Here is a 57,238-nt window from a genome sequence, read left to right on the forward strand (position 1 = left end):
TGTAAATCTTCCGGTGCGTGTTTTCTCATATATGACCCTACTGGCAATTATACTCCGGATATCAGCTTTATTCATGAAGAGGTCTGAAATCAACTTGAAATAGTTTGCAGAATAATCTATGTTATGAGCACATTAAAACCGAACGTTCGGTATGTATTTTGTAGTTCACGGGAGTTTCCCTGTGAGTGACAGAAAATTTGAAGGAGTCGTAGTATGGATGCCGCAACATCAAAAGGCAGGAACAGTCGTGAGCATATAGTTCGAGCTGCACTTCGCGTGTTCATGCGGCAGGGGTATGAAGCTGCATCCTTTACAGCTTTGTGTAAGGCTGCTGGTATTTCAAAGGGCGCGGTTTATCATTATTTCACCGGTAAGGATGATCTGTATTATCATTGCTTGCTCGATTTCTTTGGTAATACGTCAGAAAGCCACTGGACCACAGATCCTGCTGAATCACTGCACGAGCGGATAGAGCTTGGCTTTAAATATGTAGATATTTTCAGGCAGAGAATTCAGGACCGCTTCGGATTACACAGAGATGATGCAATCCTGCATTTTTATAGCTTCCTCTATGAAGCAACCAGGAAATACCCGGAATTCCAGAGGCGCATGGATGCAGGCGATGACAGGAAGCACAGCAATCTCAGAGAAGAATTCAGACAGGCTCAGGATGCCGGAGAAATACGAGCCGATCTTGATCCCGAAATTCTGGTCCTGGAACTGGATGCACTGCTGCAGCAGCTCCTTTATTTTCGGTTTGTAAACCATCGTATTAAAAATGACACGCAGCTGCTGCAGAGGATGTTTGCTTCCTATTGGCAGCGCCTGATACCACAAGGAAAGGAATCAAAATGAGCAACAAAATTATTTCAACGGAATTGCCCGAAGAATGGTGGAAGGATGCCGTTGTATATCAGATCTATACCAGAAGTTTTCAGGATAGCAATGGAGACGGCATAGGTGATTTTCAGGGTGTTCGATCCCGCCTGGATTATCTGAAGAACCTCGGAGTTGATGTTATCTGGCTGAGTCCGTTCTGTGATTCTCCGAACGATGACAATGGATATGACATTTCAGACTACTACTCGATCCATCCGGAGTTCGGGACTATGGATGACTTTTCTGCGCTGGTGAACGATGCACATGCCCGCGGGATGAAGATTATGATGGATCTTGTCATGAACCATACCTCGGATGAGCATTCCTGGTTCAGGGAATCGCGCAGTTCACGGACAAATCAGAAGCGGGACTGGTACATCTGGCGTGAGGCAAAAGGCGACGGTTCACTGCCGAATAACTGGAGAAGCTATTTTGGGGGGTCTGCCTGGCAGCTCGATGAAGAGACAGGAGAGTACTATCTGCACTGCTTCTCGACAAAACAGCCAGATCTGAACTGGTCCAATCCGGAGGTTCGAAACGAAATGTACCGGATCGCTGAGTTCTGGATAGACAAGGGAGTAAACGCATTCAGGCTTGATGCCGTCCATCATATCGGAAAACCGCCTGGGCTGCCTGATTATCCTGAACCCAGGAAGGGGCCGGAAATAATGCTGTACAAAAATCTGCCAGAGACGCATACATATCTGCAGGAGATGCATGACAGGGTTTTTGCTGCTCATAAGGTTTTTACGGTCGGTGAGACAGGGGGTACGAGTACTGCAGGTGCCCGCTTGTACGTCGACCGTGATCGGGGAGAGCTGAACATGATTCATCATTTCGAGCAGTTCTATATGAAAGATCCCCGGAACGCGGGAGAAATGCAGCGAAATCAGCAGCATTGGTACCGGAAGCTGAGTAAAAAGGGTTGGGATGCACGGTTCTTCTCCAATCATGATCTGCCGCGGCAGGTAAGCGCCTTCGGAAATGACAGGGAATTCCGCGGTAAGTCTGCCACCGCAATTGCTGCGCTGCTTCTGACATCCTGGGGGACACCGTTTATCTACCAGGGAGAAGAAATCGGCATGGCAAATTTCCCCTATACGGATATCAACCAGTTCAGGGACCGTCATGGGCTTCAGGGCTATCATGAATCCCTGGAAAAGGGAGTTGATCCTGATTTTGCCTGGGCAGAACTACTGCGGAGGAATCGAGACAACAGCCGCACTCCAATGCAGTGGAGCAAAGATCTTCGTGGCGGCTTCAGTACGGCTGAACCCTGGATAGAGTTGAATCCCGACCATGAACTGATCAATGTAGAATCCCAGATTGATAGTGCGCATTCCATACAGCAGTTTTACTCCACTTTGCTGAAATTCCGCTCTGAGCTTGAGGTGCTCAGGCGTGGGGACTTCCGTATTGTATCCAGTCGAAACCGGGATGCTCTGGCGTTCTTTCGCAGACATGGAAGACAGTGGACATACACCCTGGTCAACTGGAGCGATCGGGCACTGCATTACAGAATCCCCCGGTCAGTATTGAGGGTAGCTTCTGCCGGAATGCTGAAGGCTCTGGTCTGGAACTACCGGGATTATCCGGCAGCCGGCCCGAAGCCAGATACCCGGATTCTGAAGCTCAGGCCCTATGAGGCCATGGTTTTTCATTTTAATCCGTAATGTGCTATACTGAATGTCATGCAGAAAAGTATTCGAAAACATATTACAGGTGGAATTGGCTCGGTCGCAGTAACAGCGGCTCTCATTGTGGTAGTAATCGCGCTCGTACTTCTGTTTACGGCTGACCGCGGTTCCAGGGAATCGCTGGACAGCATGTTGCGCGATTCATTTGACCGCATGCTGCGTTTCCAGACGGAGACTGCCTACACCATGCTGGAAGAAGTGCATCGTCTTGAAATGAATGGCGTTATTGATTCTGATGCTGCCTTTGATCTGGCTACGAGTCTGCTCCGGGAAATCCGCTATGCCCTTGATGATGAGGACACTGCAGATGGCTATTTCTGGGCCGATACAAGTGAGGGAGTCAACGTTGTTCTATATGGTAACGAGGCAGTAGAAGGCACATTTCGTGATAATCTTCAGGATGTGCATGGAACTTATCTGATACAGGAGATTAGATCGGCCGCGATGGCCGGTGGTGGGTTTACTGACTATTATTTTCCGAAGCTTGGTCAGACTGAAGCACTTCCGAAGCGCGGATATTCCATGTATTTTGAGCCCTACGATCTGGTAATCGGAACCGGTGCATATACAGATGATATTGATATGATTCTGGATGGAATTCTTCAGGAGCAGGTCGCCCGATTTACCGCTGCGGTATTTATGCTTTCCATGTCCGGCTTGCTCGGAGTTCTGCTTATTCTGCTGCTCATACTCAAAATCACGAGGGATTTGACGCGACCCTTGCAGTTGACGGTGAAGTCTCTGCAGGAAGCGGCTGAGGGAGAAGGTGATCTTACCCGTCGTCTTCCGGAAAATTCTCTGCGTGAACTCCAGGATCTGGCTTTATCATTCAATCGATTTTCTGAAACATTGCAGGAGCTCATTCTTCAGGTCAGACGGACAACGGAAGAGTTGACCGGATCAGGAGAGACACTTGCCGCGAATGCAGAGGAAATGTCCAGCGCTGTCAATCAAATGTCGGCTGGAATCGAGAGTGTTCATAATCTGATCGGTACGCAGGCAGGCCAGGTGAATTCTGCTGTTCAGACAGTACGGAATATGGACTCACATATGAACAATCTTCTCGGTGAGATTGAACACCAGGCAGCGTCTGTCAGTGAATCTTCAGCATCCATTGAGGAAATGATAGGCAACATTCAGTCCGTAGCCGGTAATGTAGAAAAAAATGATGACAACGTTCAGAAGCTGGTCAGTGCGGCCAGAGAAGGACGTGAAAAACTTGGTACCGTAAATACAGGAATTCGCGATATAGTTGCCAGCAGTGAAAATCTGCTTGAAGCAAACCGGATTATTGCCTCGGTAGCAGCTCAAACGAATCTGCTGGCGATGAATGCTGCAATCGAAGCCGCGCATGCGGGGGATTACGGAGCAGGCTTCAGTGTGGTAGCCGACGAGATCCGCTCGCTGGCGACCAAGGCCAGTGAGCAGGCCAAGCAGACAGGTGCAAACCTGAAATCAATCAAGGATGTTATTGACCGTGTCTCAGCCTCAAGCGAGGATGCAGAGCATAGTTTTGAAAATATGGGGCAGCTGGTAGAAACGGTCAGTGATCTCGAACGTGAGATCCGTCTTGCTATGGATGAACAGAGCGCTGCCGGCAAACAGGTGTTAACCGCACTTACCGAAATGAATGGACTCATGGAGAACGTGCGCAGCGGAGCAGAGGAAATACATTCAGGCAGCAGCAGTCTGCAGAATGTCATGGAACAGCTCTCGCAGCTCAGTACCCAGGTCAAGTCAAGCATGGACGAAATGGCGGTCGGAATCGGTGAAATAAACAGCTCGGTTACTACAGTTTCGCACATGAGTGTTTCAAATCAGGACATAGTCAGCAGCCTCGCAGAACAGGTTCAGCGTTTCAATGTCGGTAATGCAATTGCGGAAAATGCCGCAGATACTGCGGATGCGGAACTGGAATTCAGCCCCGCTGTGGAAGAAGAGCCGGAGCAGTCCTGATTACGGACTGTTCCGGGTAGATGCTCCTGAGTCAGAGTCCGAGCAGGGCGTTCGCAGTTATAAAATATATGAGCAGTCCGGTAATATCCACGGTCGTTGTCAGAGCCGGACTTGCCACTACCGCGGGGTCCAGCTTCAGGGCGGTAGCTGCAAGCGGGAGACATGCTCCGAAGAGTGTCGCGCTGATCACCTGTATGCTAAGGGCAAGTGCAATCGCCAGGCCGACCGTGCTCAGGTCGAATCCCGCAGGGATCGATGCCGGGTTCCGGAGAACGACACTTGTATAGACCAGGACCCCGATTATTGCGGAAAGCATGAGCGATACAGTTAGTTCCTTCAGGATCACACGGAAGAAGTCCCGCACTTTCAGTTGCTGCAGGGCTAGTGAACGTATGATCACAGACGCAGACTGACTGCCGGTATTACCCCCGGTGTCCGCGACCATTGGCATATACACTGCCAGCAGGCTGATTGTTGCCAGGGCATGCTCGAATCTTTCAATTACAAGGCCAGCCGCGAGTCCAACAAAAGAAAGTGCAATAATCCAGGGTACACGACGGCGGAAATGCTCCCAGAAAGGTGTGTTCAGGTAGCTTGTGTCCCCGTGACTGCCGGAAATAGCCATCAATTTCTCGATATCTTCGGTGTTTTCCTGCTGCATGACGTCGATCGCATCGTCAGAGGTAATGACGCCTACCAGGATTTCTTCCTCATTTACTACGGGAATGGCCATGAGGTCATATTTGGCAATCTTCTGAACTGAATCTTCCTGGTCATCCCCTACATGCGCGACGATAATATCACGATGTGTCAGGTCTCCCAGGCGCTTGTATTGAGGCGCAAGGATAATATCCCGAAGAGAGACGAAACCGAGCAGATGCCGTTGTTCATTTACAACATATATATAGTAGAGACTTTTACGTTTAGGTGCTTGAGTACGCAGGCGGTGGATAGCTTCGGCTGCACTGGTGTCCGGTGAGAGACAGATATAATCCGAAGTCATGATTGATCCGGCAGTGCCCTCTTCGTAGGAGCTCAGCCGGCGGATGTCTTCGCGTTCAGCCTGTGCGAGGCTTCGTAATACCTCGTTCTGCATAGCCTCATCCAGTTCGTTGAACAAGTCGGCCCGGTCATCGGGGGACATCTGGTTGAACAACTGGGTGAGCTCTCTTGCAGACAGCGCCTCAAGAATATCAAGCTGGTCCTGCTCTTCCATTTCCACAAAGACCTCGGCACGGGTGGCCGGGGGAAGATGGGTCAGGACCTTCCAGATTTCCTCTGGCTCAAGGTCGGCAAGGGCTTCGGCGATTGTAATAGGGTGGATAGAGTTACTGAGCCGGACGAGCTCGATATAGTTTTCGGTCTCGATCAGCTCGTGAACAAGGCCAGGGGTAAAGGTAGTGTCCATGGTGCGCCTCCTTGGTTTTTCACTTCGGAAAGGCGCAATTCATGTAGGGCCTTCAGGCCTCAGAAACTGCACCTCTCCGGATTAATACACAGGAAAGAGTATGTTCAGGTTGCGGAGGTTGATCGTCAACAACCGACAAAATCATACCTTCCTCCTTTCAGATGCAGTTTCACTGCTAATATACGATATACAATACCGCATGGTCAATCTGCCTTGAATTTGCTGTTTGGAGCTGCTCCCTTGAGTACCATGTGGACCCCGGGTATAATATCGCATCTATGTCAAATTCTCCGGTATCACTTACCCGGCTTTTCAAGGTATTTTTCAGAATCGGACTCACAACCTTCGGCGGAGGCATCGCTATGCTCTCGGTTATGCGGCATGAACTGCATGTCCGCAATGAGTGGATGAGCGACAGCGAGTTCTGGGACGAGGTGACCGTTGCGACATCGTTCCCCGGTGTGATTGCGGTAAACGTAGCCTTTATGCAGGGTCGGCGGCTGCATGGCTGGACTGGCGCTTTTGTCGGTGTTGCCGGAGTAGTCCTGCCGTCTTTCGGGATAATGCTGCTTATTGTCTCGCTGGCGGCCTCGCATCTGACTCATCCAATGGTTTCCCGATTCCTGAAAGGGGCGGCGGCTGGTGTTACCGCGCAGCTTGCTGTGACATCCCTGATTTTCGTCAAACAGGTCTGGAAGGACCGCTGGTCCTTGATCTGTGCTGTAGTTGCTTCTCTTATGCTGTTTGTCCTGGGCCTGCATCCTCTGGCTGCTCTGCTTGGTGGTTTTCTGCTCCGGATGGTCATGCCCATGACGCCTGCGCCCGTTTCCGGGGATGGAGAAGACACAGATGTTTGAATTATTCGGTGTGTTTTTTATTATAGGAGCGGGATCATTTGGCGGCGGCATGACAGCGGTCTCACTGGTAATTCATGAGGTTGTGCAGAAGCGGGCCTGGCTTACTGCAGGTGAGATGAATGAGGTTATTGCAATCTCACAGATGACTCCTGGTCCTATCGCTATCAACTCTGCCACTTTTGTGGGCTACCGGCTGGCTGGAGTTGCAGGAGCCTTTACCGCAACCCTGGCTGTAATTTCTCCTGCCATGATTGTGCTTGCAGTTTTCGTTCTCCTGATCAAGCTGCATACACACCTTACCGATGGTAATAATGAAGAACTAGGTAAGCGGATCAAGCACAGTCTTCGTCCTGGAATTCTGGCAATGATACTCTTTGCTGTCTGGTCAATCGGCAGCAGCGCTATAGTTTCCTGGCAAACCGGACTGATTGCAGCCGGAGGATTGGCTGTACTGCTTAAATTCCGTAAACTTCATCCTGTTGCTGTTGTAATTGCCGGTGGTGTTCTCGGACTGGTGTTTCTCTAGCATTGCTCTCTTGTCGTAAGGAGGACTTGTGAAAAACAAACTGATTTCTTTGCTGCTCATGGCAGCTGTATCTATATCGCTGCAGGCACAGCAGCGCTCTGCTTATTTTGATCAGCCGGCAGATATTGTGCTGCCCTCTGGCTATCGACAGAGTGGAAAGTATCCGCTTATCGTGTTTCTTCCATATACTACCGGAACTGCCGGGGCTCAGGCCAGATCATTCGGGGTAGTTCCAGGCGAACAGAGCGATTATATTGTGCTGCTTCCCAAAGGAACCTTTTATCGTGATGACTATCTGCCAAATTTCACACAGTTCGTGGAATGGGTGGATGAACGGCTGCAGCAGGATCTTCGCTATGCAATGGAAAACTATGCAGTAGATGTTGAGCGCATGTATCTTGCAGGCTACTCACTCGGCGGGGATCTCTCCTGGGCATTGAGCCAGAAGAATCCCGGTATGTTTGCCGGAGCGGTAATGGCCGGAACCCGGGCAAGCTATCCGGCAACACAGGGGACGGTTCGTCAGCTGGCAGACAGCGGGTACCGAGCAGCATTTATTATTGGATCGCAGGAAACACCGGAAAGAAAACAGGGCATCGAGCGGGCACATGAAACACTGACAGCCGCGCAGATCGAGACGATGTTCAGAACCTATCAGGGTGGGCATCAGATACCTCCACGGGATCTGCTTGGTGAGTCCCTGCAGTTTATTTCCAGGAGCTCTATTCAGTCAGCCGGCAGTATCGGAACGGCTCAGGGAACTATGGGGCGATCCGCTCAGGGAAGCGGTCCATCTTCATTCCCGCCGATCGTGGCAGCAGTGCTTACCAGGGATCCCGGTCAGCATGTCGGTCTTCGTTATGATCCCTGGTTTGATATATCGGGCGATGGTTTCGGCAGGAGTTATGAACACAGTTTCCAGATTCGTGCTGAAGGTCAGTTCGACGACATATATCTGAGAACAATCACTACACTTGAATCCCTCGAGTTGACCAAATCATACCGTCAGCAAGCCTTCAGTCAGCACATAGCCCTTGCCTATGGCTACAATGTTATGTGGGGAGCCGGTATCTCGTGGGACTGGTTCCGTCGCTTCAGCGCCGGAGAGGAAATCCTTTCAGAAGCAGGTGTTGATCCATCGGACATTGCCAGGAATTTCCAGCTTTCGGCCTTCTGGATTCATCCAAGACGGATGCGGGGACTTCCGGCTTCGGTACTCGAGCTTCGATATACAATTCCACATGGCTTCAGCCCTTTTTCCGCCGTTCACGTTTTTAATGCCGATGTACGCTACCATCTTCATGTAACCGACTGGCTCAAACTCAAGGGAGGACTGGCCAGTTATACTGTTCAGAACAGCCCCTATATTGCTGAGGCTGAAGATATGCGTCAGTCCCTGGATCATGTACTGCAGTGGCGGGCCGGTGTTGGCATTCGTGTACCGGGGCCCTGGCGCTGGGAGATCCAGCATACCGGGCGCAGGGTTCAGCCGCTTGACTCGGATCCATTGCCATATCGGGCTGTATGGGGCATTGCACTTGAATATCTTCTGTAGGAGTGTAAGATATAGCTTCTAATGGCCAGGGTAGGTTTCCCGAGAGGTAATTCCTTGGTATATTGAACGGCGGAGGCAGTTTATATGCTCAAGAGGGTGCTCATGTCGAAAGATGACAACACCGATTCCAAACCAGATTTCACCAACCCCTGGGGAAAGAAGGAAACTGATCCTGATAAGAACGACAATCAGCAGTTTCCAGGTGGCGGGAATTTTTTCAAGAACGGGATGAACTTCCCGTTTGTGTTTCTCATTATCGCAATTGTATTAATGCTTGTCATGAACCTGTTTCAGGTACAGCCGACAGGCAATGAGATATCGTACCGTGAATTTCTGCAGAGGATTGAATCCGGGGAGATACGTCTGGTAGAGATAAGTCAGCAGATGCTGCGCGGAAGCTCCCGCCGTCCCCAGACTCAAACCAATGTACTTAATCAAACAAGTGTCAGCTGGGAGTTCTATGCCAGTCGCATTCCTAATCACAGTGATGCTGAACTGATAGCGCTAATGCGGGAGAATGATGTGGAATTCTCCGGTATGTTCCCCGAGGAGCGGCCGTTTCTGAGTCTGTTGCTCAGCTGGATAATCCCTATCGCTATTCTGCTGATCTTCTGGCGGATTATGTTCAGCCGTCTCGGTAACATGGGCGGTGCCGGCGGTCTCATGAACTTTGGCAAGAACAATGCCAAGGTGGCTGTAGAAGGTGACACTGGTGTCAAGTTTACAGATGTTGCTGGTGCAGATGAGTCCAAGGCCGAGCTTGAAGAGGTCGTCGATTTTCTCAAGAAACCGGAGCGCTACCTTGCGATTGGGGGTAAGATTCCCAAGGGGGTCATGCTGATTGGTCCTCCCGGAACCGGTAAAACGCTTCTGGCCCGTGCGGTTGCAGGGGAGGCAGGGGTTCCGTTTTTCAGAATGAGTGGTTCGGATTTCGTCGAGATGTTTGTTGGTGTCGGAGCAAGCCGGGTCAGGGACCTGTTCAAGCAGGCCCGGGAAAAAGCGCCCTCCATTATATTTATTGATGAGCTGGATGCTATCGGAAAAAGCCGTTCCAGAATGTCTACCAATGACGAGAGAGAACAGACCTTGAACCAGCTGCTGGTAGAGATGGATGGATTCGACGCCCGCAGCGGTGTAATCGTGTTGGCAGCATCCAACCGACCGGAAACACTCGACCCTGCGCTCATGCGTCCGGGCCGTTTTGACCGGCAGGTACTGGTAGATAAGCCGGATCTTGACGGACGACTGGCCATTCTGGAAATACACTCCAAGACAGTGAAGCTTGGTGGTGATGTGGATCTGGCACGTATCGCGCGCTCGACAGCTGGCCTTGCTGGGGCGGATCTTGCCAACATCATAAATGAATCTGCACTGCTGGCAGTTCGTTTTGACCGTGAAGTGGTCATGCAGGAAGACCTTGAAGAGGCTATAGAAAAGATCATGGCAGGTCTGCAGAAAAAGAACCGTGCTATAAATCCGGAGCTCCGGCGGCGAATAGCCTACCATGAGGTTGGGCATGCACTTGTTGCGCATTATACCAAGGGTTCTGATCCGGTTGAAAAAATATCGATTGTTCCCCGCGGTTACGGTGCGCTGGGCTATACCATGCAGGTGCCCATTGAGGATCGATTTCTGATGACCGAACTGGATCTAATCGGAAAGGTTGATGTGCTCCTTGGCGGCCGGGCGGCAGAAAAAGTCGTCTACGGTGATATTTCCACCGGGGCCAGCAACGATCTTAGCAAGTGTGGTGATATTGTACGCAAGATGATTACCGAATATGGTATGAGTGATAAATTTCATAACGTTTATCTGCCCAAAGGTGGCGGTGGGACCTACCTGGATTCAGAGGTTACCCTGTCCAGCCGTGAGTATTCAGAGAATACCCAGCAGTATATCGATGAGGAAACTGCCCGTGTTATGGATGAGCGCTACCGCTATGTTATGGGCTTCCTGGAAGAGCGGCGCGATCTACTTGATAAAGTGACAGATCACCTGCTCGAACATGAGGTGCTCAGCCGTAATGAGTTTATTGCAGTTCTCGGCGAGGAGCCGGAAGAGCGCCATCCTCTGGACAAGAAGCCGGAGGACGATGCTTCCGGTCCAGAGAAACCCTCAGGGGATGCCTGAGGGGTGATTCCTGACTTCTGCAAGGCCTGTCCCTGGATCTACATCTACATAAATCGTTTTTCCAGGACAGGCGTTTTTTGTATCACACTGAAGCCTGAACGAAGGTAGAACTCCAGATCTGTACCGACCAGAATATGATTCGCACCAAGCCGCTGCAGGCGTCTGCTGCCTTCCTGTATCAGGAAGCGCCCGAGACCCCTTCCGCGGTGTGCTGGTACGGTTCCTGCTGGTTCCAGATTTCCCCGGCGGTTCAGCGCATCATACCAGAAACCCATCATAGCGGCTGGTTCTCCTTCGCCGTCTATAATCATGAGGTCCAGGAATGGCAGGTAATCCGGTGTCTCCTGCATAGCAGAAAATCCGGTAACGATTCTGCTTTCATACAGACCTTCGCCACTATATCCGAAGGCCTGGGCATGACAGCGCCCCTTGAGTTCCGGACTGCAGTCACGGCCTTCTATAAGCGTATATGAATCGGGAAGGGTCTGTTCCCCAGCGATTGAGGTGCTGATGTCAAGGCGTGAGTAGGTTTCGCACCAGTCTCCGCTGCTGTATCCGCGTGCCCGGAGAAAGCGGCGGGTCGGCTCCTGGTGGTCCGGGACTCTGACAGCGCAGAAACGCTGCTTGTTTTCCGTTTCGCAGCTGCAGTATTCTTCGGCAAACTCGATCATTTCTGCAGCAGTTGCAATATCCAGTTCCTTCTCTGTACAGAGGAAAAAAGCTTCTCCGCGATTTTCGCCTTCGCTGACAACTGCCGAAACGATCTTGCCTTGTTCGTCTCGCCATATCCGGCTTCTGTCAAGGAAATCCTGCATGCTGGTGCCGTTCATGGCTGATGAAACCGTGAAGCAGAAATTCAGTCGATCCAGGTCGTAGTAGTTCCAGGGATTGGCTGCCCGATATACGGAGCTGCTGACGAATTCACGGAGATCGAGAAACTGTCTTGTTGATTTGATTGAATGAGATGTGGTCATATGAGTGTCCTGTAAGATGAAGTTTGTGTATGTGGTATCCGGCCGGGCCGGATTCGTACACGGAGTACGACCAAAGTGCTGATGCGACGCAAAAACTGTCTTCGGCCGTGCTTACAGGCTCATGTTCCCGGATCTCCCTTCAGAAAAGATAAAACAGGTTATTACAGCTTTATGACCGTGTCAATTACTGGAATCAGTCCCGAATCAATAACAAACTCTCGGGCCGGTGTACACGAATACTGATAATACTTCTGTTCTGCTCGGTTACAGTGAGGCTGACCAGTACATACACGTCCGGTGTCAGCTCCCTTACAGCATAGAATCCCTGGGTATCTTCAACCGACAGAACAAGAAATCCGTCGTTGACTTCCCATGTTGTATACGGCAGGAAATCATTTTGTACTGTACCGTCAGCGTTGAAGCTTATCTGTCCCTGTGAAAGATCCGGCATACCCCCGGGATTATTGTGATCCCTCAGGCTGTATGCAGGAAGCTGTGTGGGTGAGTAGGCAGTCCAGGAGCCTTCCATTGAAAATTCCTGGGCAATTGCCTGCTGCAGACCAAAAAGTAGAACTACACAGATTATACTAAAGATCATTAATGTTCGTTTCATGCTTTCATTATACTCTGTGGGCAGTCCTTATGCAAATTTGACATGATTTGCGAAATACCGGAATATTTTTCTTGCATCCACGGCCAAACCGTTTTATAATCGTGTTAGTAACGCGAATCAGTCACGGGTTGGCTGAACGCAAATCTTTCGAGGAGGACTATATGAAGAGCAAGTTGGTTTTTGTTCTGGTTGCCCTGCTGCTTGTAATGCCGTTGGGACTTTTTGCCGGGGGTCAGCAGCAAGCTGCGGCACCAAGTGCAGACTACACTGACAATCCCTGGACAGAGGGCCAGGATCTCAGCGGTCGCCGTGTAGATGTATTCGGCGCTTTCGTTGACGAGGACGCACGTCGTTTCCGCGCAAGCATGGAGCTGTTTGAACAGCAGACCGGTATTCGCGTTGTGTACGAAGGTTCCGGTGACTTTGAATCATTGATTACCGTACGCGTTGAAGGTGGAAGCCCTCCGGATATGGCAGCTTTTCCCCAGCCCGGACTGCTGGGAGACTTTGTTTCCGGTGGTCATGTAATCGACATGAATGACTGGTTCAGCATGGATTATCTCCAGGCTCAGTATGATCAGAGCTGGTTGGACATGGCAACCATGGACGGAATCATGTCTGGTTTCTGGCATCGTGCAAACGTAAAAAGTCTTGTATGGTACCCCAAGGGACCATTCGAAGAACGGGGCTATCAGATTCCCGAGACCTGGGATGAGTTGATTGCGTTGACCGACCAGATTGTCGCAGATGGGGATACTCCCTGGGCTATCGGTATCGAGAGCGCTGGTGCAACCGGCTGGGTAGGAACGGACTGGATCGAAGATATCCTGCTGAGAACTGCACCCGTAGAAGTATATGATGCATGGGTTATTGGGGAACATCCCTTTGATTCACCTGAAGTGCGACGCGCCTTTGAAATCATGAGTGAGATCTGGTTCAATGAGGACTATGTGCTTGGTGGAACTGATGCAATCCTGCTTGTACCATTTGGCGATTCTCCGAATGCATTGTTCGAGAATCCTCCTGCTGCATGGTTGCATCGACAGGCAAGCTTTATCCCTGCCTTCTTCCCTGACGGAGCAACCGTAGGTGTGGATGTAGACTTTTTCTACCTGCCGGGAATCGACGAAGAGTATGGAAATCCTGTACTTGGTGCTGGTGATATCTATGGTGTATTCACTGACCGTCCTGAGGTTCGCGCCTTGGCAAAATACATGACACAGGGAATTTCCACAAAATCATGGGTAGAAGCCGGTGGATTTGTATCGCCACATGCTGATACTCCGCTTGAGTGGTACACAACAGAGGCCGACCGCCGCTATGCCGAGATTATTCAGAACGCTGACACATTCCGTTTCGACGGTTCTGACCTTATGCCTGGTCCGGTTGGTGCAGGCTCATTCTGGACAGAAATGGTTAATTATGTAAACGGCAAGGATCTGAATGCAGTTCTCCGTGCCATTGATAATAGCTGGCCATAGAATCAAGGGGACCTGACTCATAGTCAGACCTGATGAAGCCGTACAGCTCTGCCTGTGCGGCTTTTTTAGTTTATGCTGAACAGTTCGTCCGGTACACGCGTGGGACGCTGACTTACCGGATCAAAGCAGACCATGAGGGTTTCAGCCCTGGCGTATTCAACGCCTTGTTCATCGTGGATGAGATATTCAAGTAGAAAACTGACTTTTTTTCTGTCTTTAACCCGGACTGTTATCAGAATTTCGGATTGCAGGAGGCGAAGGGGTCGAAGATATTCACAGGATGCACTGCGGACAATGTATTGCATATCCTTTTGTGGATCAGCGGAGTAAAAACTGTCCCCCAACAGCTTGATGCGGGCCTCTTCAAGATAGTTGAACATGGTCGCATTGTTCACATGGCCGTATACATCCAGATCGCGGAAGCGCATGGCAACCCGCACCGTCTTTTCAAATAATTCTGAATTCATGCCGCATTATCAGACAGACTGCAGCATTCTGTCCAGTGCAGGCAGTGCTTCACCGGCCGGGGCCGCAATATGCAGGTCAGTAATCCAGGGGGTGAAATTACTTGGCTCCGGATTGATTTCGATTATATAGGCTCCGCCTTTCGAAGCAGTCTGCGGAAGCTGGGCTGCCGGGTATACCTCCCCGGTAGAGCCAATAATCAGCATGACATCACAGTGATTAGCTTCGCGCAGTGAGCGGTCTGCAGCTTCAATTGGAATGCCTTCACCAAAAAAGACAAAATCCGGTTTGAGAATTCCTCCCCAGGGGCTACGGGGTATTTCCTGTGCCAGTAGTTCAGTGGTGAATTCAATTCTGCGTCCAGTGTCCTGGCAACGGAGGAAGCGTATGTTGCCGTGATACTCGCTTACTGATCTGCTTCCCGCCCTGTGATGCAGATCATCTATATTCTGTGTAATAATGTGGTGAAGTATTTCCCGCTTTTCCCAGTCTGCCAGGACCAGGTGGCCGGCGTTTGGCCTGACCTCCTGCGCCGTAATGTAGAATATATCACGGATCGCCCTCCAGGATTCGGCCGGGTGTTTACGGAAATAAGAAACCTCAAGAACCCTGGGATCATACTGTTTCCAGATTCCATTATCTCCCCGAAATGTCGGTATGCCGCTTTCAGCAGACATTCCTGCACCGGTAAATGCTACCAGGTGCCGGGAGTCTCGTATCGCTTCTGCTGCTTTCTTCAGATACACATCGTTCATATGACAAGTATACTGCATGACACAGGTGCATGCATTAGGGTAGAATGCAACTGTCAAAATTTTTCTGATGGAGTAATTATTATGAGCACAGGTTTTTTTCAGTCCCTCGAAACACGGGTAAAGACTGCCGACACTCTTCTCTGCATCGGGCTGGACCCGCGGGCTGCGGATCTAGGCTTGAGTGCTGATGAGAGTCATGTAATCAGCGCCCTGGTAGAATGGGCTACCGGCATTATAGAAAAAACCTCGGAATTTGCAGCAGCATACAAGCCGAACTCTGCATTCTATGAAGCCTATGGAGCGGCGGGATTCGAAGCGCTCAAAGAGATTATTTCACTCGTGCCGGACGGTATTCCGGTAATTCTTGACAATAAACGCGGCGATATCGGTGCTACCGCCGAGGCTTATTCCACTGCTGCTTTTACCTATCTCAAAGCGGATGCCGTGACACTGAGTCCCTACATGGGGCAGGATTCTGTTGCTCCATTTCTCCGGGATGAAAGCAAGGGTGCTTTTGTACTGGTGAAAACCTCCAACCCCGGATCCAATGATCTGCAGCTGCAGAGAATTTCCGCTGCAGGAGACTCCAGGCTGCTGTATCAGCTTGTCTGCGAAAAAATCAGCAGCTGGTCAGCGGCATTAGGTGCCGTTGTCGGGGCAACAGATATCGAGAGCCTGCAACAGATCAGATCTGATTTTCCCGACATGTGGATACTCTGTCCGGGTATCGGGGCGCAGGGAGGTTCACTCGAGCAGTCCCTTGAAGCTGCTCTCCGCAGTGATAGTTCAGGAGTACTGCCGGTAGTAGCGAGGGGGATAACCCAGGCGGATGACCCTGCTGCGGCAGCCCGCCAGTACCGCGATGAAATTCGCAGAATCCGCCAGCAGTTCAGGAATCAGAAAGCAGAGCGAACGCAGCCTGCGCGCTTCCATCGCGTATTTGACGGGCTGATCTCAGAGGAATGCTTCAGGACCGGCGAATTTATTCTGAAATCCGGCATAAAATCTCCGTATTACATTGATCTGCGCAGGGTTGTGAACAGCCCCTCCTTACTGCAGGCGGTTGCCCGAGCCTATGCGATGGTTATACGAGATCTTGAATTCGACAGAATCGCAGGTATTCCTGTCGCAGCATTGCCGTTGGCAACTGCTGTTTCGCTTGAGACCGGAATACCCATGATATATCCCAGAATGGAGCAGAAAAAGCATGGTACAGGGAACCGTATCGAAGGGAAGTATACAGCTGGTGAGAGGATTCTGCTGCTGGATGATCTGATAACCACAGGAGGCAGCAAGATCGAAGCCGTCGAGATACTTCGTGAAGCCGGGCTGGTGGTTGAGGATCTTGTGGTTCTCCTGGAACGCGGTGGACAGGGAAGACGTGAAATGGACGCTGCCGGAATCCGTCTGCATGCCTGTGCCCAGGTCCAGGAACTGTTTGCACATTGCCGTGAAACCGGTCTGATTTCCGCGGACTTCGAGGCAGAGATGGTCAGGTTTACGGAGTCCATATGAATGGAGCGCTGAAGCAGATATCCGGGCTGCTGCAGACCCGGATCAGTATGGGAAATATCGAGTTCGGCTTCACACCGATGCAGATAGTTCTCGAGCTTCTCCTTCCCCTCGCGATCCTGATTCTGTCGGCACGGCTTTTCCACCGCATGTTGCGCCGCGGACGGAAAAACTGGCGCTTTTCCGAATCAATTGAGGACGCGGTCTGGGAGCGTTTCAGTCGGACAATTCATAGAATTGTAAGAATATTTATTCTGCTCATGGCTGTGGTTCTGGTTGGGCGCCTCCTCGGCGCCCAGATCATTGCAACATTCACTGAAATCGGAAAGATTCTTACACAACCGATAATTGAATCCGGTTCCACCAGAATTTCCATAACTACAATGCTTCTGGTCATGCCGGTATTATATGTGGCAGGTAGAATAGGTCTGGCAGTCAAGCAGTACTCCCGGAAGAGTTTTCTGGCCAAGCTTGACGCAGAGAGTCAGAGTACACTGTCGGACCTTCTCCGCTACGGAACCGCATCCGTTATTGCAATCGTTGGAATCTCTATGATCGGAATTAATCTCAGCAGCCTGGCTGTGCTGTTCGGGGTCTTGGGTATAGGTATCGGTTTCGGTCTGCAGGAAGTTGTGTCGAATGTGTTCTCCGGGCTGGTAATCATACTTGCCAGGCCGATCAAGGAGGGCGATCGGGTTCTTGTGAATCAGAATGAAGGAAATGTGGTGAACATCCGTCTCATGAACACGGTAATTAATACCCTGACCAACGAGACTATTATTGTTCCGAACAGTGCCTTGCTGAATAAAGAGGTGTACAATTTCTCCTATGATTCACCATCAATTATTCTGGTGAACCGGGTGCAGGTATCCTACCGGTCCGATCTGGATAAGGTTCTCGAAGTCTTGAAAACAATTCCCGGGAATAATCCCTACGCCATGGAAGATAGGGTGCACCAGGCCTTTGTGAAGAGTTTTGATGATTCAGGCATTACCGTGGAACTCAGGACCTGGATACGCACTGTGTACGATAAAATGGCTGCTCATTCATGGGTTAATCTTGAGATATGGAGAAGCTTCAGGGAGGCAGGGATAGAGATTCCTTTCCCGCAGATGGATGTTCATCTTTCTACGGGCGAAGGCTGAGCTCTATTTTTTTGAGGAATCTATTACTTTTTGCAGGGTCATTTCTGTGAAATAATTGTTGAAAAAGGCTGATGTTTCCTGCCAGATGTCGTGAACCTGACAGATTTCCGTACGGGTACAGCCAGAAGCAGTATACGCATTGGGATTCCTGTCCTCATTTTCACAGTCTACGCTGGACGTGCATGGTGTCAGGTCAATTCCTTCTCCAACTGCCTCAAAAATCTCTTTCACACTGATCTCTTCGGGTTTGCGTGCCAGTCGGAACCCGCCCCCTGGTCCGCGCACCGAAGTGATCATACCGGTTTTCTTGAGACGGAAAAAAATCTGCTCGAGAAATTCCGGCGAGATCGCTTCTTCCTCAGCTATAGTCTTGATCGGTTTCGGTTTTTCGTTGTCAGAAAGGGCAAGGTTCGTCATTGCTCGGATAGCGTATCGCCCTTTTGTAGTAATTCTCATTATAACACCTCTTGTGTTAATAAATTATGCAACATAAAGCAAGCCGGAACAATACCGGCTTGTATTGCACTGTAGTGTACACTGCTCTCAGTGTCAGTTGTTCACCCGTTCTACGTACTCACCGGTTTCAGTGTTGACCATGATTCGTTCGCCTGTCTTGATAAAGATCGGTACACGAACCTCAATTCCAGTTTCGATTGTAACGATTTTTGTTGCACCGGTAACCGTATCGCCTTTGACACCATCAGGTGCATCGCTAACCTCAAATACAACCTTGGTCGGAATCTTGATGTCGATGGGCAGATCGTTCCATACAAGGAGAGAATATGTTTCCCCTTCCTTAATGTATTTCAACTTGTCCTCGAGACCGGTTTTTTCGACTTCGAACTGTTCATAGGTATCTGTATCCATGACATGCACTGCTGCATCGTCCTGGTACAGGTATTGAACCTGACGGTCATATACATCGGCTTCCTCAACAGACTCCGAGGTCTTTATGGTTTCGCGAAGTACCTGTCCTGTCTTGAGGTTCTTCAGCTTAACACGGGCAAAGGCAGCGCCTTTCCCGGGGTTTACAAATTCCCGTTCTGTCACGAGATAGGGATCGCCCTTTAACAAGAGACAGGATCCCTTTTCAATTGCTCCTGCTTTGATCATGGGCGGATAATATCATGGAGCGGAAATAAAATCACCCCTTTAATACCTTGTTCACCGCAGAGTTGCATGAGCAGCCGGTCCAGACCGAGAGCATTTCCCGAGCACTTCGGTAGATCCCTGATCCTGTCGGGGAAGGAACTGTCTGCCTGGTGTTCCCGACCTTTCTTTCGCAGCGACTGGAGTTCGGAATTGAAATATTCCTGCAGCTCGTCTGCGCTGGCTTCGGTGTAGCAGTTTGCTGTCTCCAGTCCCCCTATGTACAGCTCCCAGCGCTCGGTCCAGGGACTGTCAGGTTTGCTTTTTCCTGTTGTTGGAACGATTGCCGGATAATCAATCAAGGCTACTGGTCTGTCCCTCGGCAGCTGAGGTTCAATTTGGTCCACAAGCAGGATATGAAAATCATCATCACTCAGGCTCCGGTTGAGCAGGGCTGATTCGAGATCGAAGTCTGCATATCTCCGGAAGGCTTCCTGCATACTGATTCTCTGAATCGGCCGGGCGATCCTTGCCAGTATGTTCTCTGTGGCTTCTCTGGAGGAGGTGTGTGCGGAAATCAAGTTCTGCAGCAGGCTGTCTGCGGCGAGAAACTGCAGCAGTTGTTCCTGTATTGCCAGGTTATCCATATAATCGGAGTCAACGCTGTACCACTCGAGCATGTTGAATTCCAGGAGATGACTGGAGCTGAGTACTTCCGCATTCCGGTAACATCTGCTAATTTGAAATATGCTTCCACTGCCCTGGCTCAGAAGCTGTTTCATGTAGTATTCCGGGCTCGGTAGCAGGTACAATGGCATGTTGAGGGTCCATGATCGATATTCGGTCGAAAAAACCTCGATATGGGTTTCAGGAATCACTGCAGGACTGAGACTTGGTGTTTCAACCTCAAGAAAGCCGAGACTTCCGAAAAAATCACGTATGCATGTGTACATACGGTTCCTGATACGCTGGACAGAAAGAGCATTCATTTCTGCAGTGTACCGGAACAGAAATGTATGTGAAAGAGAGCGAGATATGATACTAGTTACAGCGGCCATGAAATCCGAGATCAGTGCTGTCGCCAGTGCTGCCGAACGGAACGAACTGGGTAATGTCCGTGTTGGGACAATCGGTGTAGGGAAGGTGATGGCTGCCATGAATACGCAGCGACTCCTGATGGAGCAGCGCCCCTCAGCCGCTTTGATGCTGGGTGTTGCCGGGGGACTGAACCCCGAGCTCGGTATAGGAGATGTAATTGTCGGGGAGTCCTGCATACAGCATGATCTGGATACGACCGCACTGAACTTTCCCAGAGGAACAGTTCCGTTCACGGACTATCAGTGGATTGACGGGGATCCACAGCTCCTGGCCAAAGCCAGGAGCCTTGAGTTCAGCGGAACAAATTATGCAGGTGAACCTGTCAGGCTGTGTATCGGAAGAATACTTACCGGGGATCAGTTCATGACCCGTGCCATGCAGCAGCAGAATCGGTTTCTGCGGACTGAGTTAAAGGGAGATGCAATAGATATGGAAAGTGCGGCTTTCGCCCTTGTCTGTGCGGCCAACAGAATTCCTCATCTCGTCGTCCGGGTGATCTCGGATACAGCGGATGGTAAGGCTAAGGTTGATTTCGGTGCCTTTCTTCCGCAGGCAGGTGCCCGGATACTGGAGATTGCACAGCAGCTGCTCCTGTAGGCTGTATATTGGCAGTTCCGTCTGTGGTGCATCCGGGGTTTCTAGTGCATGTAGCCGGTCGGAATAACTTGTCGATGCCGACAGTAGGTGCTATGTTACATGGCAAGCATCATTTCAACATCCCCGGAATAAGGAGTTTTAGTTATATGAGTGATGGTGAACAGCGTATTGCTGGTTTTCGCTTGAAAGAACAGATCGACATGCAGGAGTATAATGGCCGTGGCAGCTGGTGGGTACATGAGACCACAGGCTGTGAGGTTTTCCATCTGCATTGCGATGATCCTGAGAATCTGTTTGCCTTCGGTTTTCCTACAGTGCCTGCTGATTCCAGCGGGGTTGCCCATATTCTGGAACATACAGTGCTCTGCGGATCACGGAATTATCCGCTCAAGGATCCCTTTCTCAGAATGCTGCAGAGCAGTGTATATACCTTTCTGAATGCATTTACCTTCCCGGACAAGACCGTGTATCCGGCAGCCAGTACAGTTGAAAAGGATCTCTTTAACCTCATGAAGGTCTATGGCGATGCTGTTTTTTTTCCTTTGCTTGATCCGGCTATGTTCCGACAGGAAGGGCATCGTCTCGTGTTTGATGATGAAGGCAAGCTTGGAATCTCCGGGGTCGTCTACAACGAGATGCTTGGTGCTTTTTCCAGCCAGGACTCAGTAGAGATGCGCTGCTGTCTGAATGGTCTGTTTCCTGATACTGCCTATGGGCATGAATCGGGAGGCGATCCGGATGCGATTCCATCGCTTACATACGAGGATTTTACAGCCTTTCACAGAACACATTATCATCCGCGTAATGCGCGTATTTTTATATATGGAAATATCCCTACAGAGCGTTATCTCAAAGTATTGCAGGATGAATTTCTCTGTCATTTTCAGGCAGGTTCATTGCCGAATAGAATAGGAGATCAGCCCAGGTGGAATGAGCCGAGGCGTATGACGGTGCCGGTTGCTGGAGATGCAGATCCTCTGACAGGATCATCCGTCACACTGAACTGGCTGCTGTTTCCTTCTACCCACAGCAGGGATGTTCTGTCCTTTGAGATTCTTTCCGAGCTGCTTCTGGGAACACCGGGTTCTCCATTGCAGAAAAAGCTGCTGGAATCAGGGCTTGGAGAGGATTTAAGCAGTACCTCCGGATACGAATCAGAGATTTATGAAACCATGTTTTCCGTTGGTCTACGGGGCACCTCTCCGCAGAAGACCGCGGAGATTGAAGATTTCATTATGCAGGCTTTAAGTGAAATAGCAGACCAGGGTTTTGATCCTGATCTGGTAGAGGGGACCCTGCGGCGTTTCGAATTCAGATCCAGAGAGCTTGGTGCAGGCGGCAATGTTGGATTATATCTTGGACGGAGAGCCTTCCAGGGATGGATGCATGGGCAGTCCCCGCATGAGAGCCTGGCCTTTCTCCCGCTCTTTACACAGATCCGCAGTGAGATTGCTGTTAACCCGGAGTATTTTTCCGAACTGATCCGGAGCAATCTGCTGGAAAATCAGCACAGACTCACGGTCAGCGTGGTTCCTGATCCGGAAAAGGAAATAGCGGATGCGGAGCTCCGGCAGAAAAGAATCGATGAGATCGATGCTGGACTCAGTGAAGCTGACAGAGAGAGAATCAGAAAGGAAGAAGCCGACCTCAGGGCTTTCCAGGAGGCTCCTGACTCACCTGAAGCGGAAGAATCCTTGCCCAGGCTTGACCTGGCTGACGTCCCGCGTGATATCCGCAGAATTCCCCAGGAAGTTATTGAGCTCAAGGATGGAGTTCTGTGTTATGCCACCGCCCTGTCCAGCCGCGGGATTGTGTATCTGAACATTGCAATCGATGTCAGCGATCTTTCGGGTGAAGCAGAGCTTCTGCTACCCTTTTTCTCCGGTGTTCTGACCGGATTGGGCATACCGGGGATCCCCTACGATCAGATGAGTCACAGGATCGGGCTGGTTTTTGGCGGAATAAGTACCGATGTTGAGGTCGCAGATCATGCCGAACTGCAGGAACCCCGGGTAATGCTCTGGATGCGGACAAAATTCCTGGCTCAGTATGCTGACGAAGCCATGCAGCTCATGGATGAAATCCTGTGCAAGGCAGATTTTTCTGATACCTCGCGCCTGCGGGAGATGCTGCTTGAACAGCGGAACGATTACCGTAGTTCCATAATCCAGAGCGGTTCCAGTTATGCCGCCCTGCGAGCTGAAGCAGGCCTGTCCCGGCTTGAACTGAAAGAGGAGCGCCTGAAAGGGATTACACAGTACCTGTATCTTGATGCACTTTCGGCTGAGCCTATCGAGAAGGTCAGAACTGCTCTTGAATCCCTGAGGGACAGTGTTATTCAGCGCTGCAGGACAGAAGTCCAGATCAGCTGTGATTCAGACCAGCTGAATGAAATGACGGACCGCATTTCGCACAGATTTTCTGATCTGTGGTCACGTGAGTATAAGTCAGCAGGGCAGATATCGGCAGCAGCAAATTTTGTTGAGCCGCCGCTGCCTGCAGCTGGAAAACCGGAATCCCTGCTTACGAGTACCTCGGTGAATTACATAGCGCTGGCAATGCCTGGTTCTCTGATCTTTCAGCCCGGGTATGCTGCTCAGAGTCTCATTTCTCACCTGCTCAGTACCAGCTATCTGTGGGAGCGCTGCAGGATGCAGGGCGGAGCCTACGGAGCTTCTGCTGCCCTGAACGGCCTGAGTGGAATTTTCCGCTTTGCAACCTACCGGGACCCTCAAACCTCCGGCAGTATTCAGGTGTTTCTCGATGCGTTTCAGGCCATGCTGCAGTCCCTGCCGGATCCCGATCTGCTGGAGTCTGCAGTTATCGCTTTGGTCGGCAAGGAGCTCAAGCCCCTGAGTCCCGGGGCGCAGGGTTTGATTGCATACAGGCGGCGAAAGCTGGGCATAACTGATGACGTGCGTCAGGAGAACCGGGATCGGCTTCTGTCAATGACGGTATCCCAGATCAGTGAGCAGCTCGAGGATCTGCATGATGCTCTTTCCTCCGGCGTTCTGAGTATGATCAGTTCCCGGAGTCTGCTGGATAAAGCTCTGGCATCCCTGCCGGAAGGCAGTAGTTCTGCCCCGGAGGAGATGCTAAGACTGGCCGCGGCAAACAGTATCAATATCAAGACCTGATATCTATATTGATATCTATATCTCGCCGCCGCCGGATGTCAGCAGCTCCCGCATCCGCTCCTCTCCATTGGTTATGTTCGAGAGGATGTGGATGCTGAGCTGCTGCCACGGGCTGTACTGTGAATGAAAGCCGACTCCTGCGTCACCGCCGACAATGGAGTACACCCTTCCGTTTCCACGGCTTTCCAGATATACACCGCAGCCATAACCGGAGCTTTCATTGAAATCAACATGCTGTTTCAGGAAGTATTCGGTCAGTTCGGCAGGCAGAATGCGGAATGAGGTAAAGGCGGCCCAGAATTTATCGAGATCTCCTGCCGTTGTGTACATGCCTCCGTCACCCCCTCCACGAACAGGAAGCTTGAAAAAATTGGTAATGTTCCGCTTGTCGAGATAGCCCAGGGCCGTGTTATGCGGCAGTTCGTTAAAGGCAAAAAAACCTGAGTTCTGCATGTCTGCCGGCTTCAGGATCTCCCTGGTAATGAAGTCGCGGTATAATTCACCGCTGATTATCTCGATTATGCAAGCGAGTAATACATAGCCGCCGTTCGAATAGGCATAGCGCTCACCCGGTATGAACTTGGGTTCATGCCCTTCGAATAAGGGCAGATAGTCCAGGGCAGTCTGCAGCTTGTACCAGGGAATAGAAACCTCGAAGCTGTCGTAATCTTCAATGAGCTCCTCGTCCAGATAATCATACATTCCTGATGTGTGGGTTAGTAGTTCCAGTACAGTCGCTTCCGGATGGATGAAGCCTTTGAAACGTGGATCGATGGCGGATGCCCTGCTGTTCAGGTCAAGTTTTCCCAGTGCTGAAAGACGCCCGATACCGAGAGCTGTGAACAGCTTGGTTCCTGAAGCAATGCCAAAACGCGTTTCAGCCGTATTCGGCAGCAGCTCAGCTCTGTTTCGATAGCCGAAGCCTGCGCTGTACTGTGCTCCATCCCTGCGATTTACCGATACAACTCCGCTGAAGTCCGTAGCTTTTGCAAACTCTTCTATTTTTTCAATCAGTTTTTCCATTCCAATGCCTCCTGCTTTTGATTATATGATTCTGCATGTGCTCAAGCTTTTAGATTTCCGTAACGACTGGTCCCGAAATACAGCCCGCAGAGAATTACGAGGGCTGTTCCGGTCAGGCGGGTGCTGAAAATAGCAAGCATTATTGCAATCTGGTAACTGACAGCGGTGAGGGGAGATGATCCTCCCAGGAGCTGGCCGGTCATCATGCCTGGAAGGGAGACAAGGCCGATCGTTGCGGTGGTTGCAATCTGCGGCGACATGGAGCGGTGCAGGGCTGAACGCAGAAAAGGCAGGGCCGCACGCACCCGGTGCTGCCCGAGGGCCCTGCGGAAATCGTAGAGCTCTACCCGGTTGTGCATGCCCTGAAAGAACTCCTGCAAACCTATGATCATGCTGCTCATGGTGTTTCCGAGCAGCATGCCTCCAATGGGAATTATCCCCTGTGCATTCCAGACATCCGGTCCGGCAGCAACAAGGAAAAGGAAGAGATGTATTCCTGCACAGAGTGCGACCGCTGCAGCTACAGGTATGGCAAGGTTCCGCAGCTTGAGCTTGCTTGCTCTGAGTATGGCCGCGGTTGCCGCTAGTATCATAAAGCTGAACCATAGCATGGCAGGCAGCAGTCCCCGCAGCTCGAAAAGCCATTCCAGAATAAAGCCAATGGCCGTCAGTTGCAGAATCATTCGGGTATGCGAACTGATTATGTCCCTGGCCAGGCCGAGTTTGAGCAGTCTGGACATGATGGCACCACTGATTATGAGCAGGCTGAGGGCTGCCAGGGCTATGGGATGAATACTCTGCACACTCATAACGCTGCCTTCCTGCATGGAACCTGGATTTCTGTGCAGTTAATTTCCCTGATAAAATCCAGGTCGTGTGAACTGTACAGGCAGGCTGTTTCATGTTCCTGCAGAAGCTTGATCAGGGCTGTGCGCGATTTCCTGTCGAGGCCGGAGCTGGGTTCATCCAGTACGAGGAATTGAGGCCTGCGTGTCAGTACAATTGCCAGACCGATTCGTTGGCGTTCGCCGCCCGAGAGACGCTCCGCTGGATGACCAAGTAATTCAGCAGAAATTCCCAGTCGGGGTAACAGATCAGTGGTCAATCGGTGTTGCAGTTCTTCGGTCAGCAGGTCCTGGATTATCTGTTTTAATGTTCCGGTTCCCAGGTCTGGGCGCTGAGGGAGATATCCGGAAACACTGTGTAGATGTTTCAATGTTGCGGGATGAATATTCTCCTCATTAAGGTGTATATTACCAGTGAAGCTTTCGGAAAAACCGAGTGCAGCCCGCAGCAGGCTGCTTTTACCACAGCCTGATGGACCGCTCAGACAAAGTGATTCATGCTGGCTTATGGTGAAGGTCAAAGGCATGTGCAGAGGGCCTTTACCGAAATCGATACAGACTTCGGAGAACTGCAGGCTATTGAATTGAAAGCTCATAAAACAGAGTATAGTATAGATTGAGAAGAACAAGGAGGTCTGTCATGCAGGAATGGACAGAAAAATTCCAGGTAGCTGGTAATCGGGTTGTGAGTAAAGTACGGCAGCTGGTGAAGGAAGGAAATGTACGCAAGATCATAATCCGGAAGCCAAACGGTGAAGTTCTGAAAGAGCTGACCCTGACTGCCGGTGTAGCCATCGGAGGGGTTGCAGCATTTCTGCTGCCATGGCTTGCGGCATTAGGCGCGCTGTTGGCAATGGGTATGGATTATACCATTGAGGTTGTCCGAAGTGAACAAAAGGGTGATTCGGAAGACGGTTTTAACGGTACTGTTGAAGATTCTGATGATGACTTCGATGGGCGCAAAGTCTGAGATTCAGCCCGGTATTTCGAATCTGATATTAATCTGATATTCCAGGAAAAAAAAGAGGCTGGCCGATTAGCAGCATGTAGCTGCTGACCGGTCAGCCTCTTTTCCTGTAATGTTTCAGCAGCCCTCATTCAGGCTGCTATGCAGTTCCCTACTTCTGTCGGGCTTTCATGCGCGGATTGGTTTTACAGATTACGTAAACCTTACCGTGACGTCTGATTACCTGGCAGTCTTTATGCCGTTTTTTGGCAGATTTCAATGAACGTACGATTTTCATGTATTCACTCCTCGTCGGTTTATGGGCTTATGTATGGCTTGACTATAGTGACCGCGATAATACACAATTCATGGAACAGAGTCAATGCCGCTTTATCGGTGTTCAGAGTGGAGGAATGAAATGATTGCTCATATTGTAATGTGGAGATTATCAGACGCTTGTGATGACCGGGATGCTGCCTTGAGTAAAATGGCAGAAGCTCTACGTAGTCTACCGGAATCGATTCCCGAGATTCGGGCTTTCGAAGTAGGATTCCCGAATTTGAGTCCCGGCCCGGCTGGATTTGATATATCCCTGTACAGCCGTTTTGACTCAATGGAAGCCCTGGAAGTCTACCGTGTGCACCCTGAGCATCAGAAAGTTGCAGAATTGATCCAATCTCTGACATCTGAGCGTGCGGTTGTCGATTACGAGGCTTGACAACGCTATATGCTGGAAGTAGGTTACTAGATATGCCACGACCACGAGGAAAAAGACGCGGACGCCGTGGAGGCCGAAAGCGACTTGAACAAAGAATCAACCCTGAATTCGTTACCATGCCGGAACCTGTTCCTGAAAGGGAATATGGTGAGTGCCCGATCTCTCATCAGCCGATAGATGATATCTATGCTGCAATCGATGATCCCGATACAGGGAAACCAGCTCGATTTGAAGCGGTGCTGGAAAAGATCGCCAGGCGGGAGCAGATAAGCGAGAATGAACGGGTCATCTATATGGGCAGCGGAACCTTTGCTGTGGTTGAGGATTCACCCAAGGGCGGTTTTCCGACTGTCAAACGTAGAGTTACATTTGAGGATGGGCACAACCGTGTTGATTGGCGCAAGGAACTCAGTCCTGGAATCAGTAAGGATTATCCCCCTCAACCTGAACCGGTCAGTGAACTGTATACGTCTGAGGATATGCGGGAATGGGAGTATCATGCACCCACCATACATGCACATCACCATGGGAACGGGCATGAGGGGCGGCATTAGACTGCGGCTCTCAACCTGAAAGCATAATAAAAGGATACGGTATGTCCAGCAAAACTCTGGTAATTGTCGAGTCGCCGACCAAGGCGAAAACCATCAGGAAGTTCCTGCCTAAGGACTTTATTGTTGAGGCTAGCATCGGACATGTCCGGGATCTGCCTCAGACAGCAGCAGATGTCCCCAAGGCAGTCAAACAGGAGCCATGGTCGCGTCTGGGTATCGATGTCGATAATGACTTCGCCCCTTTGTATGTAGTTCCCAAGGAAAAAAAGAAAATCATCCGTGACCTCAAAACCAAAATGAAAGGCGTGGATCGTGTGCTGCTGGCCACTGATGAAGACCGCGAAGGTGAGAGTATCAGCTGGCATCTTGTGCAGCTTCTTTCTCCGAAGGTTCCGGTGCAGCGGATGGTCTTTCATGAAATTACCAAATCTGCGATTACCAGGGCACTTGAAGAAGGCCGTGATATAGATATGAATCTGGTGAATGCCCAGGAAACACGCCGCATTCTTGACCGCCTGTATGGATACACCATCAGCCCGCTTATCTGGAAAAAGGTCGCGTATGGACTTTCTGCTGGAAGGGTACAGAGTCCTGGTTTACGACTGATTGTTGAGCGTGAACGAGAGCGGATGAAATTCCGACGAAGTGAGTACTGGGATCTCAAGGCAATGCTCAGTCCGAAGAGCAGCCCCGATCAGGCATTTAATGCCCGGCTCGAACAGCTTGATGAGCGGCGTCTTGCTGGCGGAAAGGATTTTGATGCCAGCACAGGAGAGCTCCTGAGCGGCAAGGATGTTCTTGTTCTGGATGGCGAAGCAGCGGACAAACTGCGGGATACCCTGGAAAAGGAAGCCTGGATCGTCAGCGCCCTGCAGGAAAAGCAGAGTACAAGCCGCCCCAGTCAGCCTTTTATTACATCCACCCTTCAGCAGGAGGGTAACCGGAAGCTCGGGCTCTCTGCCCGTGAGACCATGCGTACTGCCCAGAGACTCTATGAACAGGGTTTTATTACATACATGCGTACCGATTCCCCGACTCTCAGCAGCGAAGCCATTTCTGCTGCACGCGCGAGTGTAGTGCGTCTGTACGGAGATGAATATCTCTCACCGGAGCCAAGACAGTATAAAGCCAAAAACCGGGGAGCACAGGAAGCACATGAAGCTATCCGACCCGCCGGGACAGAGTTTCAGCATCCGGATGAAACCGGACTTATCGGAAAGGAAAAAGCCCTCTACGGTATGATCTGGAGCAGAACCATGGCAACCCAGATGGCCGACGCCCAGAAAGCATCCGTTACAGCCAAAATAACCGTGGGGCCAGCGCGATTTACTGCAACCGGTACCAGGATAGTATTCCCCGGTTTTATACGGGCCTACGTTGAAGGCAAGGACGATCCTGATGCTGCGCTGGATGACAAGGAAACCTATCTGCCCGAACTCAAGGAAGGTCAGGAGCTGCAGCCTCAGCAGATTGAGAGCGTGTATCACGAGACCAAGCCTCCTGCACGCTATACTGAAGCATCTCTGGTTCAGGGACTGGAAAAAGCCGGTATCGGAAGACCTTCCACCTATGCTTCTATTATCAATACACTCTATGAAAGAAAATATATCCGGCGTCAGGGAACCAGTCTGGTCCCCACCTTCACCGGCTTTGCGGTTGTTCAGCTTCTCGAGAAGCATTTTCGCTACCTGATTGAATATGGATTTACCTCCGATATGGAGAACGCTCTTGATGATATTGCCGCCGGTAACCGGAAGCGGCTTGAATATCTGCATGAATTTTATCTAGGTGATTCCGGTCTCAAGCATCAGGTTGAGGTCAGGGAAGGTAATATCCAGCCAGAGGAAAGCCGGACCGTCAGTCTTCCGCATCTGAAAGATGTTACGGATATCAAGGTTGGTAAATTCGGTCCGTATATTGTTCTGCATGAAGACGGGCAGGAGATTCATTCTTCTGTGCCGGAGGACAAAGCTCCTGCAGACCTTACCGCAGATGATATTCGTGAGCTGGTAGAACTGCAGAAGAACGGACCCGTTCCTGTTGGTGCGCATCCGGAAACAGGTGAGAATATCTATTGCCTCATGGGCCGTTATGGACCATATGTGCAGCTTGGCGAAAAGACTGATGAGAATCCCAAGCCCAAACGCTCAAGTCTTCCTGCCGATATGGATCCCAAGAATGTAGAACTCGCAGCTGCGGTAGAGCTGCTGGCTCTCCCTCGTGATCTGGGAGATCATCCTGAAACCGGGAAGCCGGTAAGAGCCAATAACGGGCGCTTCGGTCCCTACGTGGTTCACGATGGTGACTTTCGCTCACTTGGCAAGGATTATGATCTATTTACAGTTACCCTTGAGGATGCCCTGCATATCTTTTCACAGCCAAAGAAAGGCCGCGGAGGATCTGTTCAGATCAAGGATTTCGGTAAGCATCCCAAGACCAAGAAGAATATATCTGTTTACAGTGGAAAATACGGTCCCTTCATAAAATACGGCAGCAAAAATGTTGGACTGCCCGAAGAATTCAAGGAATCGGAATCTGCGGTAGATAAGCTTACACTGGAAAAGGCAGTTGAACTGGTGGATGCTGCAACAGGTGGAAAGAAGTAGGGAAATTGCTTGAAGCCCGGTAGAAATTCTGTTTTTTTTTAACTGATTTACACCTCTCGATGAACTCTCCTGCTGTATTACCTGGTAAAGGCCAAAAGGCAAGGAGGAGCTATGAACAGTTTGAATTCCATTTTACTGGAGGGCAATCTCACCCGTGATCCGGTGCTCAAGGAAACCCCGAGTGGTACCCCGATCTGTGAGTTTTCACTGGCGTCCAATCGATTTTACAGAATCGATGATGAGCTGCAGAAGGAAGTCTCTTTTTTTGATATTGAGGCATGGGCAAAAAATGCCGAGCGCTGCCGGGGTGTACTGGAAAAAGGTAGAGGCGTTCGCGTAGTCGGCAGGTTGAAGCAGAACCGCTGGATTGCAGCTGATGGCGGAAATCGGTCCAGGGTGATAATTGTTGCTGAACATGTGGAGTTCAAGCCGCAATTCAACCGGAACCAGGACTCAGGAGAAGCTGCAGATCCGGAGGAAAATGAAGAAATGACCCTCGCTATGGAGGAGGCCAGTGAAGTCGAGCGGGAGGTAGCCCTGGTCTGATTTTTTTCTGCGCCATTAAAATTTGTGTGGATCATTGTATTGACTGCCGACTCTGTAATAGGTATTATACAGCCATGAATAAGAATTCAGCAGTTATACAAATATATTTTTCAGCGAGCTGGTGGCCTTCCTTGTGAAGGCTTGCCCTCGTTTGCACGAGCCTTCACAGTTATCGCTGTGAAAGCCCGTGCGGAAATTAGCCGCGCTTTCCAGCGCGGCTTTTTTTTGCTGTGCTGGGAACGCGGATGCATCTGAAACCTTAGGAGGAGGAAATAGATATGCAAAAGCGTCAGGATGGCATAATCAAGATTGTGCCGGGCGAACGATTCACCCCGTATGGACTGGCTAAAAAGCTGTCAGCACGTGCGATGCTGGAATCATCATCGTACCAGAGAGGGCGGGAGCGTTACAGTGTGCTGATGATTGACGAAGCTTTTCGTCTGGAACAGCACGGCAGCAATGTGTTGCTTCGCTCGGAAAAAGGTGTCTCCAAAATCAAGAGCAAGTCACGGGATATTCTCGGGCTGCTGCAGTATTTTGCTGATCAGCATACACCGCTGCATCAGGATTTTCCGTATCCGGCCGGTGGAATCGGCTACCTGAGTTATGAGTTCGCACGACTCTGCGACAGTGTTCAATTCAGAAAAAAAGATGATCCTCTTGAACTTCCGGATGCCTGCTTTCTGTTCGGGCATGTCTTTGTAATCTTCGATCACTACACTGATCTGCTCTACATAATCGGATTGAATTATCGGGAACACGAAATTGATCTTGAGGCGGCTGTTTCAGCTGTGGAGCAGCAGATTAATGATCTCAACTTCACCTACCTGCAGCAGGACGAACAGTCATATCCGGCGGAAATAATTAATCCCGGAGCAGATCGTGAGGATTATCTCGAAGGTGTCCGCAGTATCCGTCAGGAGATCATTCGTGGAAATCTCCTGCAGGGCGTGCTTTCACGCCGTGTCGAGGTGAAGACAGAAATGGATGCCAGAGAGGCGTATCGTCGTTTGCGGACCAGTAATCCTTCTCCCTATCTTTTTTATCTCGATTTTGGCTCATACCAGCTTTTCGGTTCCAGCCCGGAGATGCACATAAAGGTCAAGGATGGAGAAGTGACTATCAGGCCGATTGCCGGAACCCGTCGACGGGGAAAAAGTGAAGAGGAAGACCGGGCACTCGAGTTGGAGCTTTTATCCGACCAGAAAGAGCGGGCAGAGCACCTTATGCTTATTGATCTTGCGCGTAATGACATTGGCAGGGTCTGTGAAGCCGGTGCTGTCGAGGTTGTCGAGAATATGGAAATCGAGAGATTTTCACGCGTTATGCACATTGTCTCGAGAGTAAAGGGCAAGCTGCTTCCGGGTAAAAACGGGGTGCATGCTGTGAGGGCAACATTTCCTGCAGGGACGGTCAGTGGAGCGCCGAAGATCAGTGCCATGGAAATTGTAGACAGAATAGAGCCGCTTCCCAGGAAATTCTATGCAGGTCTTGTGGGATATATGGAACCCGATGGCAATATGGATACCTGTATTACTATCCGCAGTGCCTTGTGCAAGGATGGGCGTTTTTATCTGCAGGCCGGGGCAGGCGTAGTGTATGATTCTGTTCCGGAACGCGAATATGAAGAGACCGAAGAGAAACTGTCAGCTCTTATGAGAGCTTTGGGATTGGAGGCAGAAAAATGATTTTATTACTGGATAATTATGATTCATTCACCCATAACCTGTATCAGTATCTGCAGGAAATAAGTGACGAGGAAGTCCGGGTAATCCGCAATGATGCAGTGAGTCTGGCTGATATTGAGAGCATGAACCCGAGTCGTATTATTATTTCTCCTGGTCCCGGTAGACCAGAGGATGCCGGGCTTTCGGTGGCGGTGATCAAGTTTTTTGCCGGGAAGCTGCCGATTTTAGGCGTTTGTCTCGGGCATCAGGCGATAGGATACGCCTACGGCGGCGATATCGTGCAGGCCAAACGAATTGTCCATGGTAAAGCCGAGCAGATGTTGCTGGATGGACGAGGTTTGTTCAGATCTATCAACAGCCCTGCAGTTTTCACCCGCTATCATTCACTGGTAATCAAGCCTGATTCAGTACCGGATTGTCTGGAGGTTACGGCATGGAGCAGTGATGGTGAGATTATGGGAGTGCGGCATCGCGAATTCGAGATCGAAGGTGTGCAGTTTCATCCGGAATCAATTGCCAGCGAAAACGGGAAGCAGCTGCTGCGGCATTTCCTGAATTACCGCCGTGAGCCCTTTGAACCGCAGATCTACCTTAACAAGATTGTCTCCGGTGAGGATCTGAGCATGGACGAGGCCTCTACATTCATGGAGGAACTGACAGAAGGCAACCTTGGGGATGCGCAGATTGCAGCCTTTCTAGCAGCAATACAGACCAAGGGCGCCGCACCGGAAGAGATTGCCGGCTGCGCACGGGTGCTGCAGGCGAAGCGTCGGGTTCTCAAGACCAGCGGACCGGCTATTGATACCTGCGGAACCGGGGGTGACGGAAAGGGAACCTTCAATATCAGCAGCCTGGCTGCGGTTACGGCTGCAGCTGCAGGAGCCAGGGTTGCCAAGCACGGAAACCGTGCTGTGAGCAGCCGTAGTGGAAGCTCCGAGTTCTATCAGGCACTGGGAATGAAGATTGACCTGCAGCCGGAACAGACCGAGCAGGTGCTGGAACAGAATGGTTTTGCCTTTCTGTTTGCACCAGTTTACCATAGTGCTATGCGCTATGCAGCGCCGGCCCGCAAACAGATGGCGATCAAGACAATCATGAATCTGGTTGGCCCCCTGGTAAATCCTGCCGGGACAGAATACCAGGTTATTGGTGTCTACAGTGAGTCGCTCATGGAGACGATGGCCAGGGCTGCTCAGCTACTCGGTGTGCGCCGGGGTGCTATTGTGTTTGGCCATGACGGCCAGGATGAGCTATCGGTATCTGCACCAAGCTCGGTGCTGCGCTTTGAGGCAGACGGCAGTATGGAAAAAAGCATTGTTAATCCTGCTGATTTCGGCATGCCGGAATACCGGATTGAAGACATAATCGGAGGTAGCGCTGAAGACAATGCAGATATTGCACGCAGTGTGCTTTCCGGAAATGGACCTATGGCGGTTACTGACTCGGTTTCTCTGAATGCAGGTGCTGCTCTCTGGATTTTCGGTCTTGCGTCGGATCTGAAGGAAGGATACCGGATGGCCCGCGCCGCTATTGATGACGGGAGAGCGGCCAGGAAGCTTGCGGACACAGTTGACTCGACCAGGACCTTGGCTGATGAGATGACTGGTGGTGCAGCATGAGCGGAGAATCAGACGTTCTGCATAAAATAGTCGATTCCAGACGGGCTCGAATCAGCAGGACCGGACATGCCCAGGGCGAGTTCGTCCCGGATGCAAGAGATGTGCCGCTGGTTACATTCGGACGTGATCCATTTGTAATCTGTGAGATAAAGAGAAAGAGCCCGAGCAGGGGAGATATTGGACCAGGTGCCGACCCGGTCATGCAGGCTGCAAAGTACGTGAGCCGGGGAATTCAGTCGGTATCCGTGCTGACAGAGCCGGAATACTTCGGGGGTTCTCTAGAGGATCTCAGAAGGGTAAAGCAGCAGTATCCTCAACTATCGGTACTTCGTAAGGATTTCCTGCTGGATGAAGAGGATATCGAAATTTCCTACAGGGCAGGCGCTGATGCAGTCCTTTTGATAGCATCAGTACTTGAACCCGCTCAACTGGAACGTATGCATACGCGCGCGCTTGAACTCGGTATGCAGGCTCTGGTTGAACTGCATACCGTCGAGGAGCTTGAAGCAGTACGCCCGATTGCACCTCCCCTGGTAGGAGTCAACAGCAGGGATCTTAAAACATTCAGGATGGATCCACTGGTACCCCTGAGACTGCGGGAACTTGCCGGGAATGACAGCAACTGGTCTCCCCGCTGGGTTTTCGAGTCAGGTGTTTTTGAGGAAGAGCATGCAGCCCTCGCGGCAAGCAGCGCTTTTGACGCAGTGCTGGTTGGAGAGGCCGTAATGCGCTCTCCTGACAGGATTACAGGCATAGTGAGAGGACTGTCATATACGGGACGGCATGATTTCTGGCCACGGATCGCCAGGAGAATATCGGAGAACGCAAGCGACGGGAACCGTGACTGCGGGAACTGTGACTATCGTCCCCTGATCAAGATATGCGGACTGACCTGGCAGGAAGATGCACGCTTTGCGGATCAGCAGGGTGCAGATCTGCTGGGATTTGTCTTTGCGGACAGCCCGCGCCGGGCGGAAGCCTCCATGTTGAGGTCGCTGGGTAAAACCCGGGCACTCAAGGTCGGAGTGGTAGTATGCGGAGGTGACAAACAGTTCCCGGCAGAGGTTCAGCAGCTGCTGCAGGAAGGCATACTCGATGCCGTCCAGTTCAGCGGAGATGAGCTTCCCGCTGATTGTTTTCCAATGGCTTTTCCGTATTACAAGGCAATCCGTCCTGCCTCCGTTGCAGATTGTGCGGAAGCAGATAACTATCATTGTCCTAGAGTGCTCGTTGACGCAAGATCCCCGGACGGGGCATATGGCGGCAGCGGCCACCGCATACCAGCAGATATTGTTGAAAGTGTGAAAGGACCGCTCTGGCTGGCTGGAGGGCTGAATCCGGAGAATGTCAGACAGGCAGTAAGGGATTTCAGACCTGAGCTTGTAGATGTAGCAAGCGGCCTGGAATCGCATCCCGGAAAGAAGGATCCCCGTAAGATCCGGGCATTTATTGAGGAGGTACAGCGTGGAGCTGCAGAAAATATTCGGTGAGTTTGGTGGTAGTTATGTAGCAGAGGTCCTTCGCCCTGCTTTGATCGAACTCGAGCAATCCTTTACGGACTGCTATAACAGTCAGGATTTCCAGAATGAATACCAGCGTCTGTTGACTGACTATGTCGGGCGGCCTACGCCCCTGCTTTATGCGGAGAATACCAGTCGTGAACTCGGTGGTGCGCAGATATACATTAAACTGGAAGGGCTTGCAAACACCGGGGCCCACAAAATCAACAATGCCCTGGGGCAGGCTCTCGTAGCCAAGCATATGGGAAAGACCCGGATTATCGCTGAGACCGGGGCCGGTCAGCACGGGCTGGCTACTGCAGCGGTCTGTGCCAAGCTAGGTCTCGATTGTACAATCTATATGGGTGAGGTGGACATTGCACGGCAGCGGCCCAACGTATACTGCATGGAGCTCTATGGTGCCAAAGTTGTTCCTGTAAAATCCGGTAGCAGAACCTTGAAGGATGCCGTGAACGAGGCTCTGAGAGACTGGGCAGGAAGCTTCTCGGATACTCATTATCTGCTTGGTTCGGCGCTCGGTCCCGCACCATTCCCGGATATTGTACGCGAATTTCAGTCGGTCATCGGCAAGGAAATCAAGGAACAGACAAGCAGTCGGAATATCAAACCGGATGTACTGGTAGCCTGTGTCGGAGGCGGATCCAACGCAATCGGTATGTTTGCTCCCTTTCTTGAAGACAGTACTGTCCGACTGATTGGTGTGGAGGCCGGCGGTACCGGACCTTCAATCGGTGAAAATGCGGCCCGCATGCATGGTACTGGAAGTGTAGGCATAGTACAGGGTTACAAGAGTCTGTTTCTGCTGGATGAGGATGGACAGGTGCAGCATACCCATTCCATTTCAGCGGGTCTGGATTATGCAGGTATTGGACCTCAGCTTGCCCATCTGGGAAAAAGCGGCAGGATAGAGTTCTGTCAGGCTAGTGATCAGGAAGCACTGGATGCGCTGCAGCTGCTGGCGAGAAATGAAGGAGTAATTTTTGCTCTCGAATCAGCCCATGGTGCAGCGGCGGCATTGAAAATGGCTCCTGATCTTCCTTCTGACAGCACGCTGATTATCAACATGAGCGGCCGTGGTGACAAGGATTTATTTATTACAGCCCGTGAACTCGACCCTGTACGCTGGAGAGAGTATCTGCTCAGTGAGGCGGATGGAGCTGCGAAGGCAATACAGGCAGCAAAGGGGACGTCAGCAGGAGAGGAGGATCTCAATGCGTGAAAATACAGAAAATGGCGGAAGACCACAGGTTATGGCTCATATGATTCCCTGCTATCCGGATCGACTGACAGCCCGGGCTGCGGTGGATGGACTTGTCCGGGGAGGAGCAACTCATCTTGAGATACAGTTCCCGTTTTCTGATCCCACTGCGGATGGTCCGGTTATACAGGCTGCCTGTTCACAGGCACTGGAACAGGGCTTCAGGGTTAATGAGGGCTTCGCTTTTGTCCGGGACGTGACCGCGGCCTATGATTTGCCGGTTTTTATTATGTCCTATGCTTCCCTCGTATATACGCGCGGTGTGGAACGTTTTATCCAGGATGCCAAAAATGCAGGGGCTGCAGGACTGATTGTGCCGGATCTGCCTGTAGATGCAGATGAAGGGCTGTACCGGATTGCAGCAGCCGAAGGCCTTGATGTCTGGCCGGTGGTTGTTCCAAACACACCAGCCGAAAGAATCAGCTTGATACGAAATGTGCATCCCCGGGGTGTCTATGCTGCACTGCGTTCCGGTATAACCGGAAGCAAAACTGAAATAGGTAATGAAAATCTTGGATTCCTCGATACGCTCGGTACACTGAAAGCCCCGATTTTCGCGGGATTCGGTATTCGGGAGCGGGCCCAGGTCGAGGCCCTTTCAAGGCATGTTCAGGGGGTGGTGATCGGTTCAGCCTTTGTTGAGATTATCGGACAGAGCAGTCCTGATACTGTGGCTGACAGACTTGCAGAGTTCCTGGCGGACCTGCTTTCGTTCTAATCTGCTGCCGCAATAGATTGCCTGCAGGCCTTGCTTCTTATTTACTCCAGAAGCAGGTCCTGCAGTGTTCTGACTTCTTTGTCGCTGATCCCCAATGCTTCAGCTCTATACGCATCAAAACTGCCCCAGATTCTGTCGATTTCATCGAATGCAGCTTCAATCCAGTTAGCTCTTACTGACATTAAATGCCGTATAATATCCGCTGTCTGTTTACCGCGCCAGATGCGCAGTACAGTTAGCTGCCAATCGCTCAGAGGAGGGTGATCGAAGCTGACCAGATAATCACGGATAATACCATCCATTCCGGCCCCAAGAACACGAAGCAGGATAGCACTTGAAAATCCCGTTCTGTCCTTGCCTCCGGTACAATGCCAGAGTACCGGTTTTGCCTTGGCTGAAAGGAGAATCCGGAAAAATCCAGCGAACTGATCTGACCAGTCGCTCACAAATTCCCGGTTTGTATTCTCCATGATTTTATCTACATCGAAGTCTTCAAAATCCTTGTTCCATACTCTTGAGGCAACTTCCGACAGAAGTGTTGAATTAGCCTGATCCAGTATCGGCAGGCAGTGTACCGCAAGATTTCCGGAGGCCGGGAGCCGGCTGCGGTATTTGCCACGCTCCTCGGAAGAGCGGAGGTCTACGATTATATCTATGCCGAGCTCTGAGAGTTTTCTGATATCTGCCTTACTGGCCCGGTGGAGGCTTCCGCAGCGGTACAGCATCCCCTTGCGAATTTTTCTGCCGTCCTGGACTTCAAGTCCCCCAATATCCCGGAAATTACGTATTTTTTTCATGCCTGATTCAGCCTTTTGCCCGATAACACATATTGAACTCTCACTCTAACCGGAAAAAGTGCCCTATGCCAATGGTTTGTGAGTAGTTACAGCAATTCAAGATGTGCGCCTTTACATGAACGGTTATTTCGTAAAAGATCAAAAATCTCTATGTCCCGTGTGAGTATCTACGCCAACATGGCAGATCTGCCATGTTGGCGTAGGTGCTTCCAAATCGATTAGAGATTTTTGACATACAAACACATTGTATTGAGCTATATGCTGGCGCACATCTTGAATTGCTGGAGTAGTTAGAAAAAAGCACTCGGATGAGGAAACTGCAAAATTGCGTGCAATTTCCTCATCGCATCAGTAGCGAATTCTCAAGTTCTTTTCCTTGACCTCCTTCTGAAGCAGTGTTACTATGTTTTCACGTGAAAACAATTCCTGAGATTCTGCAGATTTTTTTGCATGAGTGCTCTCAGGGGTATCGGGGGATATGTGAAATATTATTTTTTATTAATTTCTGCTTGTCTGGCTGTAGTTTTGCTTGCCTTGTCAGCCTGTGTGACAGAACATCAAGGAACATCTGATTCGGATCCGGTGCATACCTTAAGCAATGCCGCTGAAGCTGAATACCTGGCCAGTAAAGGATTGTTTGAACGGCCGGAAATGCATCAGTGGACAGATATTCAGGCCCAGCTGCCAAGCGGCTATACACAGGAAGATCTACGTGATTTTACCAGAGAAACCTTTCATGTCTTCAGGGAGAAATATTTCGCTGATGTTCCGGGGGTAAGTCCCCGGCAATCTTATCTGGACTGGCTTGCTGGAGACCGGGATGATCCATCCGTGACCTGGGTCGATAAGACTTCCGTGACCGTGTCCGAGGCTCATGGATATGGAATGCTGGCCATTGTGCTTGCTGCAGATCTGGATCCGGAATATGCCTGGCAGGGTCAGCTGGATTTTGATGCATTTGTGCGCTACAAAAATGCCTATCCCAGTCCTCTGGATTCACGCTTGATGTGCTGGAGGCAGTTCGGGGAAGGATTGAATCCGGACGGAAGTGGAACCATTACCCGGATAATCAACGACCCTGTCGGCTCGAATGCCACGGATGGAGACATGGATATAGCATATGCCTTGTTGCTCGCTCATGATTTATGGGGCAGTGATGGAGGGATCAATTACCAGCGTGAAGCCCGGAAGGTCATTGACGGAATCAGATCGGTTAATATCCACCGTGAGACTGGTATGCTTCATCTTGGAGACTGGGCCTTTATGGACACTGGAGATTATCATCGGACGACTCGTGGTTCTGACTTCATGCTTGGACATTTCAGGGCCTTTGCTAATGCAGATACCCGACATGCGGATTACTGGGAACGTTCACTGAATTACAAGGTTGCCATTATCAAACAGGTTATTGAGGATTGGAGCGAGGGTACAGGTTTGCTGCCTGACTTTATGCTCAGAACAGAGGATGGAAGTTATGAGCCATCTGACGGGAGGGTTCTGGAAACTGAATATGACGGTGATTATAACTGGAATAACTGTCGGGTCCCCTGGCGCTTCGCTGCTGACTACCTGTCATATGGTGATCCAGTGATTCTGGACGAAATCGAAATGCTTAATGAATGGATCAAGCAGGCTGCGGGCGGTGATGCCTCCAGAATTAATGCCGGGTACTACATCCGAGGTGGAGAGGCCGGTTCCCCGATAGAGGGGCGAAGCACAGGTCAAAGTGATTTTGCGGCTCCTTTTATGTTAAGTGCTGCTGTCAGTGACCAGCATCAGGATTGGCTGGATTCCTCCTATACGCATAACATTGATAATCTGAGTCGCTACTATGGAGATTCAATCCGTCTGCACTCATTGTTTGTTCTGTCGGGTGTGTGGCGTCTGCCGAACCCCTGAGGCACTACGCGTTCATGCTGGTTTAATTCAAGAAAAAGCACCCGTTGGGTGTTGGATATACATTATGGAGGAGGTGCGGATATATGAAAACCGTACTTGTGCTGCTCATTTTGAGCATGACTTTTTTTTCCTGTGCTACTGCCGGGGACGCTGCGGTAGCGACTGCTCCGCTTGAAGCTGATGTCGTTGAGGCTGCTGTCATCCCGGCATGGGCTGATCTGGATACTAGCACCGGAAATCTACTGGAAACCCTGCCTGAGGACAGATGGTATGGTGTTGCCTGTGATTATGGATCTGAGGTTGAGTGGTCAGGTCCTGCGGATGGGGTTCTGGAGGTTGATTTCTTTCTGGCTGCGTTACCGGGACCGAACCAGTGGCCATGGGTCGAGGTCGTTTCCATGATTGATCAAGCACTGGATGGAACTCAGGGGATCAAAATTACCTATGAGCATGATAATCCCTTTATCCTGAAGTTTTCCCAGACGGATTTCGGACCAGATGGTGACAATTCCTATGCACACTATCAGTTTACACTTCCTGAAACCAAAAATGGTCCTGAAACTGTATACGTCAGTGTAGAGGATTTCGAGCAGCCCGGTTGGGCCACCCCGGCTTCAGAAGCAATACCTCTCAAGCTCGAAAATGTAAATGCGGTATATCTGGTGCCGGGTAACAACTACGGTGAAGGCAGTTTCTTTCGGCTGACTCATCTGGAGTTGTTTGGTATATCGATGAATTAATTCAGGCGCTATATTTTTTTAGCAAATGTTTTTACGTAAAAACAAAATATTAAGGAGAGAAAAATGAAAAGAGCATTATTGGTTCTTGGTCTACTTACCGTCGCTTCATTGCTGTTTGCCGGAGGACAGCAGGAGGGGCAGGTAGAACGAGTTGGCGGGTTTAACCGCTCCGAGACAGTATTCGTTACCGGTGGTATGTGGGCAATCCCGACATCCTTCAATCCTATAACATGGAGTGTTCCAGCAGGTCTTAGAGGATTCGTATATGAATCGTTATTTTTCTATGACCCGCTGACGGATGAAATGACTCCGTGGATTGCTAAAAGCTACCACTGGGAAGGGGATACCCTGGTTCTCGAAATTCAGGAAACCGCCCGCTGGGCAAACGGTGATCCACTTACAGCAGAGGATGTTGCGTTTTCAATAGATTACGCAGCATGGAGTAATCCGTTCTATGGTCGTAACACACCAGAAGTTGAGGGAAACATCGTCCGGGTTCGATTTGACGAGCCCAGTTATCATGCGATGCAGGCGCAACTCTACACCTGGCCAATCATACCGAAATCGTATTGGTCTGAAGTACAGGGCGCGGCTGCAACTGATCATCAGGTTGATCCACTAGCAAAACTCGGTTCAGGCCCTTATGTAGTCGAATCGGTTCAGCAGGACCGTGTTGTGTATCTGCGTGACGATGACTGGTGGGGGAAGGAAGCTCTCGATATGAGTTTTCCGGCAAGGCGGGTTGTATATCTCAGGAGTATGGCGAATAACGTTGCACTCGGCCTGCTATCACAGGGTCGAGAACTCGATATGGCCAATAACTTTATTCCTGGTACGCCAATACTCAAGAGGTCGAATGCAAATATTCATACCTGGCACGAGAATGAGCCGTATATGCTTCCGGATAACGTAGTGTTTCTCATGCCGAACACTACAGTTGCACCTTTCGACAATGCTGATGTACGTCGTGCAATGGCACATGCAGTGAATGTCGAAGAGATTGTAGACGTCGCATTCGAGAACATGGCTGAAGCCACTCCGAATTCCCTTGGTCTGATCGATATCCCTGCATGGGCACCATACAACAATGAAGACATTGCCCGCGATTATGGCTTCAGCTACGATCCGGCAGAGGCGAATCGTATTCTGGATGCCGCCGGCTACACCGATCAGAATGGTGATGGATGGCGACAGCTTCCTGACGGAACTCCGATCCGCTACACCCTTGCTACTCCGTACGGCTGGACAGACTGGATGGGCGCGGCCCGGATTATCGTAGAAAATCTTTCAGATATAGGTTTGCGTGGAGATGTCTCCTTTCCGGATGAAGGCCGCTGGCAGTCTGATATGGTCAAAGGCCATTTTGAATTGATTCTTCAGAACTGGGGATCATATATCTCTCATTCACCATATACCATTTACCGATGGCTCTTTTCGAGTTTGACAGACATTGGTGCAGATGAATGGAGTGGTAATTTTGGTCGCTATGACAATGAAGAATTGCGGGATCTGGTCGAGGAATTTGCGATGACTCAGGTTGGCGATCATGCTGCCGGTAACGAGTTTATCCGGGAAATCCAGAAAATACACATGCAGGAAATGCCTGCTATCCCCTTATGGGTAAACGGCATGTGGTTTGCTGCCAACGACAGCACATGGACCAACTGGCCTGGGGAAAACACCACAAACAAGCATTATCCTTCCCTCTTCACCGACAAGCTTCAGGTCGGAGGGCTCAAGATGCTTTCAGAAATCGAACTTCGATAGAATTCGCAACCTGGGGGCTGGCTTCTGCCGGTCCCTTTCAGCATAAGGAGAAAAAAGTGAGACGCTATCTTCTGCGCAAACTGTTCGTGTATGGCCTTACATTTTTTGTGGCCATTACCTTGAACTGGATGCTCCCGAGGGTTATGCCAGGTGACCCGATCGTCAATCTGGTTTCGCAGCTTTCCCGCGGCAGTGATGTCCAGTCACAGGAAATCTATTTCAGGTTGAATGAGGCATTCGGTTTTGATAAGCCTCTTATCCAGCAATATTTTACGTATTTGTCGTCGCTTTTTCGCGGGGACCTCGGTGTAAGTATAATGCATTACCCAAAGGATGTGGCTGGCCTCCTGTTCCCGGCCTTACCGTACACCCTGATTCTGACGGTTCCTGCTCTGCTGCTGAGCTTCATAATTGGTAATAAGGTTGGTGCGGCGGCCGCCAGGAAAAAATTCCTGGACTCAGCAGTGCTTCCAGGTTGGTACGTTATTGTGTCAACTCCATATTTCTGGCTCGGTATCTTCCTGGCATGGGTATTTGCGGTCAACCTTGACTGGTTTCCTCTCGCCTTACCGTTCCGCGGTACCATTCTACCAGGATTTAACCTGCCATTCATTCTGAATTTCTTTCATCACTGGGCGCTGCCATTTCTATCCCTGTTTTTTGTTCAGCTTGGCGGCTGGGCAATCGGAATGCGCAATATGATCATCTACGAGCTCGAATCGGATTATTCACGATACCTTGAAACTCTTGGAGCTCCTGATTCTCTTATTCGACGTTATGCATTCAATAACGCAAAGCTTCCGCAGATAACCGGACTTGCGACGCAGATCGGTATGATTCTGGTAGGGAATATCACCCTTGAAGTTCTGTTTCAGTATCCCGGAATCGGAAAAATAATGGTTGAGTCTATCTTGCAGCAGGATTATTTCGTTGCCCAGGGGGCATTTCTTCTGCTCGTTGTAGCAGTTCTGATTGCCAATTTCCTGGTTGATGTTTCCTATGCATTTATTGATCCGCGTGTGCGACTTTCGGTTGCAGGAGATTAAATATGTCAACAGCAAAAACAACAGAAACTATAGATAATAAAAAACTGAAAAATGAGGAAAGCAAACAAAAACGTTTCGAGTTTTTTTATTACGCCAGGCAGAATACCAAGCTGAAAATCGGCATAGGTATTTTCCTGTTCTTTTTTATATGGGCTATTGTGGGTCCTATGCTGTTGAGTGGCGAATATGGTATCCGCTCACGAACACAGTATCGTTCAGCCCCGCCATCGGCTGAACATGTATTTGGAACCACAGCTGGCCGTGAAGATGTATATGTACAGTTTGTATATGCCCTGCGATCGGCGTTTTTGATCGGGTTCCTCGGTGGGGGGCTGGCTACACTGATTGGACTCACAATAGGGTTCGTGGCGGGATATAAAGGCGGCTGGATCGATGAAATTCTGATGATGCTGACCAATATTCTACTGGTGATACCTGTTATTGCGTTATTCCTTATTATTGCGGCTTATCTCAATTTTCGTGGGGTGCTGCTTCAGTCGATTATTCTAGGATTGATTCAATGGCCATGGATTGCCCGTTCCGTTCGATCTCAGACATTGACCCTGAAACAGCGCGGTTATGTGAGTCTGTCTAAAATCAGCTGCACACCAACATGGAGGATTATCGTAGAGGATATTGCAGCGAACATGGGATCCTATGTTGTCATGATTTACATTATTTTGTTCGGGGCAAGTATTTTATACTCATCTGCTCTTGATTTTATCGGGCTCGGGCCAACCCAGGGAATTTCTCTGGGGGTAATGATGCAGGAAGGAATGCAGCAGAGTGCGTTGATGTATGGGCACTGGTGGTGGTTTTTCCCTCCCGGTTTGACGATTATGGCAATCGTCAGCTCCATGTATTTCATGAATTCCGGACTGGATGAAGTTTTCAACCCGAAGTTGAGGGAGCTCTGATATGGCACTTGAAGTACAAAACCTGAAAATATATTACAACACAATTCATGGACAGGTGCAGGCCCTGGATGATGTCAGTTTTCGTGTTAATGATGGAGAAATCCTGGGAATTGCTGGTGAATCGGGATGCGGAAAAACAACCCTGAGCATGTCCCTGGTTCGATTCAGACGACCAATGAGCTGGGAAGGCGGGCATGTAAGCCTCGATGGTCAGCCTCTGCTGATTAATGATGACCGAAGCATGAAGAAAAAGCGCTTCAATGATCTGTCAATTATTCCACAGTATGCATTGAATGCACTGAATCCCATTCTACGCATTGAGAATATAGTACGTGATCTTGCCGCAATGCGGAATCTGGATAGTTCGAAACTGTTGAATGAATGCCGGAATCGGCTGGATATAGTACGCCTTCCAGCCGGTGTAATGAAGAAATATCCGATAGAGTTATCTGGTGGTATGATGCAGCGTGTAGTCATGGTGATCTCGACTTTGCTTGATCCTTCATTGCTGCTGTGTGACGAGATTACTTCTGCTCTGGATGTGACCACCCAGAAGCTTGTCTCCGAGCTGATTGTAGAATTCCGTGATCAGAAACTGGTGAACTCTGTTACTTTCGTAACACATGATGTTCCCGTGCTTTATCAGATTGCTGATAGGATTATGATCCTGTATGCCGGTCAGCTTGCAGAAATCGGCAATGCAGAGGAAATCATTCATAGGGGACGTCACCCATACACTCAAGCACTGGTCGGTGCGATGCCTGAGGCTGGTGTCAGATATGACGAGAAAAAACTATATAGTATTCCGGGCAGGCCGCCGGCCTTGCTGAATCCTCCACAGGGCTGCCGCTTCAGGGAACGCTGTCCACTGGCCAGCGAAAAATGCCTGACCGTTCCTCCTCCAACAGACCTTGGAAACGGTCATATTGTACATTGCTGGGAGGTGGGTAATGCTTAACATAGCCGAATTAACCAAGGTATATAAATCAGCTGGTTCCGGGGCCTGTCGTGCGGTAGATAAAGTGAGCTTTACCGTTGAGCCGGGAGAAGTAGTTTCCTTGATTGGGGAAAGTGGTTCAGGAAAAACAACCATCGGAAAGATGGTTCTCAAACTGAGTCCATCTACTGAAGGTAAAATAGAGTTTCTGGGGAAGAATATCGAAGGTATCAACTCCAGGGCGGATCTAAAGGAATATTACCGTGACGTTCAGGGGGTATTCCAGGATCCATTCTCCACTTTTAATCCAATTTTTAAAGCCGACAGAGTGTTCCGGTTGGTAAAGGATCAATTTTTTCCCGGTCTCGGAATGCGCGAATGGCAGAGGAAAATCAATGACGTGTTGACCTCTGTTGGTCTGAATCCTTCAGATGTACTGGGGAAGTTCTCTTACCAGCTTTCTGGAGGGCAATTGCAGCGTGTGTTGATTGCGAGAGCCCTCCTGCTGGATGTCAAGCTGCTGGTGGCAGATGAAATCATAAGCATGCTGGACGCCTCGACCCGAATCGATGTGCTCAATCTGCTGGGCATGCTGGCTGAGTCACGTGGTTTATCTGTGTTGTTTATTACTCATGACCTTTCCCTGGGCTACTACATCAGTCAGAAGACGGTAATTCTTTACAAGGGATTCATGGTTGAATCAGGCGATACGCGCAAGGTATATGCGAATCCTGTCCATCCCTATACCAGAAAACTTCTGGCTGCTGTCCCTCGTCTTGATCAGAAATGGGTGGATCATGAGGCCCCCTCTGGCATCAATGTTCCCGTTCGACTGTTTGATCCGGACAGTAGTGCGGGTCATGTAAAACAGTATGAAGCAGAGCCGCAGCATTGGGTTGCGGTGGAGCAGGAATAGCGTCTTCCTCCATATTCTGTTGGTCAGCCAGCAGCCTGCGAACTGCTGGCTGACCTTTTCTCTCCGGGATGATTGACCCATGTCCTGCGATATTTCATACTGGACGTGTGGAGGCCGATGTGGAAGTAGAAGTAACAAAGGAAAATTTCGAAGCCGAAGTTCTCGCTTCATCTGTTCCGGTACTGGTTGATTTCTGGGCTGACTGGTGTATGCCATGTAAAATGCTTGGTCCCGTTCTCGAGGAGCTGGCGAAGGAATATTCCGGGCGGCTGAAAATCGCCAAAATTGACGTTGACAGTCAAAGCAGTCTGGCGTCGGAATATGAGGTAGTAAGTATTCCTACACTTCTTCTGTTCAAGGATGGCGGGGAAGTGGAGCGGCATGTCGGTGCGGCTCCCAAGACTACGCTTATCGAAATAGTCACCCCATACCTCTCATAATCAGGGTTCATATACCTCATCTGAGTTTCTGGATCCGATAGTAGCACCTCTGGTTGGAACAATGTACCACAACTCCCTGCTTCCCGGGACGCGGCTGTCGTGGTTCGGCTTTTTTCGGTTCACCGAACGTGTCCCGGTGGATCCTTCAGGGGATACGCAGTCCTCCGGACGGATTTGTGGTCCTTCATAGGTCCATGTACCATATCCAGCTATCTGATCTGCCCATCTGAGCATTTTCGAGGTACCGAATCCCCTGTATTGCTGGTCGGAATCGCTGTCTCTGTTGCTGTAGATAAAACTGTCTACAGGTATATTTCCACCGTCAAATAATGTAAGTACGGCATTATTCGAAGGAAGGCCTGTTTCCTGTGGCAGCCACAGGTCCCGTGCTTCAGGATGCGCCTGTCTACCTCCGGATTCCGAGAGGTCCTCACCTAATTCGTCGCGTTCCTCTGGAATTCCTTCCGGTCTGACATGAAGAACTATATATTCACCATCTTCAACCCGGATACCCGGAAAAAAATATACCGCATCATGCAGATCTGGAGTCCCGAGATACCAGGCCATTCCACCGAGATTCCCTCCTTCAAGGACAAGGAATTCAATGCAGTCGGGATTATTCCCTGATCCTCTCATAATAATCTCGTTGAATATCATGGTGACTGGCTCAGGATTGTATCCGCTTACTATTCTGACTGCCTGTGTGCTGTGACCCCTGTCATTCTCTATGACAATGATCATTTTGTAGCGTCGTCCTGTCTCTGCATCTTCCCCCAGCTCAAACCAGGCAGTTTTTCCGTCAACACCGGAGTCCAGAATTTCTATAGCTGGGTCAATTCGCATTGATGCACTGCTTAAATGACTGTCACACTGGATCTCTATCCGTCTGGAATTGCTCATTTCTACAGAGAGAACAGCCGGGGGATGTAATCCCTGGTTCAGGAAGAGCAGTGCATCTGCGGTTGTCTCGACACAGGAATTGAAGAGCAGAATTAATGCTCCTCCTGCTATAATCCGAAATACGACCCCGGGGAATTGTTTTTGCTTTTTCATACTAATCTATACAGCACCTGAATGTAGCAAACATTGAACAGTGCTTGGAAATAATGCATTTTATGTGCTATTTTTCTGGCATATGTGCGGAATAGTTGGTTATTGTGGGCCGAAAGTGGCCTCGGATGTGATTTTGGATGGCTTGAAACGCCTCGAATACCGTGGCTATGACTCAGCCGGCTTGTGTACGGGTTCGGATGGTGTTTTAAATATAATAAAAACAAAGGGTAAGATTGCTGATCTCAGGGCTGTTGTACCTGATAATATGCCCGGTACCTGGGGTATAGGCCACACCCGATGGGCAACTCATGGTGAAGTAAACGATGTGAATGCTCATCCTCACGCCGATACTGACAACAAAATTGCAGTTGTACATAATGGAATTGTTGAAAACTATGCCCCGCTGCGTGCCCGTCTCCAGGAACAGGGTATCGTATTTCGCAGTGAGACCGACTCCGAGGTTATTTCCCACCTCGTTTCTTCCTTTTATGACGGCGATCTGGAAGCAGCTGTAAAAAGAGCTTTGTCATTGCTTCAGGGCACCTATGGAATTCTCGTCATGCACAGCGATCAACCAGGGCTGATTGTAGGTGCGCGGAATGGCTCTCCCCTTGTGCTCGGGATTGGTGATAATGAGCTGTTTCTTGCTTCAGATGTTACCGCAATTGTCGGGTATACCCGTCAGGTTGTATACCTGGATGACGGTGAAGTTGTTGTTGTTCATCCCGAAGGATTCAGGACAACAGACCTGCGTAATAAAACACTGTCAAAGACTGTTGATACCGTTAACTGGGATCTTGATGAGATCGAGAAGGGTAACTTTCCTCATTACATGATTAAAGAGATTTTCGAACAGCCGGAATCTATTTTCCGGGCTATGCAGGGACGCATTGAGCATGATAACGCCACCGCACACCTTGGAGGACTCAACCTCGACCGCCATGAGCTGGTGAATATCGAGCGGATCAGAATCGTTGCATCCGGTACCAGTTATTTTGCTGGCCTGGTTGCCAGCTACCTGCTGGAACAGGTGGCGAGGATTCCATGCAGTGCGGAACTTTCCTCAGAGCTGCGTTACCGGAATCCGGTGGTGGAACGGAATACCCTGTACTTTGTAGTCTCACAATCAGGAGAGACAGCAGATACGCTCTTTGCAATGCGGGAACTGCAGCGGAAAGGAGCCAAGGTACTTGGTATCTGTAATGTAGTCGGATCCACTATACCACGGGAATCAGACGGTGGTGTGTATATTCATTCCGGTCCGGAAATTGCAGTTGCCTCTACCAAAGCCTTTACCAGTCAGCTCAGTGTCTTTTATCTGTTTGCACTTTTTCTGGCCAGAATGCGGCATATGTCCTTTCATGAAGGAAAAAACATGATACAGGCTATGGAATCGGTACCGGATAAAATCAGGGAAATACTGAAGAAAGCCGAGGAACTGAAACTACTGGCGGAAAAATACAGCTGGGCTCGCAGCTTTCTGTATCTCGGTCGCGGAGTCAATTATCCGGTGGCAATGGAAGGGGCCCTCAAATTGAAGGAGGTTTCCTATATTCACGCCGAGGGCTGCAGTGCTGCTGAAATCAAGCATGGTCCGATTGCCCTCATTACCGAGGAGCTTCCATCTGTATTTATTGTCCCGGCGGATTCATTGCGTGAGAAAGTGATGTCGAATATGAAGGAAGTCAAGGCCAGAAAAGGCCCGGTTATCGCAATTGCCTGTGAGGGTGACAATGAGGTGGCCGAAATAGCTGACGACGTGTTTTTCATTCCCCAGGCAAATCCGCTTGTCTATCCTTTTCTTGTAATGATACCACTGCAACTGCTTTCATATTATATGGCAGTAACCCTCGGACATGATGTGGATCAGCCGAGAAACCTTGCCAAGAGTGTTACGGTAGAATAGTCTGAAGAGATATGATAAAGCATGGTCCGCTGTCTGCCTTGTGTCTGCTGCTCATACTGCTCGTCCCGGTGATCGGGACAGCAGGTGAATCTACTCCCAGTCCCGGGCCGCCATATGTCCTTGAGAGAGGCCTGGTTGCCGACCGCGGACTGCCCCTGTCTTCCCTTGATCTCAGTGATTATCTGTGGGGCATGTATCGTGGAGCGGCAGGTGAAAGCATATATGTCTATTTTGCCGATCCGGTCGCCGTGCAGCGCATTATTGATCGTCAGGGCAGCTGGGAAGTATTCAACTGTAGCTCGGGAAGCTACCGCAGGGCTGTCCGATTCGGTGTAGATTATCTGGTTCTTGTTACAGATATGGCTGTCATAGCCGGATTCCCCCTGCAAACCGACAATCATTGTGAGTTTCTTCAGCTGCTGGCTTCCGGCATGCGGATGCTCGAATCGAATCCTGAATATATGTTTGATCCTTTCCCGGCCCGTTTGCCTTTTAATCAGCAGTAATCCGGTGATCCGCAGTAATCCGGCAAAAAGCTCAGCATCTTCCTCTGAATTCCGATAATAATGTCATGACGGCTAAAAGAATATTTCTGTTTTTTTCTCTGTTGATTGTTCTGCTCATTGCAGCCGGAGCAACGCCTCTGCTTTCAATGGAACTTCGCCCTCAGGATATCCGCCTTGAGGACAGTCCCGATGGAGGCTTCTATCTGTATATCCGTGCGATAGAAGGAGTTCAATCAATACTGGTAGTGGAATCTACAGAAGACCCTGATCGTGAAGCTGCCAGCTATGCCCTCAGGGATCCGGGGAATCATCCGGCAAATGCAGGTGAAATTCGACTGCTGGATGGGGAGGTTCTTGAGGAAACACGGGGTCAAAGTCTGGTCAGCAGCACGCTTCGTGAGGACCCTGAATTTGGTCAGGCTTTCAGGATTTTTATTCCTTATGTAACCGTCTATGGCTATCCATGGGGGCGGCAGGGCGAGCTTGAGCTTCGTGACGGTAGCTATATTAACCTGCGTACCTTCGAGCTTCCCTATGCTGATTATACAGGAGCTTTTCAGGATAATCCATTTGTGCTTCGTTTTATACAGCAGTCACTGGAAGAGCAGACAACAGCCCCACTGGAAGATGGACCATTTATTCCCCAGGCAGTAGAGAGCTTTCGGGAAATTGCTGAGGAGTCAGGAACCGAACTGCGAGCTGTTGAGCTACCGGAGGATCTCGTTCCAGCGATAGAAGCGGTTCTGGAGAATTCGACTGGGGTATCTCTGCAGCTGGTAATTGTTCTGGATACAACACAGAGCATGTTCCCCTACATGCCTGAACTTCAGGGAAATCTGGTCTCTATGCTGGAAAAGAAAATGGATGGTGAACAGAGCCGGGAAATAGGGGTTGTCTTCTTCCGTGATTATATGGAGGAATACCTCACCAGGATATTCCCGTTCACAAAGAATATGTCGGACATTCAGAATTATGTTAATCGAGCCGTTGCCAGAGGGGGACGGGACATTCCTGAGGCCGTCTATGAAGGCCTCTATGCCGGGCTGAGCAATTATGCCTGGACAGCCGAGGACCGCCTTATTGTGCTGATTGGCGATGCCCCGCCGCATCCGCGGCCTCGAGGGCGTGTGGATGCGGAAATGGTGTTTACCAAGGCAGCGGAACTGGGTGTCACTATACAGCCCATCCTTGTCGCTCCGTACTGAGGCAAAGACTGACTTTTATTCGGGTTGCAGTTCTTCTACGAAATCACGGCTGAGAACAAACGGCCATTCAGGAACCCGTCCGCGCAGCTCATCTTCTTTAGTCAGAAGATCCCGAAACAGTTCAAGAGCTTTATCCGTATTGCCCTGTTTCCGATTGATGTTTGCAACCCAGTATTCCGCTACAACCCTGTTTGCATAATCAGAGGGATAGCGCTCTATAAAGGTTTCGTAGTACGCCAGTGATCCAAGCAGGTTGTTGCGCTCGAATTCTTCCTGTCCCAGCTGAAAATATTCCATAGGAGTCAGGTCTTCCGGAATGTCAGAAGGTACCGTCTGGCAGCCCAGCAGGAGAAAAGCAGCTGCGGACAGCAGTAAAAAAACTGTTTGTTTCATGATGTGAGTATATCACATGGACTGTTCTTGTTCAAAAGGGCTTTGTCCTGTATTTTGAATAGTATGAACAATAGATTCCGCTGTGCATCTGTAATTGTCCTGTTCGCTCTTATACTCCCGGCAAGTGCTGCTGCTCATCCGCATATTTTCATTGAGGCCACCGCCAGGGTTGAGTTTTCTGCCAGGGGACCGGAAGCTGTGCACGTCCGCTGGGCTTTCGATCAGTTTTTCAGCCGGATGATAGCCCTGGATTTTGCAGGGAGCGGAACCGGTCCATTTAATGCAGAACAGGTAGAGTCTATTCGCAAGGGTGCATTCATCAATCTGGAACATTATAATTACTTCATTCATATTCTCGCAGACGGCCAGGAAATACCGATTAGCCAGGTAAAGGATTTTCATGCCGAGCTTGATGGCCGGACCCTGGTTTACAGATTTACAATACCGCTTGCTCAGCCTGGAGGTCCGGATGCTGCCGTTTTCGCCAGTACCAGGGAGCTGGTCATTGGACTGTATGATGACAGCTTCTACTCAGCCTTTGACTACCCGCAATCGCCAATCAGCTTTTCAGGGGATTTGCCGGTAGGACTGGATTACAGCCTTGAGGAGAGACCGGATCGCCGCTATTATTTCAATCTGATTACACCGGAAATGTTTCACATTCGCTGGAATTGATGATATAACTTGTCCATGCATAGTGCCTCAATACAATCCTATCTGGATGAGCTGCGTCAGCGTGGAAAATGGCCTCGCGGATTTCAGGGATACACCAGTACAATAACCTTTGTCCCGAGTGAACGGCCTGGACTTGAACCCTACCGTATGAACCTTGCCCTGGTACAGGCCGACAAGGCTGTTACATCATTCGCAGGGGTATTTACACGTAATCAGTTTCCTGGTGCGCCTGTGATCGTGGGCAGAGAGATGCTCAAACAACAATCAGTAGCTGGTGTACTCATCAATAACCGTATTTCGAATGTATGTTCACCCACAGGTTTGAGCGACATACGCAGTCTGCAGGAAAGCCTGTCCGGGCTTACAGGATTCCCGGCCCGTGACTATTTCTGTGTTTCTACGGGGATTATTGGATGGAGTCTGCCTCTTTCCGAAATGCAGCAGGCCTTGCCGGGCATGCTTGAGAACCCGGCAGACCCGCTGGAGGTAGCCCAGGCGATCATGACCACCGACACCTATCCCAAACTCCGATCCGTACATAGTGAGGAAGGCAGTATTCTCGGTATTGTGAAGGGCGCTGGAATGATTGAGCCCAATATGGCAACCATGCTGGTCTTTCTCTTTACCGATCTACAGGTAAGCCGGGAGGATGTACAGTCAGCCATGAGTTCGGCCGCCGAACTCAGTTTCAACCGGATCTCGGTTGATTCAGACCAGAGTACTTCGGACATGGCCCTGCTCTTCAGTTCCGGCATGGGCGGGAAGATTAATGCCGAACGATTCACAGGCATGCTGACTGAACTCTGTTCTGAGCTGGCGCAGGATATTGTGCGTAACGGGGAAGGGGTCAGTCATGTTATACAGGTAGAGGTCAGAGGCGCGCGCAGTGCAGAGGAAGCCAGAGGCTGCGGCAAGGCCATCGTGAACTCACCATTGGTCAAGACTGCTGTGTACGGGAATGATCCGAATGTCGGCCGTATTGTCGCTGCACTCGGAGATTACTGTGGTAATAATTCCATAGAGATTGATCCTCGGAAGGTGAAAATTGAGGTTGAGGGTCTGACTGTGTTTACGGATGGGGCTTTCCGTCTGTCTCTGTCAGTCGAAAAGCAGCTGGCGGACAGGCTGGCGCATGCCGCAATGAATCCAAGGCTTACCGGCTTTCCACAAAACGACGACTGCGTTAGGATAGTGATTGATCTTGGCATGGGTGCAGCGAGTGACACCGTCTACGGTGCAGATCTGTCCCATGAATACGTAACTGAAAATGCAGATTACCGAACCTGAGTGCCGGCAGCGGTACTCAGGAAAAACTAATAAGGATTCCGGGGGTAAATGTGGCAAATGAAACTGTTCAGGAAAATGTACAAATAGATGCCCAGATCAACCGTGCTGGCGAGTTGCTCAAGCGATGCAAGGATGAGATCGGCCGGCAGATAATCGGTCAGCACTCAATGATAGATGGCTTGCTTATGGGAATAATCGGCGGCGGTCATGTGCTGCTGGAGGGGGTTCCCGGTCTGGCGAAGACTCTCACGGTCCGAACATTTGCTGATGTAGTGGATGCCGGCTTCAAACGTATTCAGTTTACGCCGGATCTTCTGCCGGCTGACCTCGTAGGTACAATGGTATACCGGCAGCAGACCGGAGAGTTTCTGCCTCGAAAAGGACCGGTCTTCACAAATGTTGTTCTGGCAGACGAAATAAACCGGGCTCCGGCCAAGGTGCAGTCTGCGCTGCTTGAATCAATGCAGGAAGGACAGGTGACGATCGGAGACAATACATATCCTCTGCCGGATCCTTTCTTTGTGCTTGCTACACAGAATCCGATTGAGCATGAGGGAACCTATCCGCTTCCCGAGGCACAGCTGGACCGATTTCTGCTCAAGCTTTCGGTAGAGTATCCCTCATTTGAAGAAGAAATGGGCATACTCTCACTGGTTGGCAAAGAAACACCGGTTGAGGTGAAGCGGGTATTGTTCAAGCAGGACATCAAGCGCCTGCGGGATCTTGCTAACAGTATATCTGTTGATGAACGCATACAGGAATACATGGTAACTATCGTCAGGAAAACCCGCGAAACCCGCAGGACTGTACATGGTATGGCCCGGTACATAGAGTTTGGATCATCTCCACGCGGAGCCCTGGCACTGCTTAAGTGCAGCAGAATTCACGCTCTCATGAACGGCCGTTCATTTGTTGTACCAGAGGATGTTAAATCAGTGGCACACAGTGTGCTCAGGCATCGTCTGGTGCTTTCATACGAGGCAGAATCCGAAGAATTGCATGTAGATGAAGTAATCAGCAATCTGTTGTCTGCTGTACCGGTTCCCTGACGCATATGGATGATCGAGGACTCCAGAAAATACACTCACAGATTAAACGACTCCAACTGTACTCCGAGCGTCTGGTAGAGGATCTGCTTTCCGGGAACTACCGCTCGGTATTCAAGGGGCTTGGTATCGAGTTTGATGAAGTCCGTGATTATGTCTATGGAGATGATGCGCGCTTGATAGACTGGAATGTTACCGGACGCCTCGGAGCCCCGTTTACCAAGACCTTCCGTGAGGAGCGTGAACTGACATTGTTTCTGATCGTGGATCTGTCAGCTTCACTGCTTTCCGGTGAGGAATCCCGTGAGATTCGCCATCTGCAGTCCATGCTGACAGCCCTGCTGACCTTTGCTGCAGCCAAGAACAACGATCAGCTCGGAGCTATTTTCTTCTCTGATGGACTCGAAGCATTTGTCAGGCCAGCGAAGGGAAAGAAGCATGCCCTGCGTCTGCTGCAGGATGGCTTGAGGCTGGAGCCTTCGGGGAAGGGGACTAATCTGTCGCTTGCCCTCAAGACCGCTGCTGAAACACTGCCTCATCGCGGTATCTGTGTGATTTTATCTGACTTCAAGACTGATGGATACTGGAGAGATCTGGCCTTACTGAGTCATAAACATGATGTGATAGCCTGCAGACTGATAGATGAACACAGCGATGGTGAAATTCCCAGGGGACTCATGTACCTTGTTGATCAGGAGACTGGGGTTACCCAGCCAGTTTCCGGCAGCATTCGGTCTTCGCGTCGCGTGCATAGAGAATACTGGCAGTCTCATTGGCATATGTGGCGTTCGAACTGCAGACGGCGGGGCGTATCACTGCTTGAGGTTCGAACTTCAGATGATCCGGCAGCAAAACTGATGCAGTTTTTCCGCCGCAGGAGGCGTGCCTGATGAAACCCCGGTATACGAGACTCCCTGTTGTTTTTTTTCTGATTTTGATTGTGAATCCACTCTGGTCCCTTGAGGTTGTCGAATCAGCATTTTCCCCTCCCCAGTTTTTTATTGGTGACCGGGTTGAGTATCTGCTGGTGGTCAGAAGCGAGTATGCAGATCAGCTCCGTGCTCCCGATAATCTGCCGGAAAGTCAGTTAATCGAATTCTATTCCGTGGATGTCAGGCCGCATGAAGGTCGTAATACTGCAGAAATCCGTCTCAGTTTTTCTGCTTATGTACCCGGGACCATCAGCCTTCCTGCCATTCATCTGGGCGCAGAGTCGTTGCGAGGCAGGGAGATACTGGTTCGTTCATTGCAGCCGCAATATGGGTCAGAACTTCAGGAGACACGGGCTCAGCTTCCGGTTCCCGGTACAAGCCTGGCATTATGGCTGATTTCTGCATTCGTTGTCTTTGTGCCGGCAGTGTGGCTTCTTTTTATGCATTTCGGACCAGGCTGGTATGCAGGTCTGTATCATCGATTTACCGTCAAGAGGCCATACAGGAGACTGCGAAAAAGCCTGATCAAGCTGTCCAGAAACCTGAAGCTTATGAACCCGCGTGAGTTCTACATTGAACTGCATACCGTACTTCGCAATTACTTCAGCGGTAAAACCGGAATGGATTGTATTGCCGCGACTACATTCGAAATAGAACGAATACTCGGGCGGATTTCGGATGATAGTGAATCTACCAGAAAGCTGATGGAAGTATTTCATTATGGAGATAAAGTGAAATTCGCCGGACAAGCAGCAGACATTGAGATCAGACGCGAGCATCTGCTTTCGGTAATCGAATCAACCGCCGTAATCGAACAGAAGGAACCGGAAATACCCGGACAGGTGAAGCGACATGTTAATT

At 50.3% G+C, this 57,238-nt stretch carries 55 protein-coding genes (3 of these 55 cut by a window edge); 39 read left to right on the forward strand and 16 right to left on the reverse strand.

Annotated elements, in window-relative coordinates; all coding sequences use genetic code 11:
* Positions 1-29, reverse strand: the start of a protein-coding gene (locus tag ACYQ2L_RS01395) for a GGDEF domain-containing protein (protein ID WP_460050254.1). Its footprint begins 1,000 nt before the window's first position; 29 of the gene's 1,029 nt are visible here — the first part of the coding sequence; its start codon is at positions 27-29; the stop codon falls past the left edge of the window.
* Positions 30-213: 184 nt separating this feature from the next.
* Here ACYQ2L_RS01395 and ACYQ2L_RS01400 point away from each other — a divergent pair, with 184 nt between their 5' ends.
* Genes ACYQ2L_RS01400 through ACYQ2L_RS01410 form a run of 3 tightly spaced genes read left to right on the forward strand, consistent with a single transcriptional unit; the run spans position 214 to position 4,532 of the window.
* Complete coding sequence (locus ACYQ2L_RS01400) at positions 214-855, forward strand: TetR/AcrR family transcriptional regulator (RefSeq protein WP_460050256.1); 642 nt, start codon at positions 214-216, stop codon at positions 853-855.
* A complete protein-coding gene (locus ACYQ2L_RS01405; protein WP_460050258.1) occupies positions 852-2,552 on the forward strand; it encodes an alpha-glucosidase in 1,701 nt (566 codons plus the stop codon). The genes ACYQ2L_RS01400 and ACYQ2L_RS01405 overlap by 4 nt, the downstream gene beginning before the upstream one ends.
* 18 nt (positions 2,553-2,570) lie before the next feature.
* A complete protein-coding gene (locus ACYQ2L_RS01410; protein WP_460050260.1) occupies positions 2,571-4,532 on the forward strand; it encodes a methyl-accepting chemotaxis protein in 1,962 nt (653 codons plus the stop codon).
* Positions 4,533-4,563: 31 nt separating this feature from the next.
* Here the strand turns inward: ACYQ2L_RS01410 and mgtE are convergent, their stop codons facing one another.
* Positions 4,564-5,940, reverse strand: a complete 1,377-nt coding sequence (mgtE, locus tag ACYQ2L_RS01415) for a magnesium transporter (protein WP_460050262.1) — start codon at positions 5,938-5,940, stop codon at positions 4,564-4,566.
* 278 nt (positions 5,941-6,218) lie between these two features.
* Between mgtE and ACYQ2L_RS01420 the strand changes: the two genes are divergently transcribed.
* The 4 genes from ACYQ2L_RS01420 (at position 6,219) to ftsH (ending at position 11,008) form a co-directional block, all read left to right on the forward strand.
* Complete coding sequence (locus ACYQ2L_RS01420; protein ID WP_460050264.1) at positions 6,219-6,797, forward strand: chromate transporter; 579 nt, start codon at positions 6,219-6,221, stop codon at positions 6,795-6,797.
* Positions 6,790-7,323 (forward strand): chromate transporter, encoded by a 534-nt coding sequence (locus tag ACYQ2L_RS01425; RefSeq protein ID WP_460050266.1) that lies wholly within the window; start codon positions 6,790-6,792, stop codon positions 7,321-7,323. Before ACYQ2L_RS01420 ends, ACYQ2L_RS01425 begins: the two co-directional genes overlap by 8 nt.
* Before the next feature lie 28 nt (positions 7,324-7,351).
* Positions 7,352-8,878 carry a dienelactone hydrolase family protein gene (locus ACYQ2L_RS01430; protein WP_460050269.1) on the forward strand — a complete coding sequence of 509 codons (1,527 nt, stop codon included), beginning with the start codon at positions 7,352-7,354 and terminating at the stop codon, positions 8,876-8,878.
* Positions 8,879-8,980: 102 nt separating this feature from the next.
* A complete protein-coding gene (gene ftsH / locus ACYQ2L_RS01435) occupies positions 8,981-11,008 on the forward strand; it encodes an ATP-dependent zinc metalloprotease FtsH (protein ID WP_460050271.1) in 2,028 nt (675 codons plus the stop codon).
* Between the two features lie 44 nt (positions 11,009-11,052).
* Here ftsH and ACYQ2L_RS01440 read toward each other — a convergent pair whose 3' ends face one another.
* Together ACYQ2L_RS01440 and ACYQ2L_RS01445 are read right to left on the reverse strand one after the other, a co-directional pair.
* Positions 11,053-11,982, reverse strand: coding sequence for a GNAT family N-acetyltransferase (locus ACYQ2L_RS01440; RefSeq protein WP_460050273.1), 930 nt, complete (start codon positions 11,980-11,982; stop codon positions 11,053-11,055).
* Positions 11,983-12,175: 193 nt separating this feature from the next.
* Positions 12,176-12,595: a lipocalin-like domain-containing protein gene (locus ACYQ2L_RS01445; RefSeq protein ID WP_460050275.1), complete on the reverse strand. Its 420-nt coding sequence runs from the start codon at positions 12,593-12,595 to the stop codon at positions 12,176-12,178.
* Between the two features lie 161 nt (positions 12,596-12,756).
* Between ACYQ2L_RS01445 and ACYQ2L_RS01450 the strand changes: the two genes are divergently transcribed.
* Positions 12,757-14,076 (forward strand): ABC transporter substrate-binding protein, encoded by a 1,320-nt coding sequence (locus ACYQ2L_RS01450; protein WP_460050277.1) that lies wholly within the window; start codon positions 12,757-12,759, stop codon positions 14,074-14,076.
* A gap of 65 nt (positions 14,077-14,141) precedes the next feature.
* Here the strand turns inward: ACYQ2L_RS01450 and ACYQ2L_RS01455 are convergent, their stop codons facing one another.
* Together ACYQ2L_RS01455 and ACYQ2L_RS01460 are read right to left on the reverse strand one after the other, a co-directional pair.
* Positions 14,142-14,543 carry an acyl-CoA thioesterase gene (locus ACYQ2L_RS01455; protein WP_460050279.1) on the reverse strand — a complete coding sequence of 134 codons (402 nt, stop codon included), beginning with the start codon at positions 14,541-14,543 and terminating at the stop codon, positions 14,142-14,144.
* A gap of 9 nt (positions 14,544-14,552) precedes the next feature.
* The gene (locus ACYQ2L_RS01460) at positions 14,553-15,296 is read right to left on the reverse strand and encodes an SIR2 family NAD-dependent protein deacylase (protein ID WP_460050281.1); all 744 of its coding nucleotides are present in this window, start codon (positions 15,294-15,296) and stop codon (positions 14,553-14,555) included.
* Between the two features lie 81 nt (positions 15,297-15,377).
* On the opposite strand from ACYQ2L_RS01460, the gene pyrF reads away from it, so the two are divergent.
* Both pyrF and ACYQ2L_RS01470 read left to right on the forward strand, forming a co-directional pair.
* Positions 15,378-16,811 carry an orotidine-5'-phosphate decarboxylase gene (pyrF, locus tag ACYQ2L_RS01465; protein WP_460050283.1) on the forward strand — a complete coding sequence of 478 codons (1,434 nt, stop codon included), beginning with the start codon at positions 15,378-15,380 and terminating at the stop codon, positions 16,809-16,811.
* Positions 16,808-17,953: a mechanosensitive ion channel family protein gene (locus ACYQ2L_RS01470; protein ID WP_460050285.1), complete on the forward strand. Its 1,146-nt coding sequence runs from the start codon at positions 16,808-16,810 to the stop codon at positions 17,951-17,953. Before pyrF ends, ACYQ2L_RS01470 begins: the two co-directional genes overlap by 4 nt.
* Positions 17,954-17,956: 3 nt before the next feature.
* Here the strand turns inward: ACYQ2L_RS01470 and ACYQ2L_RS01475 are convergent, their stop codons facing one another.
* The 3 genes from ACYQ2L_RS01475 to ACYQ2L_RS01485 form a co-directional block, all read right to left on the reverse strand.
* A complete protein-coding gene (locus tag ACYQ2L_RS01475; RefSeq protein WP_460050287.1) occupies positions 17,957-18,409 on the reverse strand; it encodes an RrF2 family transcriptional regulator in 453 nt (150 codons plus the stop codon).
* 93 nt (positions 18,410-18,502) lie between these two features.
* Positions 18,503-19,066, reverse strand: coding sequence for an elongation factor P (gene efp / locus ACYQ2L_RS01480; RefSeq protein ID WP_460050289.1), 564 nt, complete (start codon positions 19,064-19,066; stop codon positions 18,503-18,505).
* Positions 19,063-20,031: an amino acid--tRNA ligase-related protein gene (locus ACYQ2L_RS01485; RefSeq protein ID WP_460050291.1), complete on the reverse strand. Its 969-nt coding sequence runs from the start codon at positions 20,029-20,031 to the stop codon at positions 19,063-19,065. The genes efp and ACYQ2L_RS01485 overlap by 4 nt, the downstream gene beginning before the upstream one ends.
* A 46-nt stretch (positions 20,032-20,077) precedes the next feature.
* On the opposite strand from ACYQ2L_RS01485, the gene mtnN reads away from it, so the two are divergent.
* Positions 20,078-20,737: a 5'-methylthioadenosine/S-adenosylhomocysteine nucleosidase gene (gene mtnN / locus ACYQ2L_RS01490; protein WP_460050293.1), complete on the forward strand. Its 660-nt coding sequence runs from the start codon at positions 20,078-20,080 to the stop codon at positions 20,735-20,737.
* A 146-nt stretch (positions 20,738-20,883) separates the two neighbouring features.
* Positions 20,884-23,874: an insulinase family protein gene (locus ACYQ2L_RS01495; RefSeq protein ID WP_460050295.1), complete on the forward strand. Its 2,991-nt coding sequence runs from the start codon at positions 20,884-20,886 to the stop codon at positions 23,872-23,874.
* Positions 23,875-23,889: 15 nt separating this feature from the next.
* Here ACYQ2L_RS01495 and ACYQ2L_RS01500 read toward each other — a convergent pair whose 3' ends face one another.
* The 3 genes from ACYQ2L_RS01500 to ACYQ2L_RS01510 are packed head-to-tail and all read right to left on the reverse strand — an operon-like array spanning position 23,890 to position 26,338.
* Complete coding sequence (locus ACYQ2L_RS01500) at positions 23,890-24,897, reverse strand: serine hydrolase domain-containing protein (RefSeq protein WP_460050297.1); 1,008 nt, start codon at positions 24,895-24,897, stop codon at positions 23,890-23,892.
* Positions 24,898-24,938: 41 nt separating this feature from the next.
* Positions 24,939-25,706 (reverse strand): ABC transporter permease, encoded by a 768-nt coding sequence (locus ACYQ2L_RS01505; RefSeq protein WP_460050299.1) that lies wholly within the window; start codon positions 25,704-25,706, stop codon positions 24,939-24,941.
* Positions 25,703-26,338, reverse strand: coding sequence for an ABC transporter ATP-binding protein (locus ACYQ2L_RS01510; RefSeq protein ID WP_460050301.1), 636 nt, complete (start codon positions 26,336-26,338; stop codon positions 25,703-25,705). Before ACYQ2L_RS01510 ends, ACYQ2L_RS01505 begins: the two co-directional genes overlap by 4 nt.
* A gap of 44 nt (positions 26,339-26,382) precedes the next feature.
* Between ACYQ2L_RS01510 and ACYQ2L_RS01515 the strand changes: the two genes are divergently transcribed.
* Complete coding sequence (locus tag ACYQ2L_RS01515; RefSeq protein ID WP_460050303.1) at positions 26,383-26,712, forward strand: DUF4342 domain-containing protein; 330 nt, start codon at positions 26,383-26,385, stop codon at positions 26,710-26,712.
* Positions 26,713-26,860: 148 nt separating this feature from the next.
* Here ACYQ2L_RS01515 and ykgO read toward each other — a convergent pair whose 3' ends face one another.
* Entirely contained in the window at positions 26,861-26,986 is a 126-nt protein-coding gene (ykgO, locus tag ACYQ2L_RS01520; RefSeq protein WP_460050305.1) for a type B 50S ribosomal protein L36, read from the reverse strand.
* A gap of 120 nt (positions 26,987-27,106) precedes the next feature.
* Between ykgO and ACYQ2L_RS01525 the strand changes: the two genes are divergently transcribed.
* The 9 genes from ACYQ2L_RS01525 (at position 27,107) to trpA (ending at position 37,915) form a co-directional block, all read left to right on the forward strand.
* On the forward strand, positions 27,107-27,406 hold the full coding sequence (locus ACYQ2L_RS01525) for a Dabb family protein (RefSeq protein ID WP_460050307.1): 300 nt from the start codon (positions 27,107-27,109) through the stop codon (positions 27,404-27,406).
* A 32-nt stretch (positions 27,407-27,438) separates the two neighbouring features.
* A complete protein-coding gene (locus ACYQ2L_RS01530; protein WP_460050309.1) occupies positions 27,439-27,960 on the forward strand; it encodes a hypothetical protein in 522 nt (173 codons plus the stop codon).
* Positions 27,961-28,001: 41 nt separating this feature from the next.
* Positions 28,002-30,566 carry a type I DNA topoisomerase gene (gene topA, locus ACYQ2L_RS01535; RefSeq protein ID WP_460050311.1) on the forward strand — a complete coding sequence of 855 codons (2,565 nt, stop codon included), beginning with the start codon at positions 28,002-28,004 and terminating at the stop codon, positions 30,564-30,566.
* 111 nt (positions 30,567-30,677) lie between these two features.
* Positions 30,678-31,112, forward strand: a complete 435-nt coding sequence (locus tag ACYQ2L_RS01540) for a single-stranded DNA-binding protein (protein ID WP_460050313.1) — start codon at positions 30,678-30,680, stop codon at positions 31,110-31,112.
* Between the two features lie 278 nt (positions 31,113-31,390).
* Entirely contained in the window at positions 31,391-32,800 is a 1,410-nt protein-coding gene (gene trpE, locus ACYQ2L_RS01545) for an anthranilate synthase component I (RefSeq protein ID WP_460050315.1), read from the forward strand.
* Positions 32,797-34,419 (forward strand): bifunctional anthranilate synthase component II/anthranilate phosphoribosyltransferase, encoded by a 1,623-nt coding sequence (locus ACYQ2L_RS01550; RefSeq protein ID WP_460050317.1) that lies wholly within the window; start codon positions 32,797-32,799, stop codon positions 34,417-34,419. Before trpE ends, ACYQ2L_RS01550 begins: the two co-directional genes overlap by 4 nt.
* On the forward strand, positions 34,416-35,909 hold the full coding sequence (trpF, locus tag ACYQ2L_RS01555; protein ID WP_460050318.1) for a bifunctional indole-3-glycerol phosphate synthase/phosphoribosylanthranilate isomerase: 1,494 nt from the start codon (positions 34,416-34,418) through the stop codon (positions 35,907-35,909). Before ACYQ2L_RS01550 ends, trpF begins: the two co-directional genes overlap by 4 nt.
* A complete protein-coding gene (trpB, locus tag ACYQ2L_RS01560) occupies positions 35,884-37,158 on the forward strand; it encodes a tryptophan synthase subunit beta (RefSeq protein WP_460050320.1) in 1,275 nt (424 codons plus the stop codon). Before trpF ends, trpB begins: the two co-directional genes overlap by 26 nt.
* A complete protein-coding gene (gene trpA, locus ACYQ2L_RS01565) occupies positions 37,151-37,915 on the forward strand; it encodes a tryptophan synthase subunit alpha (RefSeq protein WP_460050322.1) in 765 nt (254 codons plus the stop codon). Before trpB ends, trpA begins: the two co-directional genes overlap by 8 nt.
* A gap of 41 nt (positions 37,916-37,956) precedes the next feature.
* Here trpA and ACYQ2L_RS01570 read toward each other — a convergent pair whose 3' ends face one another.
* A complete protein-coding gene (locus ACYQ2L_RS01570; protein ID WP_460050324.1) occupies positions 37,957-38,712 on the reverse strand; it encodes a tyrosine-protein phosphatase in 756 nt (251 codons plus the stop codon).
* A 480-nt stretch (positions 38,713-39,192) separates the two neighbouring features.
* Here ACYQ2L_RS01570 and ACYQ2L_RS01575 point away from each other — a divergent pair, with 480 nt between their 5' ends.
* The 8 genes from ACYQ2L_RS01575 (at position 39,193) to trxA (ending at position 47,374) form a co-directional block, all read left to right on the forward strand.
* Positions 39,193-40,611, forward strand: a complete 1,419-nt coding sequence (locus ACYQ2L_RS01575; protein WP_460050326.1) for a glycosyl hydrolase family 8 — start codon at positions 39,193-39,195, stop codon at positions 40,609-40,611.
* 83 nt (positions 40,612-40,694) lie between these two features.
* Complete coding sequence (locus ACYQ2L_RS01580) at positions 40,695-41,351, forward strand: hypothetical protein (protein WP_460050328.1); 657 nt, start codon at positions 40,695-40,697, stop codon at positions 41,349-41,351.
* Positions 41,352-41,414: 63 nt separating this feature from the next.
* Positions 41,415-43,118, forward strand: a complete 1,704-nt coding sequence (locus ACYQ2L_RS01585) for an ABC transporter substrate-binding protein (RefSeq protein WP_460050330.1) — start codon at positions 41,415-41,417, stop codon at positions 43,116-43,118.
* Positions 43,119-43,174: 56 nt separating this feature from the next.
* Positions 43,175-44,164 (forward strand): ABC transporter permease, encoded by a 990-nt coding sequence (locus tag ACYQ2L_RS01590; protein WP_460050332.1) that lies wholly within the window; start codon positions 43,175-43,177, stop codon positions 44,162-44,164.
* A gap of 2 nt (positions 44,165-44,166) precedes the next feature.
* Positions 44,167-45,081, forward strand: coding sequence for an ABC transporter permease (locus ACYQ2L_RS01595; RefSeq protein WP_460050334.1), 915 nt, complete (start codon positions 44,167-44,169; stop codon positions 45,079-45,081).
* A 1-nt stretch (position 45,082) separates the two neighbouring features.
* A complete protein-coding gene (locus ACYQ2L_RS01600) occupies positions 45,083-46,039 on the forward strand; it encodes an ABC transporter ATP-binding protein (RefSeq protein ID WP_460050336.1) in 957 nt (318 codons plus the stop codon).
* Positions 46,032-46,934 (forward strand): ABC transporter ATP-binding protein, encoded by a 903-nt coding sequence (locus ACYQ2L_RS01605; RefSeq protein ID WP_460050338.1) that lies wholly within the window; start codon positions 46,032-46,034, stop codon positions 46,932-46,934. The genes ACYQ2L_RS01600 and ACYQ2L_RS01605 overlap by 8 nt, the downstream gene beginning before the upstream one ends.
* Before the next feature lie 119 nt (positions 46,935-47,053).
* Entirely contained in the window at positions 47,054-47,374 is a 321-nt protein-coding gene (gene trxA / locus ACYQ2L_RS01610; RefSeq protein WP_460050340.1) for a thioredoxin, read from the forward strand.
* On the opposite strand, the gene ACYQ2L_RS01615 is transcribed toward trxA, so the two are convergent.
* Positions 47,375-48,427 (reverse strand): lipoprotein TP_1001-related protein, encoded by a 1,053-nt coding sequence (locus ACYQ2L_RS01615; RefSeq protein WP_460050342.1) that lies wholly within the window; start codon positions 48,425-48,427, stop codon positions 47,375-47,377. It lies immediately after the preceding gene.
* Between the two features lie 82 nt (positions 48,428-48,509).
* Between ACYQ2L_RS01615 and glmS the strand changes: the two genes are divergently transcribed.
* From glmS to ACYQ2L_RS01630, 3 genes are all read left to right on the forward strand, one after another.
* Positions 48,510-50,333, forward strand: coding sequence for a glutamine--fructose-6-phosphate transaminase (isomerizing) (gene glmS, locus ACYQ2L_RS01620; protein WP_460050344.1), 1,824 nt, complete (start codon positions 48,510-48,512; stop codon positions 50,331-50,333).
* Between the two features lie 11 nt (positions 50,334-50,344).
* Entirely contained in the window at positions 50,345-50,839 is a 495-nt protein-coding gene (locus tag ACYQ2L_RS01625; RefSeq protein WP_460050347.1) for a hypothetical protein, read from the forward strand.
* Between the two features lie 65 nt (positions 50,840-50,904).
* A complete protein-coding gene (locus ACYQ2L_RS01630; protein WP_460050349.1) occupies positions 50,905-52,044 on the forward strand; it encodes a vWA domain-containing protein in 1,140 nt (379 codons plus the stop codon).
* 15 nt (positions 52,045-52,059) lie between these two features.
* Here the strand turns inward: ACYQ2L_RS01630 and ACYQ2L_RS01635 are convergent, their stop codons facing one another.
* Positions 52,060-52,437, reverse strand: coding sequence for a tetratricopeptide repeat protein (locus ACYQ2L_RS01635; protein WP_460050351.1), 378 nt, complete (start codon positions 52,435-52,437; stop codon positions 52,060-52,062).
* Between the two features lie 63 nt (positions 52,438-52,500).
* Here ACYQ2L_RS01635 and ACYQ2L_RS01640 point away from each other — a divergent pair, with 63 nt between their 5' ends.
* Positions 52,501-53,112 (forward strand): DUF1007 family protein, encoded by a 612-nt coding sequence (locus ACYQ2L_RS01640; RefSeq protein ID WP_460050353.1) that lies wholly within the window; start codon positions 52,501-52,503, stop codon positions 53,110-53,112.
* A 15-nt stretch (positions 53,113-53,127) separates the two neighbouring features.
* Complete coding sequence (gene argJ / locus ACYQ2L_RS01645; protein WP_460050355.1) at positions 53,128-54,399, forward strand: bifunctional glutamate N-acetyltransferase/amino-acid acetyltransferase ArgJ; 1,272 nt, start codon at positions 53,128-53,130, stop codon at positions 54,397-54,399.
* 50 nt (positions 54,400-54,449) lie between these two features.
* Complete coding sequence (locus ACYQ2L_RS01650; protein WP_460050357.1) at positions 54,450-55,448, forward strand: AAA family ATPase; 999 nt, start codon at positions 54,450-54,452, stop codon at positions 55,446-55,448.
* A 5-nt stretch (positions 55,449-55,453) separates the two neighbouring features.
* Positions 55,454-56,335, forward strand: coding sequence for a DUF58 domain-containing protein (locus tag ACYQ2L_RS01655; protein ID WP_460050359.1), 882 nt, complete (start codon positions 55,454-55,456; stop codon positions 56,333-56,335).
* A protein-coding gene (locus ACYQ2L_RS01660; RefSeq protein ID WP_460050361.1) for a hypothetical protein crosses the window boundary here: on the forward strand, positions 56,335-57,238 show its 5' portion. 5 nt of this gene lie beyond the right edge of the window; only the first 904 of its 909 coding nucleotides appear in the window; it begins with the start codon at positions 56,335-56,337; its stop codon lies beyond the right edge, outside the window. Before ACYQ2L_RS01655 ends, ACYQ2L_RS01660 begins: the two co-directional genes overlap by 1 nt.
* Positions 57,230-57,238 carry the 5' end (the start) of a VWA domain-containing protein gene (locus ACYQ2L_RS01665; protein WP_460050363.1) on the forward strand. It continues 990 nt past the right edge of the window, so only the first 9 of its 999 coding nucleotides appear in the window; its start codon is at positions 57,230-57,232; its stop codon lies beyond the right edge, outside the window. The genes ACYQ2L_RS01660 and ACYQ2L_RS01665 overlap by 14 nt, the downstream gene beginning before the upstream one ends.

The organism is Spirochaeta dissipatitropha, from assembly GCF_054657935.1.

Excerpts from the sequence above, each read along its gene's own strand:
- ACYQ2L_RS01400 (WP_460050256.1), top strand. The coding sequence starts at position 214 with ATGGATGCCGCAACATCAAAAGGCAGGAACAGTCGTGAGCATATAGTT.
- ACYQ2L_RS01405 (WP_460050258.1), top strand. The coding sequence starts at position 852 with ATGAGCAACAAAATTATTTCAACGGAATTGCCCGAAGAATGGTGGAAG.
- ACYQ2L_RS01410 (WP_460050260.1), top strand. The coding sequence starts at position 2,571 with ATGCAGAAAAGTATTCGAAAACATATTACAGGTGGAATTGGCTCGGTC.
- mgtE (WP_460050262.1), bottom strand. The coding sequence starts at position 5,940 with ATGGACACTACCTTTACCCCTGGCCTTGTTCACGAGCTGATCGAGACC.
- ACYQ2L_RS01420 (WP_460050264.1), top strand. The coding sequence starts at position 6,219 with ATGTCAAATTCTCCGGTATCACTTACCCGGCTTTTCAAGGTATTTTTC.
- ACYQ2L_RS01425 (WP_460050266.1), top strand. The coding sequence starts at position 6,790 with ATGTTTGAATTATTCGGTGTGTTTTTTATTATAGGAGCGGGATCATTT.
- ftsH (WP_460050271.1), top strand. The coding sequence starts at position 8,981 with ATGTCGAAAGATGACAACACCGATTCCAAACCAGATTTCACCAACCCC.
- ACYQ2L_RS01440 (WP_460050273.1), bottom strand. The coding sequence starts at position 11,982 with ATGACCACATCTCATTCAATCAAATCAACAAGACAGTTTCTCGATCTC.
- ACYQ2L_RS01445 (WP_460050275.1), bottom strand. The coding sequence starts at position 12,595 with ATGAAACGAACATTAATGATCTTTAGTATAATCTGTGTAGTTCTACTT.
- ACYQ2L_RS01450 (WP_460050277.1), top strand. The coding sequence starts at position 12,757 with ATGAAGAGCAAGTTGGTTTTTGTTCTGGTTGCCCTGCTGCTTGTAATG.
- ACYQ2L_RS01455 (WP_460050279.1), bottom strand. The coding sequence starts at position 14,543 with ATGAATTCAGAATTATTTGAAAAGACGGTGCGGGTTGCCATGCGCTTC.
- ACYQ2L_RS01460 (WP_460050281.1), bottom strand. The coding sequence starts at position 15,296 with ATGAACGATGTGTATCTGAAGAAAGCAGCAGAAGCGATACGAGACTCC.
- pyrF (WP_460050283.1), top strand. The coding sequence starts at position 15,378 with ATGAGCACAGGTTTTTTTCAGTCCCTCGAAACACGGGTAAAGACTGCC.
- ACYQ2L_RS01470 (WP_460050285.1), top strand. The coding sequence starts at position 16,808 with ATGAATGGAGCGCTGAAGCAGATATCCGGGCTGCTGCAGACCCGGATC.
- ACYQ2L_RS01475 (WP_460050287.1), bottom strand. The coding sequence starts at position 18,409 with ATGAGAATTACTACAAAAGGGCGATACGCTATCCGAGCAATGACGAAC.
- efp (WP_460050289.1), bottom strand. The coding sequence starts at position 19,066 with ATGATCAAAGCAGGAGCAATTGAAAAGGGATCCTGTCTCTTGTTAAAG.
- ACYQ2L_RS01485 (WP_460050291.1), bottom strand. The coding sequence starts at position 20,031 with ATGAATGCTCTTTCTGTCCAGCGTATCAGGAACCGTATGTACACATGC.
- mtnN (WP_460050293.1), top strand. The coding sequence starts at position 20,078 with ATGATACTAGTTACAGCGGCCATGAAATCCGAGATCAGTGCTGTCGCC.
- ACYQ2L_RS01495 (WP_460050295.1), top strand. The coding sequence starts at position 20,884 with ATGAGTGATGGTGAACAGCGTATTGCTGGTTTTCGCTTGAAAGAACAG.
- ACYQ2L_RS01500 (WP_460050297.1), bottom strand. The coding sequence starts at position 24,897 with ATGGAAAAACTGATTGAAAAAATAGAAGAGTTTGCAAAAGCTACGGAC.
- ACYQ2L_RS01505 (WP_460050299.1), bottom strand. The coding sequence starts at position 25,706 with ATGAGTGTGCAGAGTATTCATCCCATAGCCCTGGCAGCCCTCAGCCTG.
- ACYQ2L_RS01510 (WP_460050301.1), bottom strand. The coding sequence starts at position 26,338 with ATGAGCTTTCAATTCAATAGCCTGCAGTTCTCCGAAGTCTGTATCGAT.
- ACYQ2L_RS01515 (WP_460050303.1), top strand. The coding sequence starts at position 26,383 with ATGCAGGAATGGACAGAAAAATTCCAGGTAGCTGGTAATCGGGTTGTG.
- ykgO (WP_460050305.1), bottom strand. The coding sequence starts at position 26,986 with ATGAAAATCGTACGTTCATTGAAATCTGCCAAAAAACGGCATAAAGAC.
- ACYQ2L_RS01525 (WP_460050307.1), top strand. The coding sequence starts at position 27,107 with ATGATTGCTCATATTGTAATGTGGAGATTATCAGACGCTTGTGATGAC.
- ACYQ2L_RS01530 (WP_460050309.1), top strand. The coding sequence starts at position 27,439 with ATGCCACGACCACGAGGAAAAAGACGCGGACGCCGTGGAGGCCGAAAG.
- topA (WP_460050311.1), top strand. The coding sequence starts at position 28,002 with ATGTCCAGCAAAACTCTGGTAATTGTCGAGTCGCCGACCAAGGCGAAA.
- ACYQ2L_RS01540 (WP_460050313.1), top strand. The coding sequence starts at position 30,678 with ATGAACAGTTTGAATTCCATTTTACTGGAGGGCAATCTCACCCGTGAT.
- trpE (WP_460050315.1), top strand. The coding sequence starts at position 31,391 with ATGCAAAAGCGTCAGGATGGCATAATCAAGATTGTGCCGGGCGAACGA.
- ACYQ2L_RS01550 (WP_460050317.1), top strand. The coding sequence starts at position 32,797 with ATGATTTTATTACTGGATAATTATGATTCATTCACCCATAACCTGTAT.
- trpF (WP_460050318.1), top strand. The coding sequence starts at position 34,416 with ATGAGCGGAGAATCAGACGTTCTGCATAAAATAGTCGATTCCAGACGG.
- trpA (WP_460050322.1), top strand. The coding sequence starts at position 37,151 with ATGCGTGAAAATACAGAAAATGGCGGAAGACCACAGGTTATGGCTCAT.
- ACYQ2L_RS01570 (WP_460050324.1), bottom strand. The coding sequence starts at position 38,712 with ATGAAAAAAATACGTAATTTCCGGGATATTGGGGGACTTGAAGTCCAG.
- ACYQ2L_RS01580 (WP_460050328.1), top strand. The coding sequence starts at position 40,695 with ATGAAAACCGTACTTGTGCTGCTCATTTTGAGCATGACTTTTTTTTCC.
- ACYQ2L_RS01585 (WP_460050330.1), top strand. The coding sequence starts at position 41,415 with ATGAAAAGAGCATTATTGGTTCTTGGTCTACTTACCGTCGCTTCATTG.
- ACYQ2L_RS01595 (WP_460050334.1), top strand. The coding sequence starts at position 44,167 with ATGTCAACAGCAAAAACAACAGAAACTATAGATAATAAAAAACTGAAA.
- ACYQ2L_RS01600 (WP_460050336.1), top strand. The coding sequence starts at position 45,083 with ATGGCACTTGAAGTACAAAACCTGAAAATATATTACAACACAATTCAT.
- ACYQ2L_RS01605 (WP_460050338.1), top strand. The coding sequence starts at position 46,032 with ATGCTTAACATAGCCGAATTAACCAAGGTATATAAATCAGCTGGTTCC.
- ACYQ2L_RS01615 (WP_460050342.1), bottom strand. The coding sequence starts at position 48,427 with ATGAAAAAGCAAAAACAATTCCCCGGGGTCGTATTTCGGATTATAGCA.
- glmS (WP_460050344.1), top strand. The coding sequence starts at position 48,510 with ATGTGCGGAATAGTTGGTTATTGTGGGCCGAAAGTGGCCTCGGATGTG.
- ACYQ2L_RS01625 (WP_460050347.1), top strand. The coding sequence starts at position 50,345 with ATGATAAAGCATGGTCCGCTGTCTGCCTTGTGTCTGCTGCTCATACTG.
- ACYQ2L_RS01630 (WP_460050349.1), top strand. The coding sequence starts at position 50,905 with ATGACGGCTAAAAGAATATTTCTGTTTTTTTCTCTGTTGATTGTTCTG.
- ACYQ2L_RS01635 (WP_460050351.1), bottom strand. The coding sequence starts at position 52,437 with ATGAAACAAACAGTTTTTTTACTGCTGTCCGCAGCTGCTTTTCTCCTG.
- ACYQ2L_RS01640 (WP_460050353.1), top strand. The coding sequence starts at position 52,501 with ATGAACAATAGATTCCGCTGTGCATCTGTAATTGTCCTGTTCGCTCTT.
- argJ (WP_460050355.1), top strand. The coding sequence starts at position 53,128 with ATGCATAGTGCCTCAATACAATCCTATCTGGATGAGCTGCGTCAGCGT.
- ACYQ2L_RS01655 (WP_460050359.1), top strand. The coding sequence starts at position 55,454 with ATGGATGATCGAGGACTCCAGAAAATACACTCACAGATTAAACGACTC.